Below are 52,512 nucleotides of genomic sequence, written 5' to 3' on the forward strand. Positions count from 1 at the left end.
CACGACGATCACGGGCATGCTGCGCCCGACGCCCACGGTCACGACGACCACGGCCACGCTGCGCCTGCCGCGCACGGCCACGACGCCGGCCATGGGCATGACGATCACGGAAACGCCGCGCCGGTCGCAGCCGCCGCGGTCGCCGGCGCCGCCGCAGCCGCCGCAGCGAAGCCGCCCGTCTGGAGCGACTCCGGCGATGCGCCTTTCGAGGACGTCGACGCGACCCCCGTCTATGCCCGCGGTTCCGGCAAGAAGCGCAAGTCAAAGGGCTCCAGCAGCGAGGGCATGGAGATCTTCAAGACGATCTTCTTCGCCCTGCTGATCGCCCTGGTGCTGCGCGTGGTGCTGTTCCAGCCGTTCACCATTCCGTCCGCCTCGATGGAGCCGAACCTCTACGAGGGCGACTACATCGTCGTGTCGAAGTGGAGCTACGGCTATTCGAAACACTCGATCCCGTTCAGCCCGCCGGTCTTCAACGGCCGGATCATGCTGCCGGGCGTCAGCCAGGAGCCCCGGCGCGGCGACATCGTCGTGTTCAAACTGCCGCGCGACAATGAGACGGACTACATCAAACGCCTGATCGGCCTGCCGGGCGACCGCATCCAGATGATCGACAATGTGCTGTTCATCAACGGCACGGCGGTGCGCGACGTCGAAATGAGCCGCCAGGATGTCCAGAACCTGTACGGGACCCAGCTGACCATCCAGCTGCGCGAGACCCTGCCGGAAGGCCGTCAGATCAACATCCAGGACTGGGGTCCCGGCAATATCTCGGACAACACTCCGGTGTTCGAGGTGCCGGCCGGCCACTACTTCATGATCGGCGACAACCGCGACAACTCGCAGGACAGCCGCTACGACCAGTCGGCCGGCGTGGGCTATGTCCCGGCCGAGAACCTGATCGGCAAGGCCGAGATCATCCTGTTCTCCTGGTCGCCCGGCGCCTCGCTGTGGAACCCGGTCAGCTGGTTCTCGAAGATCCGTCCGAGCCGGTTCTTCACCGTCCTCGACTGATGGCGGACCGACGGGCCGAGGCTGTTCAGGCGCTGCGGCGCCGCCTCGGCCACGACTTCCGGGATCCGGCGCTGCTGGATCTGGCGCTGACGCACGCCAGCGTCGGGGAGGGGGCCGAGCGCGACGCCCGCGGCCGGCCGTTCGCCGACAACCAGCGTCTGGAGTTCCTGGGCGACCGGGTTCTGGGCCTGCTGGTCGCCGACCGGCTGGTGCGCGACTTTCCCGACTCCAACGAGGGCGAGATGTCCTCGCGACTGCACGCCCTGGTCGACAAGGCCGCCTGCGCCCGTGTGGCCGAAGCCATGGGGGTGGGCGACGCCATGCGCCTGTCGCCGGGAGAGACCAAACAGGGCGGGCGCCGGCGCGAAGGCGTGCTGGGCGACGCCATGGAAGCCTTGCTGGCGGCGGTCTGGCTGGACGGCGGCTTCGACGCGGTCCGGGCGGTGTTCGACCGGGCATGGGAGAACGAGCTGTCCGCCCCGCCGCAAAAATCGTTGGCCAACCCCAAATCGGCGCTGCAGGAATGGGCGCTGGGGCTCGGAAAACCCCTGCCGGCCTACCGGATCGTGGAACGGAAGGGGTCGGACCACGCCCCCACTTTCACAGTGGAAGCCAGCGTGGCCGGATATCCGCCCTTGACCGCGCAAGGTCGTTCGCGTCAGGACGCGGAGAAAGCGGCCGCGATCGGCCTGCTGCAGCGTGAAGGCGTGATTTGACCGATACAGAAAACCAGCGGGCCGGCTTCGCCGCCATCATCGGCGCGCCCAATGCGGGCAAGTCCACGCTGGTCAACCGGCTGACCGGTACCAAGGTCTCGATCGTCACACAGAAGGTCCAGACCACGCGCTTCCCCGTGCGCGGCATCGCCATTGAGGGCAACGCCCAGATCGTGCTGGTCGATACGCCCGGCATCTTCACGCCGCGGCGCCGGCTGGACCGCGCCATGGTCGCCTCGGCCTGGGGCGGGGCCTCGGACGCCGATGTGGTCGTGCATCTGATCGACGCCGCCTCGCACATCGCCGCCGAGGGCAAGGAAGGCCAGGCCGCAGACCGCCGCTCGGCCGAGGACACCGAGACCATCATCGCCAATCTGAAGGCCTCGGGGACCAAGGTCATCCTGGCCTTGAACAAGATCGACGGCATGCGCCGCGACACCCTGCTGGCCCTGTCCCAGAGGCTGTTCGAGACCGGCGTCTATTCCGAGGTCTATATGATCTCGGCGCTCAGCGGCGACGGGGTCGACGACCTCAAGCAGCGATTGGCCCGGTCGATGCCCGAGGGCCACTGGCTCTATCCCGAGGATCAATCCGCCGACGTGCCGATGCGGGTGCTGGCGGCCGAGATCACGCGCGAGAAGGTCTATCTGCGCGTCCATGAGGAACTGCCCTATTCGGCGGCGGTGGAGACCACGGCCTTCGAGGACAAGGCCGACGGCTCGGCCCGGATCGAACAGATCATCTATGTCGAACGCGAGAGCCAGCGGCCGATCGTGCTGGGCAAGGGCGGCCAGACCCTGAAATGGATCGGCCAGAAGTCGCGCGAGGAACTGACCGAACTGCTCGACCGCCCCGTGCATCTGTTCATCACGGTCAAGGTCGACCCGAAATGGCAGGACTCCAGAGCCCTTTACGCCCAGTTCGGGCTGGATTTCGACGTCTAGACCCTTGTTCCACGTTCCCAGACAATCCGGGGGGCATCCCCGGCTGGCGATGGCGATCATCGCCGTGTTGCTCGTCCTGGTCGCCGGGCTGGTCGCTTGGGCGACTGTTCGACCCGCCCCCACAGCGCCAGGGCCTGAGCCCCTGCCGCCGCGGCCTCCGGTCGTCGTGGTCGAGGCCCTGCCGCAACTGACGGAACAGCTGACCCGCTGGGGCGGCTCGGGCCAGTTCACCGGCGGCGTGCTGGTCGCGCGGGGCGACGAGGTGCTGTTCCGGCAGGTCCACGGCTTCGCGAACCGGAGCTTGGGGACTCCGCTGCAACTGAATTCCCGCTTCCGCCTGGCATCTGTCAGCAAACAGTTCACCGCCGCCGCCATTCTGAGGCTGCAGGACGAGGGCGTGCTGTCCGTCGATGATCCGCTGTGCAAATGGATCGAGCCGTGCCCGCCGGCCTGGGCGCCGATCCGGCTGCATCACCTGCTCGGCCACAGCTCCGGAATTCCGGATCTGATGGCGCGACCCGCCTGGGGCATCCGTCGCGTGACGCCAGCATCCATGGAAGAACTAACTGCAGAATCCACGCAGTATGGCCTTCAGTTCCCACCCGGATCGAAGGTGCGCTACAACAACGCCGCCTATAATCTGCTGGGCGCCGTGGTCGAGAAGGCCAGCGGGGCGCCCCTGCATGACTATCTGAAAACCGCCTTCTTCGCGCCGCTCGGCATGGCCGACACCGGGTATGACGACGGCGCGTCGGAGGTGGTCATGGGCTACGCCAACCTCGGCGGAGGCGGCCCCTCCGAGCAGCCCGACGCCAACGTCAGCATCATCGTCGGGGCAGGGGCGCTGTACTCGACGCTCGACGACCTGCTGGTCTGGCAGCGCGCCCTGCATGGCGGTCGCCTCCTGAGCCCGCGCAGCTACGCAATGATGATCGCCGACCATGCGCCGGCGGACACGCCCGACGAACGCGGCCGCCCACGTCGCGGCTGGGGCTTCGGCGTCTTCGCCAACAGCATCGGCCAGCGCGTCTCGCCGGCCTTCCTTGATCGCCAGATCTTCCACACCGGGAGCTGGTCGGGGTTCCGCAACCTGATGAGCTATCAGCCGGACGGGGACGTCACCGTGATCGTCCTGTCCAATAATTTTCACCAGCGCGACGCGGTTTTCCTGCTGTCCCAGCAGGGCATGGCCGAGGCGCTGGGCCGGCCGTTTCCGACGACGATGACGCGCTGACGGGTCAGAGCCGCATCGTTCCCGTCTCGACGAACCTCTGGTGCCACGACAGCGCCTCGTTCAGCAGGGTCGGCGACTGCAGGCCGTAGGAGCCCTTGAGGGCGCGGTCGTAATAGTCCTGCAGCTGATCGCGATAGTCAGGGTGAGCGCAGTTGGGGATGATCACCCGGGCCCGCTGCTTCGGCGACAGGCCGCGCAGGTCGGCCAGCCCCTGTTCGGTGACCAGGACCTGGACGTCCTGGGTGATGTGGTCGACATGGCTGGCGTGGGGCACGATCGCTGAAATCCGGCCGCCCTTGGCCGTGGACGGCGTCATGAACACCGAGATGAAGGCGTTGCGGGCGAAGTCGCCGGAGCCGCCGATGCCGTTCTGGATGCGCGAGCCCATGATGTGGGTCGAGTTGACGTTGCCGTAGATGTCCGCCTCGATCAGGCCGTTCATGGCGATGCAGCCGAGGCGGCGGATCAGCTCGGGATGGTTCGATATCTCCTGCGGCCGCAGGATGATCCGGTTCCGGAACTCCGACATCCGGGCATTCAGGTCCGCCGCCGCGTCCGGGCTCAGCGAGAAGGCCGTGGCCGAGGCGACGCGCAGCTTGTCGCTGTCCAGCAGGTCGAGCATGCCGTCCTGGATGACCTCGGTGAAGGCCGTCAGATTCTCGAACGGAGCGTCCACCAGCCCGGTCAGGACGGCGTTGGCGATATTGCCCACGCCCGACTGCAGCGGCAGCAACGAGGCGGGCAGGCGGCCGACCTTGACCTCGTGCGACAGGAACTCCAGCAGGTGGCCCGCGATCGCTCTGGCTGCGTCGTTCGGCGGGTCGAAGGGCGCGTTTCGGTCCGGCGAATGGGTCTCGACCACAGCCACGACCTTGGCCGGATCACAGCGGAAGGTCGGCTGGCCGATCCGGTCGTCGGACCGTATCAGCGGGATCGGCACCCGGTCGGGCGGCAGGGCGGTGCCGTAGTAGATGTCATGCATCCCCTCCAGCGCCTCGTTCTGCCAGGAGTTGACCTCGAGGATCACCTGATCGGCGCGGTCCAGCCAGGTCTTGTTGTTGCCGACCGAGGACGAGGGGATCAGCGAGCCGTCCTCCCGGATGCCCGCCACCTCGATCACGGCCGTCTCCAGAGGCCCAAGGAAGCCCTGCCAGGCCATCGGGGCCACCTGGCTCAGGTGCATGTCGAGATATTCCATCTCGCCCTTGTTGATCTTCTCCCGCGCGATCGGATCGGAGTTGTAGGGCAGGCGGAATTCGATGCCGTCCGCCCGGGCCAGTGCCCCGTCGAGTTCCGGGCCGGTCGAGGCGCCGGTCCAGACCTTGAGCCGGAACGGGGCGCCCCGGGCGTGCTCGGCCTCGATGCGGGCGGCCAGCGCCGGGGCGATGGCCTTGGGATAGCCCGAGCCCGTGAAGCCGCTCATCCCTACGGTGCTGTTGGCCGGGATCAGCGCGGCGGCGTCCTCGGCGCTCATGATCTTCGACTGCAGGGCGACGGAGCGGATGCGTGAGGGGGCCATGCGTCCGATCTAGGCGCCCGGGCCCGCCACGGCCAGCCCGGAAGACTGCGTAGCCCGGCGCGGCCTCAGGCCTCGCGGGCCCATCGCGCGCGGCGCGCCCGTTCGGCCTCGCCGGGTTCGACCTCGCCGAAGGATCCTGTCGGCGGCGGGAGGGCAGTCCTCCGCCAGGTGTGGGCCGCCACCCCCGATGCGGACTGCCGCGTCCGCGTCAGCGACCAGGCGCCGGGGTGGGCGCCGTCGTCGAACAGCCGTTTGCCCGCGCCGAGGATCACCGGGAAGGTCAGCAGGGTCAGCTGGTCGATCAGATCGTGGGCCAGCAGGGTGTGGATGACCTCGCTCGATCCCTGGATCAGCAGGTCGCGGCCCTCGGTCGCCTTCAATGCGCGCACCGCTTCCGCGAGGTCGCCTTCCAGCCGATGGCTGTGGGCCCAGGTCATCGGCGTGTCCGGCCCGGCCGCGACGTATTTGTTGATGGTGTTGAACGTCCGACCGAGACCCTCGTCCATGTGCGGCCAGTAGGCGGCGAAGATCTCGTAGGTCCGGCGGCCCAGCAGCAGATCGTAATCCTCACCCATGGCCTCGCCCATCAGCCCGCCTGAGGCCTCGTCGAAATGGGGCCAGACCCAGCCTCCAAATCTGAAGCCGCCGGTCGTGTCCTCATCGGGCCCGCCGGGCGCCTGCATGACGCCGTCGAGGCTGACGAAGCTCGCGGTTCTGATCGTGCGCATGGTTCCTACTCCTGGCCTCCGGTCACGGCGCGGACGTGGGCCTCGAGCTTGTCGAGGCTGCCGTTCCAGCCGGCTTCCATGCCGCTGAACGGGCCGAGAGCGTCGGCGCCGGCGGTGATCGCCCTGACCTCAAGCCGCAAGATCGTCCGGCCATCTACCTCGTCAAGGAAAACGGTCTGTTCGACCTCGAACCAGGTCGAGCCGTCGGCGCAGTTGACCCAGGTCCGCATCACCAGCCGCTCGGGCTCGTCGAGGGCGATGAATCGGCCGTCGAAGGGGTGATCGCTTCCGTCCGGCGCCCGCATCACCACGTGGATGGAACCGCCCGGCCGCACCTCCATCTCGGCGACCGGGGTCGTAAAATGCTCGGGAGCCCACCAGACCGCGACATGGGCGGGATCGGTCCACATCTTCCATACCAGCGCCCGCGGCGCCTCGAACTCGCGTCGGATCGACAGGCGGGTGAGATGGTCGGGGATGGCGACGTCGATGGTCATGCGGCGGCCCTCCGGAACGGGAAGATCGCGCGCAGCGAGGCGTCCCTCAGCCACAGCCCGCCCCACATGAACAGACCGAGGTAGACGCCGAACAGGGTGTGGCTGAACAGCGGGTTCTCGACCCGCAGATTCGCGGCGATGGCCCCGCCCAGCAGGCCGGTCATCAGCACCGCGCCGAGCAGGCTGGTGCGGGGGATGCCGTAGAGGATCACACAGGCCAGCTCGATCAACCCGATCAGCATCAGGTATTTCGCCGGCCAGCCGAGCGGGGTCATATTCTGCTCGGCGACCATGTCCGCCATGAGGAATTTCGGGGCGATCGAGGCGGCGAGCATGAACAGGACGAACAGCCCGCTCAGCACCCGCCCCGTCCAGACGGAGGGCGAGGCCTTCACTGGCCCGTCTCACAGGGAGCGGCGGGCATGGTGTTGACCATCCACGGCACGCCGAATTTGTCGATCAGCCCGCCAAACCCGGGCGACCAGAAGGTCTCCGAGAAGGGCATGGTCGGCTGCCCGCCCTCGACCAGGGCGTCGTACCAGCGCCGGGCCTGGGCCGCATCGTCAGTGTGCAGGGTGACGTCGAACCCGTTCTTGAGCTGGTCCAGGGGCGGGGCGTACTCGGGCGGAGAGTCGGAGCCCATCAGCGCCTGGTCGCCGACCTGCAGCCAGCAATGCATCAGCCAGTCCTTGTACTCAGGACCGATGGGCATTTCGGGCGGGGCGTCGCCATAGGGCATGGCTGCGGTGATCCTGCCGCCCAGAACCCGGGCGTAGAACTCAAAGGCTTCCCGGCATTCACCCCGGAAGCTGAGGCTGGTCACGATCTTCATGGACTTCGCTCCTATGAGCCGGTTGATCCCAACGCGTGACGCCGCGGCGTCTCTACTGATGCATCCGACGGGCGGTCCTCAGGATGCGCCGCCCGCCGCCAGAAAGGCCTCCAGCCGGTCGAAGGTGCTGGTCCAGCCGTGTTTGTGTCCGGTCAGGCTCTGTTCCGACTTCAGCCCCTCGTGGGTGAAGTCCATCAGGGTGCCGCCGCCCGGCGCGTCGCTGAGCTGGACGGTCACCAGGGTGTCCACCGGCGGCCCGTCCTCATGCGACTCGTCCCATTTGAAGGTGAAGACCAGCCGCTCCTCGGGGACGATCTGGCGATAGACCCCGCCCTGCCAGAGGTCCTGTCCGGTGTCGGGGGAGCGCAGACAGGCGCGCCACGCGCCGCCGACCCGCAGATCCTGGGTGGCGCTGACCGCCGGCCATTCGACCGGCCCCAGCCACAGCACCATGACCTCGGGGTTGGTCCACGCCCTCCACACCAGCGGCCGCGGCGCATCGAAATGACGCTGCATCTGCAGGGTGGGGCGGGTGGCGATACGGTCGACGACGGTCATCGGGCGGGCTCTTCAGCGGGGCCGGGGGGGTCAGAGGGTCTTCAGCAGTTCGGCCAGCTGATCGGCGCAGGTCCCCCAGCCTTCGTGGAAGCCCATCGCCTCGTGCTGCTTCATCGTCTCGGCGTTCCAGTGCCGCGCCGTGGCGACATATTCGGTCTTGCCGTCCGCCATGGGGGTCAGCTCCACGGCGGCGACCATGAAGGGCTGGCCCGCCGGCTCCCAGGCCGGGGTAAGGGCGTCCGTCGTGATCCAGCGACGGTTCGGAACGGCTTCGAGGAAGACGCCGCTGTTGGGAAAGCGTTCGCCGTCGGGGCCGTGCATGACGAAGTTGAACACGCCGCCGGGGCGCGGATCGACCTGCACGTCCGAGATCGTCCACGGCCTGGGGGCGAACCACTGCTGCAGCAGTTCCGGCGTCATCCACGCCTTCCAGATCTGCTCCGGCGGGGCGTCCAGCACGCGGCGCAGGACCAGGGCGTGCTGATGGGCGACGCCATCGGTGTTGCAGGGGTTGGTTTCAATGTCCTGGGCCACGGGGGTCTCCCTTCTGGATCTTCTTCAAATAGGCGTCGAGCCGGTCGAAGCTGGCGTCCCAGTAGCGGCGGTAGTGTTCCAGCCACTCGGCGATGCCCTTCATGCCCATCGGTTCGAGTCGGGCAGGGCGCCATTGCGCCTCGCGGCCGCGGCTGATCAGTCCGGCCTTCTCCAGCACCTTCAGATGTTTCGACACGGCGGGCAGGCTCATGTCGAACGGGGCGGCCAGATCGTTGACGCTGGCCTCGCCCTCGCACAGCCGCGCCAGGATGGCCCGACGGGTCGGGTCGGCCAGGGCGGCGAATTTGGCGGAGAGGGGGTCGGTCTGCATGGGATGAGCTTTGTGTGTAACTGACAGGTTAAATGCATCCACCTGTCGCTGCTGTCAACCGTTCGGTTAAATATTGGGCGGACAGGTAAGCAGGGAGGACTGTTCCGGAGCACGCCATGCTGTCTCTCGCCGCCGCCGCCGTCCTGGTCCTGACCGCACCCGACCCATATCCGCCCGAAGTGGCCGCCTCGGTCGCCCTGACCGAAATGCATGCCGCCGCCGCCCGCGCGGACGCCGACGCCTGGGCCGCACGCCTCGCTCCCGACCTGGTCTGGGTCGGCAATGAAACCTCGGAGCGCTGGGACCGCGACGCCTTCCTGGCCTTTGCCGCTCCCGTCTTCGCGCGTGGGGAGGGCTGGACCTATTCGGCCCGTCAGTACGGCCGCTATGTCAGTCTCGCGCCCGACCCCTGCAACTGCGTGGCCTGGTTCAACGAGGTCCTGGACAGCGCCACCTACGGCACGGCGCGGGGCGAGGGCCTGATGGTGCGCCATGGCGAGACCTGGCAGGTGCTGCGCTACGCCCTCAGCTATCCGATCCCCAATGATCTCGCGAATGGCATGACGGCCGAGATCAAGGCCTTCGAAGCCGCCACCCCGATCATCGACGCCCCCGGCGAGGCCGCCGACACGCCGGAGGAGGAGGCCGCCGCCGCTGTGCTGGACGCCCTGCACGAAGCGGCGTCGAAGGCGGACGGGGCGGTCTATTTCGACCTGTTCACGCCCGACGCGACCTATATCGGCACCGACGTGACCGAGCACTGGTCGATCGCCGAGTTCCGGGCCTATGCCGAGCCGTACTTCAACCAGGGCCGCGGCTGGACCTATACGCCGCGCTCGCGGTCCCTGACCCTGGCGCCGCTGGACTGCCGCTGCGTGGTCTGGTTCGACGAGGCGCTGGACAGCGCAAGCTACGGCACGAGCCGGGGCACGGGGGTGTTGGTGCGCGGCGAGGACGGCCGGTGGCGAATCGCCCTCTACGCCCTGACCTTCCCCATCCCCAACGCCCTGGCGCGGGACATGACGGCGCGAATCCGGGCCGCGGCCGAATAGCCGAAAAACGGAACGTATGGCCAACTCCGGCCCGGACCTCTAACACCCCTCCATGGATTTCACCGACGACGCCTTCGTCCTCTCCGCCCGCGCCCATGGCGACACCGGCGTGGTGGTCGAACTGTTGACGGAGACGCATGGACGGCGGGCGGCCTATGTCGCCGGCGGGGCGTCGCGGCGGATGAAGCCCTTCCTGCAGGCCGGGGCGCGGGTGACCGCAGAGTACAAGGCGCGCACCTCGGATCATCTCGGCTCGGCCCGGCTGGAGCCGGTGGGGGAGGGGCCCAGCGCCCTGTTCGACGATCCCCTGGCCCTGACGGGCCTCGCCGCCGCCGCCGCGGTGGCGCAAGGGAGCCTGCCCGAGCGCGAGCCGCATCCCGGCGCCTTCCTCGCCTTCGAGGCGCTGATGTCGGCCTTCGCCCTGCCGGACGTCTGGCCGGCCATCTTCGTGCGCTTCGAGGCGGGTCTGCTGGAGGATCTGGGCTTCGGCCTCGACCTGTCTCGCTGCGCCGTCACCGGGACGATGGACGACCTGGTCTGGGTCAGCCCCCGCACCGGCCGCGCCGTCAGCGCCGACGCCGGCGCGCCCTATGCCGACAAGTTGTTGAAACTGCCGCCCTTCATGTTGGGGGCCCAGGCCGGGCTGGGAGACGGCGACGTCGGGGCGGGCCTCGACCTGACCGCCCATTTCCTCGAACAGTTCGTTTTTCACCCGCAGAACCGGCCTATTCCGCCCGCACGGGTGTGGATGATCGACAAGCTGCGCGAGGCGGGACGGCTTTGACGGCTGCGCCGGGAAAGTCATAGTGGCTGCATCGGCGCGGGGAGGCGACACTGATCTACTTTCTAGTCCTGCCTCTATGGCTTCTCGGCCTGATCGGGTGCGGGGTTCTGGCACTTATCAAGCCCCTGCGCGTACTCTCGGTCTACCTGGCGTTGGCGGGGACGCTGGGGGTCTGGATGTCCTTCGCACTGTCCACGGCCGCCATCTTCGTTCCGTCCCTGATTGGTATGGAAGAAGGCTCCCAGGCCGCCGCCGCATTCCTCGTCGGCGGCTACCTGGGCGGCATGGCCGGCGGCGGGCTGCTAGGCACGATCCTCGGCCTTCTGTTAGCCCACAGGCTGACTGCCGGCCGAGCGATCATTCCCGGCCGGAATTGATCGTGGCGGTCTAGACTCCAAGCCTCAGACCGCCGATTCGGACCCCATGACCGTTCACACCCCGCCGCCGGAAGGCGGACGCATTGTCGATGAGCCGATGAGCGAGGCGCTGTCGCGCCGCTATCTGGCCTATGCGCTGTCGACCATCACCAACCGCGCCCTGCCGGACGTACGCGACGGTTTCAAGCCGGTGCACCGGCGGATCATGTACGCCATGCACCAGATGCGGCTGAACCCGCAGGCGGCGGCGCGCAAATGCGCCAAGGTCGTCGGCGAGGTCATGGGCGGCTATCACCCGCACGGCGACGCCTCGATCTATGATGCCCTGGTGCGCTTGGCGCAGGATTTCTCGCAGCGCTATCCGCTGGTCGACGGCCAGGGCAATTTCGGCAACATCGACGGCGATAACGCCGCGGCCATGCGTTACACCGAGTGCAAGCTGACCGCCGCCGCCGTCCTGCTGATGGAGGGCATCGACCAGGACTCGGTGGACTTCAAGGCCACCTATGACGATCAGGACGAAGAGCCGATCGTCCTGCCGGCCGGCTTCCCCAATCTGCTGGCCAACGGTTCGTCGGGCATCGCCGTCGGCATGGCCACCTCGATCCCGCCGCACAATGTCGGCGAACTGATCGACGCCTGCCACCTGCTGCTCGAACGTCCTGACGCCACCACGGAAGAACTGGCCGGCATCGTCCCGGGACCGGACTTCCCGACCGGCGGCGTCGCCGTGGAAGGCCACGCCTCCATCCTCGAGGCCTATGAGACGGGGCGGGGCGGGGTGCGACTGCGGGCCCGCTGGGAGACCGAGGACCTCGGCCGCGGCGTCTGGCGCATCATCGTCACCGAGATGCCCTACCAGGTGCAGAAGTCGAAACTGATCGCCGACCTCGCCGACCTGATCGAGCACAAGAAGGCGCCCCTGTTGGGCGACGTGCGCGACGAGTCGGCCGAGGACATCCGGCTGGTCATCGAACCCAAGAGCCGCACGGTCGAGCCCGAGGTGCTGATGGAGAGCCTGTTCAAGCTCTCCGACCTCGAAATTCGCTTCCCGATCAACATGAACGTGCTGGACGCGACCGGCACGCCGCGCGTCATGGGGCTGAAGGCCTGTCTGCAGGCCTTCCTCGATCACCGCCGCGAGGTGCTGGTCCGTCGCGCCGGCTGGCGCATCGACCGGGTCGAGAAGCGGTTGCACCTGCTGGAAGGCCTGAGGATCGTCTTCCTCAATATCGACGAGGTCATCCGGATCGTCCGTGAGGAGGAACAGCCCAAGGCCGTCCTGATCGCGCGGTTCGGCCTCAGCGAGCTCCAGGCCGACTTCATCCTCGACACCCGTCTGCGCCAGCTGGCGCGGATCGAGGAGATGACGATCGAGAACGAATACAAGGCGCTGTCAGACGAACTTGCAGCCTTGCAGTCGCTGTCGTCCTCGCCCGCGAAGCAGTGGAAACAGGTCGGCAAGGATCTGGAGACCGTGCGCAAGGCCCTCGTCTCGCCGCGCCGGACGACCATCGCCGAGGCCGTGGACTCGTCCGCCTTCGTCTCGGTCGAGGCCTTCATCCCGCGCGAGGCGATCACCGTCATCCTGTCCGAACGCGGCTGGATCCGCGCCGCCAAGGGCAAGGTCGAGGACCCGTCGGAGCTGAAGTTCAAGGAGGGCGACAGCCTCGCCTTCCTCGTGCCCGGCTATACGACCGACAAGATCCTGGTGGCGGCGTCCGACGGCCGCATCTTCACCGTCGGCGCCGACAAACTGGCCTCCGGTCGGGGCCACGGCGAACCGCTGCGGCTGATGATCGACCTCGACGAAAAGGCCGACATCATCAATATCCTGACGCACCAGCCGGGCGGCAAGCTGCTGGTCGCCTCAAAGGCCGGCTACGGCTTCATCGCCCCCGAGGACGAACTGCTGGCCCAGAAGCGGGGCGGGAAACAGGTGCTGAACGGCGAGATGCTGGCCGCCATCCGTGTGAACGGCGACCACGTCGCGGCCATCGGCGACAACATCAAGGCCCTGATCTTCCCCCTCGCCGAACTGCCCGAGATGGGCCGGGGCAAGGGGGTCAAGCTGCAGTCCTACAAACAGGGCGGCCTGGCGGACGTGGCGGTGTTCGACGGCGCCCACGGCCCCGAATGGGTCGACGGCGGCGGCCGGCGCCGCAACTGGCCCGACTGGAAGGACTGGCTGGGCAAACGGGCCGGAGCCGGGCGTCAGGGGCCGCGCGGGCTGAGGAAATTCCGCTGACGGGTCTGGCTCAGGACGTTCCGTTGGCCTCGGCCACCCAACTGCGGGCCAGGGCTATACAGGCGTCATGGTCCGCGTTGAGCCCGGCCACAGCCGCATCCGCTGCAGCCTGATCCGGGGTGCGGGTGATCGCGCCGAGCGCCCGACCTGTGCTGGCGGCAAAGGCCTCGGACAACTGCTGCTCGGTCAGGCCCAGCGGCTGGGCGTAGCCGGTCGCCGCCGTGATGAAGCCCCGGCCGTTCCGGTCCGAGCGGGTCTTGGCCTCGGTGTCGCCGGTGAAGGCGTGCAGGGAGGACATCGCCGCCATCACGCCGGCGCAGCGCATGGCCTGTTCGTAGCGCTCCGCCGTGGGCGGAACGGGCGCGGACGGAGGCGGCGCGTCCTGGGTCGGGGCGAGAACGAGGGCGAAAGCCAGAAGCGGTGCAAACATGATGGTCCCTTGGGTCCGCGCCAATCTATCCGCGGCGGGGAGGCGCATCAAACAGTTCCGCAGGCCCGGCGATTCCGGGATTGCGCCGATTTCACTATCCGAGCCGGAGGACGCGCGCGATACTTGCTCCCCAGGCCGGAGAAACCGAAATGATCGTCACCCTGATCGTCATCGCCGTCATCGTCGCGCTGGTGTTGTTCATCGTCGTCGGCGCCTACAACAAGCTGGTCGCCCTCGACCAGCGCGCGGACCAGTCGTTCGCCGACATCGACGTGCAGCTGAAGCAGCGCCAGGACCTGATCCCCAACCTCGTTGAGACGGTGAAGGGCTACGCCTCGCATGAACGTGGCACCCTGGACGCCGTGACCCAGGCCCGCGCCGCCGCGGCCGGCGCGACCTCGGTCAATGAGAAGGTCCAGGCCGAGAACATGCTGACCGGCGCGCTGGGCCGTCTGTTCGCGGTCGCCGAGGCCTATCCGGACCTCAAGGCCAACACCAACTATCTGGAACTGCAGCGCGAGCTGTCGGACATCGAGAACAAGCTCGCCGCCGCGCGCCGCTTCTTCAACAATGCGGTTTCCGAGTTCAACGCCGTCCGCCGTCAATTCCCGACGGTCCTGTTCGCCGGAATGGTCGGATTCGGCGGCGACAAGCCCTTCTTCGACGTCGGCGAGGGTGATCGCGCCGCCATGACCGCCGCCCCGCCCAAGGTCAGCTTCACGGCGTAGGGGATCGCATTGATGGGCGCCGTCGGGCTCCAGACCCACATCTGGGCGAACAACACCCGCTCGATCCTGCTGCTGGCCGGCTTCCCCGTGCTGATGATCTTCATCATCTACGGGCTGCAGCTCGTGCTCATGGGCTTCGGCTTCCTGCCGGGAACAGGGCGGGGGCTGGGCGATGACATGGCCCTGGCGGCTTCCTGGCTGGGCGCCACCATACCCTTGGCCTTCGTCGTCGCCGGCATCTGGTTCGCCATCTCCTACTTCGGCAGCCAGACCATGATCGACATGATGACCGGAGCCCGGAAGGTTGAGAGAAAATCTGAGCCTGACCTCTACAACCTGCTGGAAAACCTCGCCATATCTCGCGGCCTTCGCACGCCGGCCCTGCGGGTGATCGACAATGAAAGCCTGAACGCCTTCGCCACCGGACTGCACGAGGGCCAGTACAGCATCACCGTCACCCGCGGGCTCGTGAACACCCTGACCCGCGACGAGCTGGAGGCGGTGCTGGCCCATGAGTTGACCCACGTGATCAACAAGGACGTGCGGACGATGGTGATCGCCTCGATTTTCGCGGGGATCATCAGCGTCATCGCCGAACTGGTGTTCCGCGGCCTGATGTACTCGCGCGGCGGCGGGCGGAAGGACAACAAGAACGCCCTGCCGCTGATCCTGATCGGCCTCGCCTTCGCCGCCATCGGCTTCGCCCTGGCGATCGTCATCCGGATGATGCTGTCGCGGACGCGCGAGTTCGTCGCCGACGCCGGGGCGGTCGAACTGACCAAGAACCCGGACGCGATGATCTCGGCCCTGCGCAAGGTCGAGGGCCGGTCCCGCCTGAAGGGGCCGGACGAGGTGCAGCAGTTGTTCCTCGACAATCAGCCCGACGGCGTGGGTCTGGAAGGCCTGTTCGCCACCCATCCGCCGATCCAGAAGCGGATCGAAGCCCTTGTCAGGTTCGGCGGCGGCGTTGATCCGGGCGTCTGGTCCGGTGAGGCGACCGGGCCGTTCGAGGCCTATGCGACGTCGACGCCCGTCGCCGGCTGAGCCATCCGCTCCCAACCCAGTCTGGTCAGCTGTTCCATCGGCCGGAACCCGGCCTTGTAGTCCATCTTCTTCGAGCCCCGGACCCAGTAGCCGAGATAGACGTAGGGCAGGCCGACGGCCTGCGCCTGGCGCACATGGTCGAGGATGGCGAACCGCCCGAGGCTGCGGGCCTCCAGCGCCGGATCAAAGAAGCTGTAGACCATGGACAGGCCGTCCCCGAGCAGGTCGGTCAGGCAGACGCCGACCAGATCGCCGGGACCGCCGTCGGGAGAGGGCAGCCGGTACTCGATCAGGTGGGTCCGGACAGCCGTGTCCTCGACCATGGCGACATAGTCGAGCCAGCCCATGCTGCTCATGCCACCGCCCGGATGGCGGCCGTGAAGGTAGCGGCGCAGCAGGTCGAACTGTTCCGTCGTGGCCTCGGCCTCGACAAGATCCCGTGACAGGTCGGCGTTTCGTTTCAGCACCTTGCGCTGGGATCTTGAGAAACTGAACCCGGACACAGGCAGGCGCACCGAGACACAGGCGTCGCAGGATTCACAGGCCGGGCGGTAGGCGATGTTCTGGCTGCGGCGGAAGCCGGCCTGGGTCAGTTCGTCATTGACGTGAACGCCCTCGCTGAACGGCAGATTGGCGAACACCTTCCGCTCGGTCTGGCCGGGCAGATAGGGGCAGGGGGCCACGGTCGTCATGTAGAAGCGTAGCTGGCGCTGGGGAACGAAGGTCACGGCCTCAGGTCCGCATCCAATTTCGCCGACAGTGGGGCGCTGGCCGTTTCATGCCCCGATTTGCACCCGCGCCGAGGGGCGGGGCAAGGCCATTCGCCCCACACAAGCATGCGGGGCGAACGGTCACAGGCTGGTGTCCGTCGGCAGGACCGGCGCCTCGCGCAACAGGACGATGGCGATGCGGCGGTTGCCGGCCAGGGTGGGATCATCGGGATACAGCGGGTCGGAGCCGGCCTTGCCTGACACCTGGTAGACCCGGTCCGCATCGACGCCGGCGCTCTGGAGGATCAGGCGCGAGGCGTTCGCGCGGGCTGAGGACAGGGCCCAGTCGGTCGGCAGGGTCGCGCGGTTCGATCCCGGCGCGGCCGAGGTGTGGCCGGTGATCGAGATGCGATTGGGCAGCTGGTTGATGACCCGGGATATGGTCCGCAGCAGCAGCTGGGCGCGGGCGTTCGGGCGGGCGGAGGTCGCGTCGAACATCGACCGGCCCTCCTGATCAACGAGCTGGATACGCAGGCCTTCCGGCGTCTGGTCGATGATCAGCTGTTTCGACAGTTCGGCCAGTTCGGGCATCGACTGCATCGCCTGACGCAGCGATTCGGCGGCCGAGGCGAATTCGGCGGCCTCACGGCGGGCGATCTCCTCGCGCAGGGCTTCCTCGCTGGCGGCGGCGAGGTTGGCGTTCTGACCGACTTCCTGGGGCGCATTCGCCGGAGCCTCGGGAGCCAGTTCGCTGATGACGGATTGCGAGCCCGAGCTCTTGGCGCCGTCATCCCCGAGGGAGGTGCCGCCCAGGATGCCGCCGGAGCCCGAGGTCGTCGGGGAAACGCTGGCGGGGGCGAAATATTCGGCGATGCCGCGCTTCTGTTCCGGATCGGTCGTGTTGATCAGCCACATCAGCAGGAAGAAGGCCATCATGGCCGTCACGAAGTCGGCATAGGCGACCTTCCAGGCGCCGCCATGGTGACCATGGCCGGAGACCTTCTTGATCTTCTTGATGAGGATCGGGCGATCGCTCAGGGACATGGAGACGCGGACCTTTGGCGGAGAACTCGCGGGCAGGGTGGGGGCGTCAAGGTTAAGACCGCGTTTCCCATGTCGCGCCTTGCCCGGACGCAGTCGGTCGCATAGTCGTCAGACGTGAACAGTCCCGATCCCGCCGCCTTTGACCTTGCCGCCTATCGCCGGGCGCTGGGCGGATTCGCGACCGGGGTCTGCGTCGTGACGGCCCATACGCCCGACGGGCCGTACGGCATCACGATCAACTCCTTCACCTCCGTGTCCCTGAAGCCGCCGCTGGTGCTGTGGTGTCTGGACCGGTCATCCGACCGGCACGACGGCTTTGCGGCCGCCGACCGGTTCGCGGTGCATATGCTGCCGGTCGAGGACCGCGAAATGTCGGACCGCTTCGCCTGGGGGATCTGCCGCCTGTCGTCGGACGAATTCGACAGCACCAGCGCGGAGCCGCCGATCCTGAAGAACGCCCTGACACGACTGGACTGCGTGGCCACGGACAGAATCGTCATGGGCGACCATCTGACCATCGTCGGGGCGGTGAAGGGTTTCGAAACCCGCCCCGGGGCCGGGCTGACCTATTTCCGTGGACGCTACGGCGTCGCCGAGGAGCCGGACACATGAAGATCGGTTTCGCGGGCCTGGGCGTCATGGGCGGGCCGATGGCCCGGCATGTGATTCAGGCGGGACATGAGGTCGTCGGCTACAACCGGTCGCTGGAAAAGGCCAAAGCCTGGGCCCTGGCGACGGGCGGCGGATTCTGTGCCGACGCCGCCGCGGCGGCCGATGATGCAGAGGTGTTCATCCTGTGCGTCGGCAACGACGACGATGTCCGCCAGGTTGTGTCAGTGGCTCTTCCGTTTCTCCCGGCAGGGGCGGTCATCGTTGACCACACGACGACGTCCGCCAGGGTCGCCCGCGAAATGGCTGCGTTGGCGACTGAACGTGGCTGCTTCTTTATCGACGCGCCGGTCTCCGGGGGGCAGGCAGGGGCCGAGAACGGACAGCTCAGCGTCATGGCGGGGGGCGACGCGGCGGCGCTGGCACGGGTCGAGCCGACCCTGATGGCCTATTCGAAGGCGGTCAAACACATGGGGCCGTCGGGGTCCGGCCAGTTGACCAAGATGGTCAACCAGATCGCCATCGCCGGGGTCGTCCAGGGCCTGGCCGAGGCCGTGCATTTCGCCGAGGTCGCGGGCCTCGACACGGACGCGGCCTATGACGCCATCTCCAAGGGCGCGGCCCAGTCGTGGCAGATGGACAATCGCTGGAAGACCATGGCCGAGGGCCGGTTCGACTTCGGTTTCGCCGTCGACTGGATGCGCAAGGACCTGGGGCTGGTGCTGGACGAGGCGCGGACCAATGGCGCGCACCTGTCGCTGACCGCGCTGGTGGATCAGTTCTATTCCGAAGTGCAGTCCATGGGCGGCGCACGCTGGGACACATCAAGCCTTGCGGCGCGGCTGCAGGACCGGGCGCCGAAGCGCTGAAGCCTCAGCGACTGATCTGATTTCGCATAATATATCTTATGCGCATTACAGACATTCGCAGACAGAACCGGCCTACGGCCCCTGTCCCACCGTCGGCGCGGCGTCCAGCAAGGCGATCGCCTCGCGGACATAGACGGCGTGAGCCACCACCCCGATGCCGAGCGGCTCGTCCGACGGGCGCACCTCTGACGTCAGCACTCCGGCGATGAACGGGTGATCGGGCTGGACCGTCCCCGGCAATTTGCGCGCCGCGGGAGTCCAGAAGACCGGTCCGCCGGAGTTTCCCGGAAAGACCGGAAAATCAAGCAGGAAGACCGGAAAGTTCTGGGCCGGCGTCAACGGCCAGGAGGCGATCCGTCCGGTGCGCAGGATCGGAAACCCCGCCGTGTTCGAGGAATAGCCGCGCGGAAAGCCCAGGGTCAGCAGTTCGTCGCCCGGCCCGACCTGCCAGCTGTCGAGATCCTCCCCGCTGGCGAGCCAGCCCAGCGGGATGGCGGCGCGGGCGAAGGCCGGCGGAGCGGAAACCTCCATCACAGCGATGTCGCGGTCCGGATGTTTGGTCCAGACCGGGTCGCCGGAGGCGTTGCGGATGCGCAAGGGATCGGGCGCGAACCGCCAGCCCCCGCCCGGCATTTCGCTGCGCCAGCCCACCCGGGCGTCGCGGCCGCCCATGCCGTCGAGCACATGATGGGCGGTCACCAGCACGGTTCGGGGCGCGCCGTCGGGGCGCGGCGCCTCGATCAGGAAGGCCGTGCCGACGCGGCGGGTGCCGTCGCCATTGTTCTGGTCGATCTGCACGGTGGCGCTGATCAGGCCGAGGGTCAGGTCCCAGGCGGGAGCCGCGAGCTCCGCGATCGGCGGCTCCTGGATCTGGACCGGGACCTGCACCTGGTCCCAGGCGGGTTGGGGCGGCGTCTGAAAATCCAACATCGTCCCTGCCCCGGTCACTGGAGTTTGTCATTTGACGGCGGGTGGCCCGCGCGCACAAGGTCCAGCGTCATTTCAGGGGCTTCGACATGAATCGCCGCGACCTTCTCGCCACATCCGCCGCCGTGCTCGCGGCGACCGCCCTTCCCGCCCAAGCCCGCCCATCCGGAGCCTCGATGTCCCAAGGAACGCCCGTCCCGCCCGTCGCGAAGAAGATTCCGGTCCGTATCGAGCAGCTGGGGCGCGTCCGCACCGACGACTATCAGTGGATGAAGGACGACAACTGGCAGGCCGTGCTGCGGGACCCGACGCTGATCAAGGCCGACGTCAAGGAACACCTCGAGGCCGAGAACGCCTATCGCGAGGCGATGATGGCTTCGACCCTGCCCCTGCAGGCCGCGATGTTCGAGGAGATGAAGGGGCGGATCAAGGAGGCGGACAGCTCGGTCCCCTCGCCTGACGGTCCCTGGGAATATTACGTCGAATACCGGACCGGGGATCAGCACCCCCGGTACATGCGCAAGCCGCGCGGCGGCGCCGGCGAGCCCCAGCTCCTTCTCGACGCCAACGCCCTGGCCGAGGGCAAGGCCTATTCCGAGGTGTCTTCCACGGACCACAGCCCGGACCACGCCCTGTTCGCCTTTTCGGAGGACGCACAAGGCTCCGAGGTGCACCAGATCTTCGTCAGGGACCTGGCGACCGGCGAGGTTCTGCCCGATCCGATCGGCTCGGCCATCGGCGACTTCACCTTCTCCCCGGACAGCGAGTGGATCTTCTGGACCAACCGCGACGACAACGGCCGGCCGGACAAGATCTTCCGCCGCCCCGCGCGCGGCGGCGAGACCACCCTGGTCTATCAGGAGGACGACGATGGCATGTTCATCAGCGTCGGCCGCACCGCCGACGACGCCTTCATCCTGATCACCGCCGGCAACCAGGAGACCTCGGAGGCCCGGGTCATTCCGGCCGCCACGCCCACCGCGACCCCGGTCGTGCTGGAGCCTCGCGTGGTCGGGCGACTGTACGACGCCGACCACTGGGGCGACCGCTGGGTGATCCGCACCAACGCCGACGACTCGATCGACTTCAAGATCGTCGAGGCGCCGACCGCGACGCCGGGCAAGGCGCACTGGGCCGATCTCGTTCCCCACACTCCCGGTCGCTACATCGAGGGCGTGGCACTGGTGAAGGACTATATCGGCCGCCAGGAGCGGGCCGACGCCAATACGAAGATCGTCATCCGCGACCGCGCCGGCGCCGAGCACGAGATCGCGGTCGACGAGCCCGCCTATTCCCTGTCGCTGGGCGGGGCGTCGGAGTTCGACACGACGACCATGCGTTACGGCTACAACTCGCCGTCCACGCCGACCTCGACCTATGACTACGATCTGGCCACCCGCGAACGGACCCTGCGCAAGGTGCAGGAGGTGCCGTCGGGGCACGTCATCTCCGACTATGTGGTCGAGCGGCTGAACGCCCCTGCCCCCGATGGCGAACTGGTGCCGGTGACGGTGCTGCGGCGCCGGGACACGCCGGTAGACGGCTCGGCGCCGGTGCTGCTGTACGGCTACGGCTCCTACGGCAGTCCGATCCCCGCCAGCTTCTCGACCAACCGGCTGTCCCTGGTGGATCGGGGCTGGATCTACGCCATCGCCCACGTCCGGGGCGGCTCGGACAAGGGCTGGAACTGGTTCCTGACGGCGCGGCGGATGACCAAGAAGAACACCTTCACCGATTTCGTCGCCTCGGCCGAACATCTGATCGCCCGGGGCTACGCCAGTTCCGGTCGTATCGTCGCCGAGGGCCGGTCGGCCGGCGGGATGCTGATGGGCGCGATCAACAACATGCGGCCCGATCTGTGGGCCGGGGTGATCGGGGGCGTTCCGTTCGTCGACGTCATCAACACCATGAGCGACACCAGCCTGCCGCTGACGCCGCCGGAATGGCCCGAGTGGGGCAATCCGATCGAGGACCCCGAGGCCTACGACTATATGATGAGCTACAGCCCCTACGACCAGGTCGGACCGATGGCCTATCCGGCGGTGCTGGCCACCGGCGGCCTGTCCGATCCGCGGGTGACCTACTGGGAGCCGGAGAAGTGGGTGGCGAAGCTGCGGCCGGCCACGACCTCGGGCAAGCCGATCCTGCTGAAGATCAATATGGAGGCCGGCCACGCCGGGTCATCGGGGCGGTTCGACTATCTGAAGGAGGTCGCCCACGACTACGCCTTTGCGGTCTGGGCCATCGACAAGGGCTGGGAGCGGGTCTGACCCGCCCCCGGCTCCGCCCCTACGGCTGAAGCGTCCAGGTGTAGGGACCGACGTCCTCGGCGTGCATGACCACGAAATTGCGGGTCTCGTAGCCGGCCGGGCAGGTGTCGCCGCCGTCGGACCAGAAGGTGTAGGGGCCCGGATACTGGACGCACAGGGCGTGGTTGCCTTCCCACCGCCGACCCGAGCCGTCCAGGGTGTCGCCGTACATGTAGAAATTGGCGTTGTCGGTGGAGACCAGTTCGGTGCAGGAGCCGTTGTTCACCACATACCAGCCGCGATTAATAAAGCGGCCCGTGCCGACCTCGACATAGGAGATCGCCACCGTCCCGTTGCGTCCGCTTTCATTGCAGACCCGGATATCGACGGTGGCCGGCCGCACGGGCGCCGGCGGGGCCATGCCCGGCTTGGATTGCGCAGCGGCCGCGCCCGGCGAGCCGGCGGCCAGCGAAGCGGCTATCGCCGCGGCGACAAGATGTGTTCTCATGATCCCCTCTCTCCGGATGACAGCCCAGAATATCAAGGTTCTGCGATGACGCTACTGACGGTTGCTGACGGTCTCTCCAGCCCCTGCCTGACCCGATGAGACTCGAACTGAGAGACGCGACCGAGGGCGACCTGCCGGCGATCACCGCCCTGTACGCCCGCGAGGTCGCGGGCGGCACCGCGACCTTCGAGACCATGCCGCCCAGCCTTGAGGAGATGACGCAGCGGTTCATGGCCGTGCGGCGTCACGCCCTGCCCTGGCTGGCGGCGGACATCGACGGCGTCTTCGCCGGCTATGCCTATCTCTCGCCGTTCCGGCCCCGCCCGGCCTATCGCTATGGCGTGGAGGTTTCGATCTACATCGAGGCGCAGGCGCGGCGGCGCGGCGTGGGCAGGGCCCTTCTGGAAGCCCTGATCGCGCGGACCCGCGACAGGGGCCTGCGGCACCTGATCGGCGCCATCAGCGACAGCGACACCAGCGCCGCCTCCATCGCCCTGCACCGCGCGCTGGGGTTCCGGGAGGCGGGTGCCTATCGCCAGGTCGGCTGGAAATTCGGACGGTGGCTGGACGTCACCCTGATGCAGCTGGATCTGGACCCGGAGGGCGCCCCGCCGGCGTCTCCCGGACTTGATCTCGGGGGCGGCCTGGCCTGAGCCAGGAAGCCTGGACCGCGTTTGCTCTAGCGCGGCGCGATTCCGGTCGGCGGGGCCGTCAGCCACGGCGCCGGGCTGAAGCGGCGGGGCGGCTCGCCCATGGCGCCGTGCCGGATGAACTGGCGGGCGAAGGCCACGACCCCCCGGATGGTCGACTCGTCGAACGGCTTGGACACCGCCCCCAGCGCACCCGCGAAGCCGTCGGGGATCAGTTCCGGATTGGCGGTCAGGAAGACCACGGCCGAGCCGTAATCCTTGACCAGGCGCCGGGCGATGTCGGGACCGGTCATGCCGTCCAGCAGGTTGATATCCACCAGGGAGAGGTCAGGCCGGAAGCGGTCGGCGATCGCAAGGGCGCCGGCCTGGTCCATGGCGCAGCCCACGACATCGCAGCCGAACTCGGACAGGACCAGCTCCAGCTCCATGGCGAGCAGAGCCTGGTCTTCGACAATCATGACCCGAAGGTCAGGTACTTCAGACACGGCAATCCCCCGGGCGCTAACCAGACGCATTAACACTGTTTGTGTCGGTTAGCGGACACCCAACGCGCAGATAGTTGTTCGGTTCACGCCCGGCGAACCAATTCGACGCCGTTCATGCGGAAAGGCGCCCTGCCGTCGGGCGGGGGCGCGCTGGAAGTCTGTCGGAAGGGCTGACGCCGTCAGCGGGGCGGATGGCTGGGGAACTAGGACTCGAACCTAGAATGACGGTACCAAAAACCGGAGTGTTACCATTACACCATTCCCCAGCAGGTCCGGCGCATCCGGGGCCGAAGCGCCGGAAGGCGGTCGAGATACGCGAAGGCCGCGAGCGATGCAAGAACCGGTTTCGAGACTATTTTCACCGACCGCGAAACGGCGCTTGCGGGCGTGAAAGCCCGTGGCTATAAGCCCCCTCCTCAAGTCGGAGTGTGGCTCAGCCTGGTAGAGCACTGCGTTCGGGACGCAGGGGTCGGAGGTTCGAATCCTCTCACTCCGACCATCTTTCCCCGGAAAGAAGAGACAGCCCTTCGGGGCCCCGAGGTTCCCCGCCTCAATCCCCCGCCCTCGCCGCCACCGTGTTCAGATGCGCGCCCACGGCCTCGATCGTGCGGCCCGCCAGCGCCTTGCGCCGGGCCAGCAGATCGGGCGAGCCCGCGTCATAGTCGGCCATCAGCCGGCGCACGAAGTCGCCGGAGCGAACCTCCTCCAGCACGGTGTCCATGGCCGCCCGCGACGGCTCGCCGATGATGCGCGGGCCGGTGAGATAGGCGCCGTACTCCGCGGTGTTGGAGATGCGGGTGAAGGCCCCGGCGACGCCGCGTTCGAACATCAGGTCGGTGACCAGCTTGACCTCATAGAAGCATTCGAACCAGGCCACCTCGGGCGGATAGCCGGCCTCGACCAGTTTCATGAAGGCGGCGTCGACCAGTTCGGCGACCCCGCCGCACAACACGACCTGTTCGCCGAACAGGTCGCTCTCGCATTCGGCGGCGAAGGTGGTCTCGAGGATGCCCTTGCGGCCACAGCCCAGGGCCGCCGCATAGGACAGGCCGAGCGCATGGGCCCCGCCCGAGGCGTCCTGATGCACGCCGAACAGGGCGAAAACCCCCTGCCCTTCGACATAGAGGTCGCGGATGCGCGGGCCGATGCCCTTGGGCGAGGCGAGAATGACGTCGAGATCGGGACGCGGCTCGACCAGGCCGAAGCGGACCGACAGGCCGTGGGCGAAGACCAGAGCGGCGCCGGGCTTCATGGCCGGGGCCAGTTCATCGCGCCACAGGTCGCGATGAGCCTCGTCCGAGACCATGACGGCGACGACCTCGGCGGAGGCGGCGGCCTCGCCGGCGGTGAGGACGGGAAAGCCGTCGGCCTCCGCCTTTGCGCGCGTGGCTGAGCCCGCTTTCAGGCCGACGACGACGTCGGTCACGCCGGAGTCGCGCAGGTTCAGGGCGTGAGTGCGGCCCTGGCTGCCGTACCCGATGACGGCCACGCGCTTGCCGCGCACGATGGAGAGATCGCAGTCGCGGTCATGGAAGACGGGGAGCGGCGTGCTTAGGTGTTCAGACATGAGCACACCCATAACGCCTTCCGACGTCGTCGCCTTCTGGAAAGACGCCGGTCCCTCGAAGTGGTTCGCCAAGGACGACGCCTTCGACGCCGAATTCCGGCGGCGGTTCGAAGCGGCGCATTTCATGGCCGCCCGGCGCGAACTGGATCACTGGGCGGAGACGCCGGAGGGGTCGCTGGCCCTGCTGATCCTGCTGGACCAGTTTCCGCGCAACGCCTTCCGGGGCACGGGCCATGCCTTCGCGACGGATCCACTGGCGCGGCATTTTGCCGAACGTGCTCTCGCGGCCGGGCACGACCTGCGGATCGAGGGAGATATCCGCCGGTTCTTCTACCTGCCCTTCCAGCATTCGGAAGATCGCGCCGACCAGGACCGCCAGCGCGAACTGTTCCAGACCCGGATGGACCGCAAGCCGGACGACCGCTGGGCCGAGCATCATCATGACGTGATCGCCCGGTTTGGCCGCTTCCCCCACCGCAACCGGGCGCTGGGGCGCGAGACGACGCCGGAGGAGCAGACGTTTCTGGATGAGGACGGATTCAGGGGATAGCCCGTCCGGCCTGTGGACTGAGCGCTCGCTGACCAGTGATTCGGCATCCGAATCGGGGCCAACTCCACCCATGAACGCCGTCGCCGCCCTGTCCGATCTCCATGCCCGCACGGGCGCCGTCGCGGCCGATCATCCGGAGTGGCAGTACCTCAATCTGCTGCGCGACATCCTCGACAACGGCAGCCGGCGCGACGACCGGACGGGCACGGGAACGCTGGGCGTGTTCGGGCGGCAGATGCGGTTTGATCTGGCCAAGGGCTTTCCGGTCCTGACGACCAAGAAGCTGCACCTGCGGTCGATCATCGTCGAACTGCTGTGGTTCCTGCGCGGCGAGACCAATATCGGCTGGCTGAAGGACAACGGCGTCAGCATCTGGAACGAATGGGCCGACGCCGAGGGCGAGCTGGGCCCAGTCTATGGCAAGCAGTGGCGGTCATGGGCGGCGCCCGACGGACGGATGATCGACCAGATCACCAAACTGGTCGAGGGGCTGAAGGTCAATCCGAACAGCCGCCGGCACATCGTCTCGGCCTGGAACCCGGCCGACGTCGACGACATGGCCCTGCCGCCCTGCCACTGCCTGTTCCAGTTCTTCGTCGCCGACGGCAGGCTGAGCTGCCAGCTGTACCAGCGGTCGGCGGATGTGTTCCTGGGCGTGCCGTTCAACATCGCGTCCTATGCGCTTCTGACCATGATGGTGGCCCAGGTCTGCGGCCTGAAGCCGGGCGAGTTCGTGCACACGTTCGGCGACGCCCACCTGTATCTGAACCACATCGAACAGGCCGAGACCCAGCTGGCCCGCGCGCCCCTGCCCGCCCCGACCATTACGATCACGCCGCGGGACGACCTGTTCGCCTATACGCTCGAGGACTTCGTGCTCGAGGGGTACGAGCCGTGGCCGCATATCAAGGCGCCGGTCGCGGTCTGATGACCCTCGACCTGAAGGCCCTGCAGGCCGACGTCCTGCGCATCTCCGACATCTACGCGACCGAGCACGGCATCGACCGCTCCGGCGACTGGGCCCTGCTCAAGGTTCAGGAAGAGCTGGGCGAGCTGACGGCCGAGCATCTGCGCATGAGCGGCAGGGCGCGGGGCGAGGCGGACGCCGGCAAGCTGGGCGACGAGGCGGCGGACGTGCTGGGGATGCTGCTGATCTATTGCGACCGGGCGGGGATCGACCTTGAACAGGCCATGCAGCGGAAATGGCTGCACTGGCTGGAGCCGCGCCCATGACCCTCCCCGCCCTCGTTCTCGTCGTCGCCCGCGCCCGCAACGGGGTGATCGGACGGGACGGCGACCTGCCGTGGCGGCTGCGCAGCGATCTGCAGCGGTTCAAGGCCATCACCCTCGGCAAACCGTGCATCATGGGGCGCAGGACCTGGGAGAGCCTGCCGCTGAAGCCCCTGCCCGGCCGGCTGAACCTGATCCTGTCGCGCGATGAATCGTTCTCGGCGCGGGGGGCCGTGGTCTGCACGACGCTGGACGAGGCGATCGAGATCGCGCGCGAGACGGCCGAGGAGGACGGGGTCGGGGAGATCTGCGTCATCGGCGGCGTGGCCCTGTTCGAAAAGGCGCTGCCGCGGGCGAAGCGGCTGTATCTGACCGAGGTCGAGGCCGAGCCGGAGGGCGACGTGCTGTTCCCCGCGTTCGACGAGGGTGCGTGGAAAGAGGTATCCTCCGAGGCCCATCCGGCGGGCGAGAAGGACGACCACGGGTTCGTCTTCCGCGTACTTGAGAGGAAATGACCATGCTGATCGTGACCACCAACGATGCGCCCGGCTATCGGGTGGTGAAGACCCTGGGCCTCGCGCGGGGCATCACGGTGCGGTCCCGCAACCTGGTGTCCGACGCCATCGGCGGGCTGCAGTCGATGCTGGGCGGCCGGGTCGGGGCCTATGTGAAACTGGCGGAGGCGTCCCGGGCCGAGGCGCTGGAGCACCTGATCGAACAGGCCTCCGGCATGGGCGCCAACGCCGTGATCGGCATGCGCTATGAGGCCAATGAGATCATGGAGGGCGTCACCGAGGTGCTGGCCTATGGGACCGCCGTGGTGGTGGAGGAAGCGTAGGTTCCAGGGGCCAGGGGTCAGGGATGCACTCCATCCTGGAGCATGCCCCCTCGTACCTGACCCCCAGAAGCTGGAACCTAGCTCAGCGTCATCATCGCGCTGCGTTCGAAATCCTTCAGTTCGTCCATCCGGCCGTCGCGGATCTTCTCGACCCAGTGGGGATCGGCCAGCAGGGCGCGTCCGACGGCGACGAGGTCGAACTCGTCCTTTTCGAGCCGCGCGATCAGGCCGTCCAGCGAGGCCGGCTTCGAGCCCGCGCCGCCGAAGGCCGCGATGAATTCGCCGTCGAGCCCGACCGAGCCGACGGTGATGGTCGGCAGGCCGGTGACCTTCTTCGTCCAGCCGGCGAAATTGAGGTCCGAGCCCTCGAACTCCGGCTCCCAGAAGCGGCGCTGCGAGCAGTGGAAGACGTCGACGCCGGCCTCGGCCAGCGGGGCCAGCCACTGTTCCAGCTCGGCGGGGTCGTGGGCGTTCTTCGCCGCGAAATCGTGCGACTTCCACTGCGACAGGCGCAGGATCAGGGCCATGTCCGGGCCGACGCCTTCGCGCACCGCCTTGACCACCTCGGCGCCGAAGCGGGCGCGGTCGGCGATGGTCCCGCCGCCCCATTTGTCGGCGCGGTCGTTGAGGCCGGACCAGAAGAACTGGTCGATCAGATAGCCGTGGGCGCCGTGGATCTCGACGGCGTCGAAGCCGAGCTCGCGGGTGGCCCGGGCAGAGCGGCCGAAGGCGGCGATGGTGTCGGCGATGTCCTCGTCGCTCATGGGCTCGAGCCCGCGCTTGCCGGGGCTGGTCATGCCCGAGGGGCTGTCGACCTTGCCGAGCGGAGCCCAGTCCGCCCCCTGCCCGCGCGCCGAGCCGACGTGCCAGAGCTGGGGCGCGATCAGGCCGCCGGCGGCGTGAACCTCTTCCACCACCTTCTTCCATTCCGGCAGGGCCTCGCCGTGGAAGACCGGCACCCTGGCGTCGTTGCGGGCGGCGGGGCGTTCGACGACCGTGCCCTCGGTGACGATCAGTCCGACCCCGCCCTCGGCCCGGCGGCGATAGTAGCCGGCCACGTCGCTGGTCGGGATTCCGCCCGGCGAGAAGGACCGCGTCATCGGCGCCATGACGATGCGGTTGGGCATCTTCAGGGACTTGACCTGGAAGGGACGGAACAGGGCGTCGACGGACATGGGCGGTTCTCAGGTGACTGGAACCGACAAGGTGGCGATTAGGGTTGCGTTTGAAAACCCTAAAGGTCGAGTTTTTTCGCCAGGGCCTCGGCGAATTCCGCGAAGCGGGCGGCGATGTCGCCGTCGGGATCGCTGACCACGACCGGCACGCCGGCGTCGCCGCCTTCGCGCAGGGCGGCGTCGAGCGGCAGGTCGCCGAGGTAGGGGATGTCCAGACGCCCGGCCTCGGCCTCCGCCCCGCCGCGGCCGAAGACCGGACCGGTCATGTTCTCGATCAGGCCGAGGGTCGGGGTCTGGACCTTCTGGAACAGGGTGTGGGCGCGGCGGGCGTCGGCGAGGGCGACCTCCTGGGGCGTGGAGACGATGACGGCGCCGTCCAGCGGGGTCTTCTGAACGAGGGTCAGCTGGACGTCGCCTGTGCCGGGCGGCAGGTCGACGACGAGGATGTCGAGCGGCGCGTCCTCCGTCCCCCAGCGGGTCTGGGTCAGCATCTGGGTCAGGGCCTGGGAGGCCATCGGGCCGCGCCAGATCATGGCGTCGGTGGCCCTGGTCAGGAGGCCGACCGACATGGTCTTCAGACCGTGGGCGACGTGGGGGGTGATCTGGTTGTCGATGTAGTCCGGCGCGCCCGAGACGCCCAGCATGGTCGGGATCGAGGGGCCGTAGACGTCGGCGTCGAGCACGCCGACCGACAACCCCCGGGCGGCGAAGGCGGCGGCGAGATTGACCGCGACAGTGGACTTGCCGACCCCGCCCTTGCCGCTGGCCACGGCGAGGACGCGGCGGACGTGGGCGGGCCGGGCGGTGGCGACCGGGGCCTTGGGCCGGCCCTGGTCGACGGCCTGCGGCGAGAGGGAGGCGCGGCGCGGGGCTGATACCTTCAAGGTCTCCGCGGTCAGAACCACGGCGACACGGGCCATGCCCGGCAGGGCCTTGAGCGCGGCCTCGGCGGCGTCGCGGACCGGGGCGTAGAGGGCGGCGTCGGATGCGGCGACCTCGAGCGCGAAGCCGGCGCGGTCGTCGGCGACGACCAGCCCCTGGATCAGACCGGCGGCGACCAGCCCCTGCCCTGTCCTGGGATCGAGGACGGCGTCGAGGGCGGCGAGAACGGTTTCGCGGTCGGGCACGGGCATGATCCTGACGGGTTGCCGGGTCGAGTTGCGCGTTCTATCGCCGAAAGCCCCCTGCCCGCGAGCGCCGAATTTGTCCGACCCCCTCATCACCCTGCTCGCCGGCCCGACCGCCTCGGGCAAGTCGCGGCGCGCGCTGGAGATGGCGGCGCGGACCGGGGCCGTGATCATCAACGCCGACAGCCAGCAACTGTACGCCGACCTGCGCGTGCTGAGCGCCCGTCCGTCGGTCGAGGAAGAGGCGATGGCCGAACACCGGCTGTACGGCGTGGCCGATGCGGCGGACGCCTGGTCCGTCGGACGCTGGAGCCGGGCGGTCATGCCGGTGCTGGCCGAATTGGCGGCTGAAGGCCGCCCTGCGGTGCTGACGGGTGGGACCGGACTGTATTTCACGGCCCTGACCACGGGGCTGGCGGACGTCCCCGAGGTGCCGGTCGAGGTGCGCGACGCCGCCGGGGCGGCCTTCGACTCCAATGGCGAGGCGGCGTTTCGGCGCGCCCTGGCCGGGGTCGATCCGGCGGCGGCGGCGCGGATCGAGGCCGGAGACCGTCAGCGGCTCACCCGGGCCTGGGCCGTGGCGCAGCACACCGGCCGGGCGCTCAGCGACTGGACCGCCGACACGACGCCCTTGCTGGCCCCGGGCTCCTGGGCCGGTCTCGTGATCGAGCCGGACCGCGAGACGCTGTACGCCCGCTGCGACCTGCGGGTGGCGCAAATGGTCGAGGCCGGGGCGCTGGACGAGGTGCGGGCGCTGGTCGCGCGCGGACTGGACCCCGCCCTGCCGGCGATGAAGGCGGTCGGGGTGCGCGAGTTCGCGGCGCATCTGTCGGGAGAGACGACCTTGGCGGCCGCGGTGGAGGCGACGCGGCAGGCCACGCGCAACTACGCCAAGCGGCAGCTGACCTGGTTCAGGAACCAGACGCCCGGCTGGGCGCGGGTCTGACGCCATGCTCGTGATCCAGAACCTGTGGACCCACTGGACCAAGGCGTCGCGCGACGCCGCGGCGGCGCGGCCGAGGCTGCTGGAGGCCCTGCCCTTGCCGACGCCGGTCGGGCCGCCGCCGCCCGGACAGGCCTGGATCCACGACGTGCGCCGACGGGAAGACGAAGGGTTCGAACTGCGCGCCTGGTCCGGCTGGGCGTCGCAGGACGACTGGTCGCGGATGCGGTTCACCAACACCCTGGCCTGGGCCCTCCGGTCGGGCGGAGTCGTCGAAGTGACCCTGCGCCCCCCGTCGCCGGGGATGCGGCAGACGCGATGGCCGGACGGACTGCCCTCGCCGCTCTACGTCCTGGAGCCGGGCGACACCGCGCGGATCGTATGGAACGGCCGGTTCCGCAACAGCATGGGCGGCAGCAATCGGGGCTCCTTCTATGAGGAGCACCAGATCTTCCTCGCCGCGGCCGCGGATCCCGGGCCGGACCTGTTCACCGCCGGGCCGCCCGATCATACGATCGATCTGACGACCCGGATCTACTGATCGCCGGGCTCAGGCCCCGGCGCAGCCGGTCAGGGTTTCGCCGGGGCGAATGACCGTCGCATTCAGCGGATAGACGGTGTCGCTCATGCCGTCGGAACAGGGACCCACGGTCAGCACCACGACAAGCGGATGGTTCAGGCTGGTCGTGACCGTAAAGGTCGCCACAGACGGCGTGACCTGCGGGCCGGGATTGGCGGCGGTCTCCTGCGGCCGGTCGACTCCACTGTAGTCGAGCGTCGCCGAGGTCACCGCGATGGCCCAGAAGGGTTCATTGCCCCGGACGGTGAAGGGCTGGCTGAGGTCGAGGCCGCCGAAGACCGTGGTCGTGGCGGGCGGGGGCGGGGCGGGATCCGGCGCGGGCGCCGGGGCCGGCGTGAGCTGGTCGCAGGCCGCGAGCAACAGCAGCGGCGCGGCCGCCACGGCGGCGAAGGTCAAAAGGCGCATGAGGTTTCTCCCCTGTAGCTGATCACAGAACACAGTTCCCGGAGTCCGGGTCAAGGGTGCTGCCCCTGATGCGCGAGTGCGCCACCGCGGCGAAGCCCTTGGAACGTGAGGCCAAAGCCCCTATATTCCGTCTGTCCGGGTTCGCCCGGACTATGGCGATAAACGCGCTTGTAATAAGCGGACCGGACCCGGGTGCGATTCCCGGCGGCTCCACCATTTCTTCCCCGCGTTATCGGCGGAGCGAGCATGGGGCCGACTAGCATCGACGGACGTGTAAAGAAGACTGCTTTCGCCCGTCCTGGCCCACCGTATCGGGCCATTTTCTAACTGCGAACGATAACTTCGCTGGAGAAGTCGCTCTCGCCGCATAAGCGGTTCGGGTGATTTCGAACACTTAAGTCCTCAGGGATCAGTTCCTGGGGCGGGGCCGCCGGGAGCCTGCCAACAGAATCCCGGCACTTTCACCATGTCGCCACCTTTCGCCGGCCTCGCCGTGCCGCTATCAGTTCGCGCGAACAGCCGAGGCGACCCATGGCCGAAGAGACGCCCCCCGTCGACGAGATGCACTATGAGCAGCTGGCGCAGGATGCGCTGCGCGGCGTCATCCGCTCGGCGCTGGAGCGGGCCGCCCTGCCGGACGGCATTCCGGGCGCGCACCATTTCTATGTGACGTTCAAGACGCGGGCTCCCGGCGTCAGCGTGCCGCCCGACATCCTGGCCAAATATCCGGACGAGATGACCGTCGTCCTGCAGCATCAGTATTGGGACCTGAAGGTCGAGCCGACGAAATTCTCGGTCATGCTGAAATTCGGCGGCATTCCCAAGGTGCTGGCCATGCCCTATACCGCCGTGACCCGCTTCTATGATCCGTCGGTGCAGTTCCTGCTGCAATTCGAGGCGCCGGCCACGGTCGAGGAGATCGCCGCCGAGGTCGCCGCCGCCGAGCCCGAACGGACCCCGCCGCAGAACGGCGATGACGACGGCCCCAAGGTCGTGTCGCTGGACCAGTTCCGGAAGAAGTAGCCTCTTTTCCTCGCCGCCTCATTCGGTAATCTCGGCCTCGACTTGAGACCGGGAGAGCGCATGGGGCGGGGTCTGATCATTGTTCTGGCGATCGTGTTCGGGTTCGATGCATCCGCCCATGCCCAGACGGCCGCTCCGCCGAGCCGGTTCGTCAACTGGACCTCGGCGATCGTCGCGGCGGACTGGCGGGATGGAGCCAACCGGCCGATCCAGGCCTTCGACAACGCCCGCCGCGATCTGGTGAAGGGCTTCCTCGCCGCCGGCTTTCCTCGCGCCAACATGGTTGACTACAGCCTGAGGCCGGATGCGCCGCAACCGGTCGCGGCCTCGGCCGTGGTGGAAGGAATCAATGCGGCGGCGACGCGGGGGACGTCGGGATGTCTGCTGTATTTCACCTCGCACGGCGTTCCGACCGCCATGGTGTTCGGCGAGGCGCCGCGGATGACGCCTGACATGATGGCCAATATCGTCCGCTCGGCCTGCGGGACCCGCCCGACCGTGGTGATCGTCTCGGCCTGCTATTCCGGCATCTTCGTCAACGCCCTGGCGGCGCCCAACCGGATGGTCCTGACCGCCGCCAGCCGCGAGCGGACCTCGTTCGGCTGCGGGGCGGACGAGACCTATCCATGGTTCGACGGCTGCGTCATCGAGACCCTGCCGACCGCGACCGACTTCCTGGCCCTCGCGGCGGGGACGCGGGCCTGTGTGACACGCAAGGAGACCGAGCGCGGGGTGAGCCCGGCGTCGGAGCCGCAACTGTTTGTGGGCGCAGAGATGCAGCTAAGGCTGCCGACACTGCGCTTCAGCCGCCCTTCGGGCTGATCAGGGCTGGCGTTTCATGAGGGGAACATATAAGGAACATTCAGCCCTGACAGGAGGAATGCCGATGTTGTCCGGTGGATGCCATTGCGGCGCGGTCCGCTATGAGATGCCGCGCGAGGTCGCCCACCACGCCCTGTGCCACTGCACCGATTGCCGCAAGGCCAGCGGCGCGCCGGCGGTGGCCTGGGCCCTGGCGCCGACGGACCGGATCGCCATCACCGGCGAGACCAGCGTCTATGAGTCCTCCGAGCACGGTCGGCGGTATTTCTGCGGACGCTGCGGGACCGGCCTGTTCTACACCAGCGAGACTGTCTTTCCGGGCATGACCGATGTTCAGAGCGCCACGCTCGACGATCCGGACGCCCTTCCGTTGCAGGCCCAGATCCAGACCGCCGAACGGATCGGCTGGATGGAGACGGCGCACCGTCTGCCGACGTTCGAGCGCTATCCGGGCGCGCCCGGAGACTGACGCGGAAAGACCCGGATCGTGATCCGCTCGCGCTCGCCCTCGCGGCGTTCGACCAGCAGGCGGGCGACCTGGGCGTCGTCGTGGAACAGATAGCCCTTGATGGCGTCCAGCAGGGCCTTGGCGAGGTTGTCGAGGTCCAGCCACGGCGGATCGCCGACATGCTCCATCAGGATCTCGACCGTGTAGTCGCCCCAGGAGGGGCGCGAGGTCCACTCCTTGCGCATGAACTCATAGACCAGCGGCTTGTAGTATTTGGCCTGGGTGGTCAGGCCGTCGATGGTGATCTCGACCGCCTCGCCGGTCTCGCGGGCGCGGACCTTTCCGGCGCCGATCCAGCCTGGGGTCATAGGTCGGGCCGCGCGTGGGCGCAGGCGGCCGGAACCGGGTCCAGCATGACGACCGACAGCATGGTCACCGGCGGCTGAATCCGCTCCGCGACGGCCGGAAAACCCTGGAAATGGTGCAGCAGCCCGAGTCCGTCCACAACGCGGCCGAAGACGCCGAAGCCCTGACCGTCGGGATTGCGCCCGCCGCCGAAGTCGAGGCTCGGGCTGTCGTGGGTGACGATGAAGAAGCTGCTGGTCGCCGTGTCCGGTCCATCGCGGGCCATGGAGACGGCGCCCGCCACATGGGCGAGGCCAGTGTCGCGCGTCCGTTCGAGCGGAATGGGGCCCAGACCCGGATCGTCGTCGCCATTGGGGGTCGCGGCCTGGACGACGTTGATGGGACCGAGCACCGAACGGAAGAAGCGGCCGCCGGTGTACTGACCGGCCGAGACGTAGCGCATGAAATTGCACGCGGTGACCGGCGCCCGGACATGATCCAGCTCGAGGGTGATGGGACCGTATTCGGTGCTGATCAAAGCCCGGGGCAGCGGCTCGGGCGGCGGCGCGGCCTGGGCCGTCAGTACAGCCGCAATCAGGGCGGAAACGATGATGTCGGCCTCCTGTCCTTGTCCCCTCGCCTGCCCGTGCTACACCGCCGCGCAGTCCTCCGCCACGTCCGATGAGCCCGCCCACCATGACCAAGACCCGTTCGGAAACCGACACCTTCGGCCCCATCGAGGTCGCCTCGGACCGCTATTGGGGCGCCCAGGCGCAGCGGTCGCTGGGGAATTTCAAAATCGGCTGGGAGAAACAGCCCCTGCCGATCGTCCGCGCCCTGGGCATCGTCAAACGCGCCGCGGCCGAGACCAATATGGCCCTGGGCAAGCTGAACCCGAAGCTGGGCGAGACCATCGTCGCGGCGGCCAATGAGGTCATAGAGGGCAAGCTGAACGACCATTTCCCGCTGGTGGTCTGGCAGACCGGTTCGGGCACCCAGTCGAACATGAACGCCAATGAGGTGATCTCGAACCGGGCCATCGAGATGCTGGGCGGGGAGATGGGCTCCAAGAAGCCGGTCCACCCCAACGACCACGTCAACATGAGCCAGTCGTCGAACGACACCTTCCCCACGGCCATGCACGTCGCCTGCGCAGAACAGGTGGTCAACGACCTGATCCCGGCGCTGAAGCATCTGCACGCGGCGCTGGACGCCAAGGCGAAGGCCTGGGCGCACATCATCAAGATCGGCCGGACGCACACCCAGGACGCCACGCCGCTGACGCTCGGCCAGGAGTTCGGCGGCTATGCCCAGCAGGTCGCCAACGGCATCGAGCGGATCGAACTGACCCTGCCGAAACTGATGGAACTGGCCCAGGGCGGCACGGCCGTGGGCACCGGCCTGAACGCGCCGATCGGGTTCGCCGAGCAGGTCGCCGAGCGCATCGCCGCCATCACCGGCATGCCCTTCACCACGGCGCCGAACAAGTTCGAGGCCCTGGCGGCGCATGACGCCATGGTGTTCAGCCACGGCGCGATCAACACGGTGGCCGCCAGCCTGTTCAAGATCGCCAACGACATCCGCTTCCTCGGCTCGGGCCCACGCTCAGGGCTGGGCGAACTGGCCCTGCCGGAGAATGAGCCGGGCAGTTCGATCATGCCGGGCAAGGTCAATCCGACCCAGTCCGAGGCCCTGACCCAGGTCTGCGTCCAGGTGTTCGGCAACCACGCCGCGGTGACCTTCGCCGGCTCGCAGGGCCATTTCGAGCTGAACGTCTTCAACCCGGTGATGGCCTACAACTTCCTGCAGTCGGTGCGGCTGATGGCCGATGCGGCGGTGTCGTTCACCGACAACTGCGTCGTCGGCATCGAACCGCGCGAGGACAACATCAAGCGCGGCCTCGACAACTCGCTGATGCTGGTCACCGCCCTGAACGGCAAGCTCGGCTATGACGCCTGCGCCAAGATCGCCAAGACCGCACACAAGAATGGCACCACGCTGCGCGAGGAAGCGGTCGGCGGCGGCTATCTGACCGACGCCGAGTTCGATGAGGCGGTGCGGCCCGAGAAGATGATCTCGCCGGGGTGATGGGGGCCTACTTCCGGTTGGTAGCGGCTATTGGGGTTCAGGTGTAGGCTGCCTTGATGGGCAAGTCCGAGCTTAAGATCGAGATCGATCCCGCCATGGTCGCCGAGGCTGAGCGGCTGGGTGTTGACCTGACGACGGCAGGGCTGGCTGGTGTCCAGCAGGCGCTGGCCCGGCGGCGGAACGCCCTGAAGTCGGACGCGGAACGCGCCGCAGACGCTCGTGCTTGGGCTGCGGAAAACGCCGAGTCGCTCAAGGCCTACAACGAGCGGATCGCGCGCGACGGCATCTTCGGCGAGGACTTCCGGACCTGGTGATGCGTCAGTTCGACGTGTTCCCGAATCCGTCGCCTCGCTCCCAGGCCGCCGCACCCTTCATCGTCCTGATGCAATCCCATTTTGTGGATGAGATGCCGTCTGCCCTGATCGCGCCGTTGATCCGTGAGCGTCGAAGCGGCGACTTCACGCGCGTCTCTGTCTCCGTAGATCTGAACGACGAGGCCCTGCACCTCTCGCTGGCGGAAATGGCCCCCATCGCGAGGACCGGCCTGAAGCGATCCGTCGGCGATCTCAAGCCCTATGAAGACGACATCCGCCGCGCCCTCGACCGCCTGTTCACCGGCTTCTGAGCATGACCGCCCTCACCCGTCCCTACTGGATCGAGGCGCAGTTCGAGCGGCGCGAGGAGTGGGATGACGCGGTCTATCCGTTCAACCTGCCGGCGGTGCGGACGCTGCACAGTCTGGCGTTCCATCCCAATGTGACCTTCCTGGTCGGGGAGAATGGGTCGGGCAAATCGACCCTGATCGAGGCGCTGGCGGTGGCCTGGGGTTTCAACGCCGAGGGCGGCGGGCGTGAGCACCGGTTCGGCACGCGGGAGAGCCATTCGCCGCTGCACAGGTTCGTACGGCCAGTGAAATCGCCCCAGCGGCTGCAGGACGGCTTCTTCCTGAGGGCCGAGAGCTTTTTTACGACGGCCAGCTATCTGGAGACGGCGGGAGCCACGCGGTACGGCGCCAAATCCCTGCATGAACAGTCCCACGGCGAGAGCTTCTTCGCCCTGTTCGAGAACCGGTTCATCGGCGACGGCCTGTACATCCTCGACGAGCCGGAAGCGGCCCTGTCGCCGTCACGACAGCTGTCGTTCCTGGCCAAGATGCACGAACTGGTGCTGGCGCGGTCGCAGCTGATCATCGCCACCCATTCGCCGATCATCCTCGGCTATCCGAACGCCTGGATCTATCAGGTGTCCGAGCACGGCGTGGACCGGATCGACTATGAGGACACCGACCATTTTCAGGTCACGCGCAATTTCCTGACCCGGCGCGAGATGATGCTGGAGATCCTGCTGGCGGACGACTGATCAGGGCTTGTCGCGGATGGTCCGGCCGATCGGGGCCAGGGCCAGTTTGGCCAGCTCCAGGTCCTTGAGCGCGAACGGGATGCCGATGATGGTGATGAACTCGGCCACGGCGATCAGCAGGTGCGACAGGGCGATGTACCAGCCGGCGAAGATGAACCAGATGACGTTCAGGACGAGGCCCAGCGGCCCCGTACCGACGTCGTGGGCGCCGAGTTCGTCGCGCCAGACCACTTCGCGGCCGAAGGGCCAGAAGGAGTAGCTGGCGATCCGCCAGGCGGCGAAGGTCCAGGGCAGGCCGACGACGGTGAGGGCCAGGACCGCGCCGCCGAACAGCCAGAGCAGGCCGGACAGCCAGCCTCCGAAGACGAACCACAGCAGGTTGAGGATCAAGCGGATCACAGGCGTCGTTCCGGTCGCGCCGCACGCCGGCGCCTTCCCCAGATATGCTGAAGGCCCCGCCGGCGACAGCGGGGGCTTCGTGAATTCGCGGTAAGCTCGCCGGGGGTCTAGTGGGGCTTCTCGGTCCAGCGCGCCCTGGCCTCGTCCTTGGTGACGTTGAGATGGACATGCTCATCGACATGATTGACCCAGCTGACCGGGATCATGTGGTGTTTGAAGCCGCCGGCGAGGTCGAGTTTGGCCAGTTCGATCTGGTCCCCGACGACGTGGTCGACGCGGCCGACATGCTCACCGTCCGAGCCGACGACTTCGAGGTGTTCGCGGATTTGAGTCGGGTCTACCATGGGCGCTCCTGCCGGCTGCAACTGGCGGGGAAAACCGCCCGGCCGCGCGTCGGGTTGCATACTGCGGAGGCCGGCATGGGCGAGGTCGTCAATCTGAACCGGGCGCGCAAGGACCGGGCGAAGGCCGAGGCCAGGGCGACCGCGACCGTCAACCGGGCGGCGCACGGACAATCGAAAGCGGAGCGGACCCGGGTCGCGGCGGAACGCGAGCGCGCCGCCCGCCTTCTCGACGGATCGAAGCTGGAGGACTGAACATGGCCGACCCTCGCCAGGATCCCCGCATCAGACACGGCCTCATCCCCCTGCTCGTCGCCATGCGGGTCAAGGCGGAACGTGAGCGACTGGCCGCGGAAGCGGCGAAGAAGGCCGGAGCCGCGCCGGAGAAACCGAAGAAGAAGCGCGGCTGGTTCGGCTAGGACGAGACCTTCGGGGCGCGGATCATCAGGGCCTGACCCGACAACACGAGCAGCAGCCCGGCCAGGGCGGACCAGCCGAAATGCGCGCCCTCGAACAGGACCGAAACCAGCATCGCGACGGGCGGGGTCAGGGCCGAGACATAGCTGGCCATGGCGTAGCCGATCATCCGGGCGATGGTGAAATACAGGCCGAAGGCGATGACCGAGCCGAACACCGACAGATAGAGCAGCGATCCGACATAGGTGAAGCTCGGGTCGATGGTGAACTCCACCCCGGTGGCCAGGCCGTAGAGCGCCAGCAGGCCCGTGCCGTAGGCCATGGCCCAGGCGGTCGAGGGAATGGCGGCCGAGCCGTGATTCTGGCCCTTCCAGGCGAAGAAATTGCCGAAAGCCGAGGCCGTGACGGCGATCAGGGCCAGGCCGACGCCGAGCGCCGCCTCCCGATCAAATCCCGCGCTGAGCACCTCGCCGCCCGACAGGACCACAACGCCCACCACGCCGAGGATGGCCCCGCCCCATGAGGCGGCCGCCGCCTTCTGACCAGCGGCCAGCCGGAACAGCACCAGATTGATGAAGGTCAGGGAGGCGAAGGTGACGGCGACGATGGCCGAGGCGACGTGGGCCTCCGAGGCGTAGGTGAAGCTGTAGCTGATCGAAAAGGCGAAGGCCCCCTGTCCGAGGGCGGCGAGATGCTGGGCCCGGGTCAGCCGCAGCTTCTGGCGGGCGATCAGGCAGCCGAGAAACAGGAGGGCCGAGGCGAGGCCGAACCGCCAGACGATTGAGGCCAGCGGCGGCACCGTCCCCAGTTGAAGGGTGATGGCGTACCAGGTCGTGCCCCAGATCGCGGCGCAGATCAGCACCCCGCCGATGCCCAGCAGGGTGGTCCTCGACAGGGGCGGACGGGCGACGGGAGGAACGGATACGGGGGAGGTCACCCACGCCCAGTGGCGGATGCCGTCAGACGGGGCAAGCGGGGTTTTCGCCAGAGTGACACAAGCCGGGCTTATGCCGTCCGAAAGCCGTCGTCAGCCTCGTAATTTGAGCCCGGCGCGGACCTCGGGCGGCACGGCCTGGTAGACGTCCGCCGGACGAATGTTGAGGCGCGCGCGGACCGCCTCCAGCGGCTGTTCGAACAGGGCTTCATAGTCCAGCGCGGGCAGCCAGCGTGCGGCCTTGCCGTTCCGGTACGCCTGCCAGACCGCGCGGCGGGCGGGAATGGAGCGCACCTCGCGCTGGATCTCGCGCGCCGCGCCCCAGCCGATGAAGGCGAAGCCGAGATTGCGGGTCTGGGCGTAGGAGAAGGAGACCACGCAGGCCTCGCCCAGCGCGTCGGTGCCGTAGCCGGTCAGGACATGCCAGATGTCGTGGATGTCGCGGATGCGACGCGAATACCAGATCACCGGGTGCTGGGCGTCGACCAGCGGCGCGACCTTGCGGGCCTCGTCGGCCAATCCCTTCGCGGTGAAGCCGCGGGCCTCGCGGAAGTCGCGATAGGCGGCGCCCACCGTCCCCGGCCCGAACCGGGCCAGCCAGACCGGATCGTCGAGCTTGTGCGCCAGTTCCTCGCGCAGGAAGGCCTGCCGGCCGCCTTCCATGGTCTTCAGCATCCGATTGTAGCCACGACCGATGGAACGCCCGGACAGCGCCCGCATGATCTCGAACACCTGGGCCGTGTCTTCCTTGTCCCGGACCAGCCGGCGGAAGGCGCGGAACGCCTTGAGCGGTTCAAGGCGCTGCGGTCGCAGACGGTCGAACTTGTCGAAATCGGCGGTGGCGGTCATGGACGGGCCCTGTGCGGTTATCGACAGAATAGCCCGGAAGCCCGCGCAAGTGAACGGTGTTCACGTCGCACCCATGGCGATCGGACGGATGCCGGGGCTATGGTCCGGACCATGTTGAAGAAGCGCTCCGTCTCCCTGTCCGGCCACGCCACCTCCGTGGCGCTGGAGGCGGAGTTCTGGGCTGTTCTTGACGCCGTCGCGGCGGCCGGCGGCCTGTCGCAGGCCGGGCTGATGAAGCGGATCGACGAGCGTCGCGGGCGCACGCCCCTGGCCTCGGCCTGTCGCCTTCTGGCGCTGGCCTGGACGGGCGGCGACCGATCTTTCATCGAACAGGATTCGACCGATTGACACCCGTCAGGGTTGGCGCATGGTCTGTTTTCCAGAAGGAAGACCGCCGTGTTAGACAAGATCGACAAGACCCTGATTCCGCCGGCCCTCTTCGGGGGGCTGATCGCGATCGGACTGATCGGCGCGGGGGCCTTCATCGGCTCCGGCGTGGTCAACGCCCAGGTCGGCAACCGGCAGGTGACGGTGCGCGGGCTGGCGGAGCGCAATGTGGTCGCGGACCTCGCGGTCCTGAACCTCAGCTTCAAGGCGGCGAATGACGATCTGCCGACGGCCCAGGCGAAGATCGACAACGATCTGGCGCTGGTGCGGGCCTTTCTGGCGCGGCAGGATTATCCGGCCGAGGCGGTCACCATCGGCCGGCTGCAGGTCACGGACACGCGGGCGCGGGAGTACGGTTCGACCGACAATGTCGTCCGCTACATCCTGTCCCAGAGCGTCACGGTGCGCACCACCGACGTCCAGCGCGTCGCCCAGACGGAGCGGGCGCTGAACGATCTGGTGCGCGAGGGCGTGCAGCTCGATTTCGCCGCCCCGACCTATGTCTTCACCAAGCTGAACGAGGTGCGGCCGGCGATGATCGCCGAGGCGACCGCCTCCGCCCGGTCGGGCGCCGAACAGTTCGCCAAGGATTCCGGCACGCCGCTGGGCCCCATCCGCCAGGCGACCCAGGGCTCGTTTGAAATCCTCGCCCGCGAGGACATCGACAGCGAATCCACCTCGCTCGACAAGCGGGTGCGGGTGGTCGCGACGGTCAGCTACCAGCTGCGCTGAGGCCTCAGGTCGTCGGGGCCGGCTCGGGCGGCATGACCGGCGGATCGACCGGCTGAACGTCCGGCAGGTCGGGCAGCTTCGGCGCATCGGGCAGTTCCGGGCGCGGCAGGTCGATATCGACCGAGACATCCGTGCCGTCGGGCGCTTCGATCCCGCCGCGGTTCGAGAAGACCACCACGGCGATGATGATGACGACCACCACCAGTCCGCCCAGGAGCAGGGCGATCCAGCTGCCGCCGCCGCTGCGGGGCGGGTTGTTGATGGTGGTGTGATGGACGACGTCCGGCCGCTCGGGCGGGGGGGCGTTGGGATCGGTCATGGGTCAGTTCACCGTCGGGACGGCGGGCGCCGAGACTTCCGGCAGATTGACGTCGACATTGACCTCCTTGGCCTCCGGAGCCACGCCGCCGCGGGCGAAGACGAAATAGGCCACAATGGCCAGCACCACGACAATCCCGCCGATGATGAAGGCGAGGCCCGTATTGCCGCCGCCGCTGGTGTTGTTGATGTTGTCGGCCATGAAGTCTCTCCCGTTGAACCTGTCGGCAAGCGGAACGACGTTCCGGCTTGACGGTTCCGTGAGGGGATGCGCACGCCGCCGCTGACATCCGGGCTCGTGCCCCTTATGTTCCGCCGATGAGTCTCCCCGACGCCCCTGCCCCGCGCATCTCCGATCTCGCCCGCTCGCGCGGCCCCGGCGGGGTCGAAGCGCCCGCCGCCGACTATCTGGCGGGCCTGAACCCCGAACAGCGCGAAGCGGTGGAGACGGTGGACGGACCCGTGCTGGTGCTGGCGGGCGCCGGGACCGGCAAGACCCGGGTGCTGACAACGCGGCTGGCGCACATCCTGGCGACCGGACGGGCGCGGCCGTGGGAGCTGCTTGTCGTCACCTTCACCAACAAGGCGGCGCGCGAGATGCGCGAGCGGATCACCCACCTGATCGGGCCCTCGGCCGAAGGCCTGCGCTGGCTGGGCACCTTCCACTCGGTGGCGGCGCAGATCCTGAGACGGCATGCCGAGCTGGTCGGGCTGAGGTCGACCTTCACCATCCTCGACACCGACGACCAGGAGCGGGTCTGCAAACAGGTGCTGGAGGCCGAGGGACTGGACACCAAGCGCTGGACGCCCAAGTCGCTGAACGGCCTGATCGACCACTGGAAGAACCGCGGCTGGACGCCGGAAAAGCTCCCGCCGTCGGAGGATTTCGCCAACGGCAAGGGCCATGCGCTCTACGCCGCCTATCAGGCGCGGCTGGTCAGTCTGAACGCCTGCGACTTCGGCGACCTGTTGCTGCACAATCTGACGATTCTATCGAAACATGCGGATATTGCAGACGAATACCGGCGACGGTTCCGCTACATCCTGGTCGACGAATATCAGGACACCAATGTCGCCCAGTACCTTTGGCTGCGGCTGCTGACGTCCTCGACCGGCAATGTCTGCTGCGTCGGGGACGACGACCAGTCGATCTATGGCTGGCGCGGGGCCGAGGTCGACAACATCCTCCGCTTCGAGCGCGACTTTCCCGGAGCCAAGGTCGTACGACTGGAGCGTAACTACCGGTCAACGCAGCATATTCTGGGTGCGGCCTCGGGTCTGATCGCGGCCAACCGGGACCGGCTGGGCAAGACGCTTTGGACCGAGGACCTGAGCGGCGACAAGGTTCGCGTGCGCGGGGTCTGGGACGGCGAGGCCGAGGCCCGGCTGGTGGCCGACGAGATCGAGACGGCGCGCCGCGCCGGCACGCCCTACAGGGACATGGCGGTGCTGGTGCGCGCCTCGTTCCAGATGCGGGCCTTCGAGGAGCGGTTCGTGCTGCTGGCAGTGCCCTATGTGGTCATCGGCGGGCCGCGCTTCTTCGAACGGGCCGAAATCCGCGACGCCCACGCCTATCTGCGGCTGATCCTGTCCGAGGACGACGACCTGGCCTTCGAGCGGATCGTCAATGTCCCCAAGCGCGGCATCGGCGACACCAGCGTGCAGAAGGTGCTGCAGATCGCCCGGCTGTCCGGCGTCTCGGCCATGAGCGCGGTGCGCGACCTGATCGTCTCGGACGAACTGCAGGCGCGGACGCGGACGGCCCTGGCCAATTTCGTCCGCGACATCGACCGCTGGCGGACCTTCGCCCAGACGACGACCCACTGGGAGCTGACCGAGACCGTGCTCGAGGAGAGCGGCTACACCGACATGCAGAAGGCCGACCGGGCGACGGGCCAGACGCGGCTCGACAACCTCAAGGAGCTGACGCAGTCGATGCAGTCGTTCGAGACCCTGCCCGCCTATCTGGAGCATGTCTCGCTGGTGATGGACCTGGACCGCGGCGGCTCGGACGATGCGGTGCAGATCATGACCCTGCACGGGGCCAAGGGGCTGGAGTTCCCGCTGGTCTTCCTGCCGGGCTGGGAGGAAGGCGTCTTCCCCAGCCAGCGCAGCATCGACGAAAAGGGCGAAAAGGGCCTCGAGGAGGAACGCCGCCTGGCCTATGTCGGCGTGACCCGGGCCAAGTCGGACGCGCGCATCAGCTTCGCCGCCAACCGGCTGGTCTACGGCCGCTGGACCTCGCAACTGCCCAGCCGCTTCGTCGACGAACTGCCCATCGCCCACGTCGAGGCCGAGAGCGACACGGGCTACTATGGCGTCACCCCCGGCATGAAGGACGCCAAGTCCCGCTGGGACGAGATGCCGACCTTCGGCGCCGGCTACGCCTCCCCCGGCTGGAAACGGGCGCAGTCGTTCACGGCCGGGCGGGCGCCGGCGGCGAGGCCGGCGCGGCATACGCTGATCGAGGGGGACGGACGGCTGCTGGCGACGGCGGACCCGAAGTCGGGCGGCGACTGGTCGCTGGGCCAGCGCGTGTTCCACCAGAAATTCGGCTACGGCGCGGTCAAGGCGATCGAGGGCAACAAGCTGCTGATCGACTTCGAGAAGGCCGGCGAGAAGAAGGTGATCGATACGTTTGTGGAAAAGGCCTAGCGTTTTGAGGTCGGAACGACGTCCGGTTCGCAACCAATCCGGTCGCAGAGACGTCGCTGCATGTCAGCCTCAAAGGCAGGCTGGAAGTAGTTCATCAACTCGCCTGTTCTTCGAGTGAGAATCACCGATCGCGCCGTCAGGGAGCGCCCGACCGGACTCTCGTAAAACTCCACAACGCCTTCGAGTTCTTCACGGGTGAATTCTTCCGCATAGACGGCCACGACGCGATCCATGTAGCCGGGCATGACAGCCGCAAAGGATTCGAGCGCGACGTCCTCGATCACTTCGCGCTTTTCGGCCGGAATGCGGGGATCGGCCAGAATGTTCTGAAGCATGCTTTCGATCATGCCGTTCATCAGCTTGTCGAACTGGATGGCGGCAAAGTACCGCCGGACCAGCGCGGCCTTGGCGTCGACCTCGGCGGACTGGGCGGACGGAGCGGTGGCCTGGCCCGCGGCTGGCAAGGCCTGACCGAACGTCAGCGCCAGAGCAACAGCGCCTGCTGATAGAATTCTCGTCATGACTGCGTCCCTCTCCTGTCCGCATTCAGTGCCGCAACCGACGCGATTGCGCCAGCGTGAATCCTATCCCCTCATGGTTGAAAGAGAAAGGCGGTGCAGTTCCAGAGTCTCCCTCGCCCCGCCCCGACCAGCACCGCCGTCGCCGGCGCCGCGAACCGGCGAGCCGGGATGACAACGGCGCATCATGCTCCTCTGTCGCATGACGCGGATTCCAACCCTTCGTTAAGCCCGGCGCCCGACCCTGCGCCTGTGCGCGAATCCCGTCCAGACGAGGTCCTGACCGAGCCTGCCCCCAGCCTGGGAGAGCGGGTCGTCTGCGGCGTGATCATCGCCATGCTGACCGGGGCCCTGATCGGGCCGGTGTTCGCGCCGCTGCAGGAGGAGACGCCGGTGCTTCGGCTGGTCTGGCTGCCGGCCTATGCGGCGATCATCGGGCTCTTGTTGTTCCGGATCGACCGGCTGTGGCGGGCGTGGCCGGCGATGATCGCCATTGCGGCGCTGGTCGGCCTGGCCTTCGCCTCGCGCTACTGGTCGATCGATTTCGCCACCACCATGCGCCGGGTGATCGCCCTGGCGATCAGCTGCGGTTTCGCCCTCTATCTGGGCGCCGTCTTCCGGGGGCCGCATCTGCCGCGGCTGCTGATGCATACGGCGCTGTTCATGGCGGTCGGCAGTCTGGTCATGGTCTTCGCCTTTCCCGGCATCGGCGTGCACCAGTTCGACAACGCCGGCCTGTGGCGCGGCCTCTGGTACGAGAAGAACCAGATGGGGGCGGTGATGGTGATCGGCGCGACCGCCGCCGCCGCCTGCCTGGCCTCGCCCGATCCGCGCCGGCTGCTGCCGGCCGTGGCGCTCGTCCTGTCCAGCGGTCTGGTGCTGGCGACACAGTCCAAGACCTCCCTGCTCTGTCTGGTGGTGGGGCTCGGCCTGATCGGCGGATTCTGGTCCTTGAGGCGCGGCGGCGCGGCCTTTTCGGTGATCGCCATTTGGTGCGCCGTCGTGCTGGCGGGCCTGGGCGTCTGGGTCTGGGAAACCCATTCGGTGGCGGTGCTGGAGGCGCTGGGCAAGGACCCCTCGCTGACCGGCCGCACCGAGATCTGGGACAGCCTGATGCGCAAGGTCGCCGACCGGCCATGGACCGGCTACGGCTACGGCGCCTTCTGGGGCCGGATCGGGGAGTCGCCGCCCGCCGACTGGGTGCGCAAGGAGACCGGCTGGATCGTGCCGTCGGCGCACAACGGCTGGATTGATCTGCTGGTCCAGCTGGGCTGGCCGGGCGCGGTTCTGGTCGGCGCGCTGATGGCTGGAACCGCCCTGATCGCCGTGCTGCGCTGCATGGGGTCGGGCGTGCGCGAGGGCTGGTGGGCGTTGGGCTTCCTGGCCGCCTTCTTCGTGTTGAGCCTGTCCGAGAGCATACTGATGGCCCATCAGGGCCTGCCCTGGGTCCTGTTCATGGCGGTGATGACGCGGGCCATGCTGCCGTCGCCCTCGCCAGCCCGCGCGCCGCTTGTGGAGAAGCGCCGGCGGGCCTACCAGACCGGTCCCCGAATCGTTTCACAGTATCCGTATGGGTCCCAACGCCGCGCCTTCCCTGTTCGATGACCTGCCCGAGCCGCAAGGCCCGGCGCCGGCGGCTGCGCCGTCCGCCCCTGATCCGGCCCTGACGCCGCAGGCGGCCGCCCCGAAGCCGGAGCCCGAGGCCGCGCGCCCGGCCGCGCCCGCCACCCCCTCGGCCCCGCCCCTCGCCGGAAGTTATTCCGCCTCCTCGATCGAGGTGCTGGAGGGGCTGGAGCCGGTGCGCAAACGGCCCGGCATGTACATCGGCGGCACCGACGAGCGGGCCCTGCACCATCTGTTCGCCGAGGTTCTCGACAACGCCATGGACGAGGCCGTGGCACGTCATGCGAAGCTGATCACCGTCGATCTCGACGCCGAGGGCTGGCTGTCGGTCAAGGACGACGGCCGCGGCATTCCGGTCGACCCGCACCCGAAGCACCCGGGCAAGTCGGCCCTGGAAGTGGTCATGACCGTCCTCCACTCGGGCGGGAAATTTTCCGGAAAAGCCTATGAAACGTCTGGCGGTTTGCACGGCGTCGGCGTCTCGGTCGTCAACGCCCTGAGCGAGCGTCTGGACGTCACCGTCTGGCGCGACGGCCATGAGTGGAAGCAGTCGTTCAGCCGCGGCCTGCCGCTGGGTCCGATCGCCCAGGTTCAGCCGTCGAAGAAGAAGGGCACCCTGATCCGGTTCAAGCCGGACGAGGAGATCTTCGGCGTGGGCGCCGCCTTCAAGCCGGCTCGGCTGTTCCGCATGGCGCGGTCCAAGGCCTATCTGTTCCGCGGCGTCGAGATCCGCTGGACCTGCGCCGCCGAGCGGATCACCGACCACACCCCGACCGAGGCGGTGTTCCACTTCCCCAACGGCCTGGCCGACGCCCTGTCCGAACGGATCGGCGAGCTCGAGACCGTGACGCCCGCCTTCGCGGGGCGGGTCGAGCGCAAGGGCGAGGCCGGCGCGGTCGAATGGGCCGTGACCTGGAGCCCGATCGGCTTCGGCGAGGCCGACGGCTTCGTCTCCTCCTACTGCAACACCGTCTCGACGCCGGACGGCGGCACGCATGAGGCGGGGTTCCGGGCGGCGCTGGTGAAGGGCCTCAAGGCCTATGGCGAGCTGACCAATGAGAAGCGCGCGGGACTGATCACCGCCGAGGACGTCATCGCCAACGCCGGGGCGCTGATCAGCGTGTTCGTGCGCAATCCCGAGTTCCAGGGCCAGACCAAGGACCGCCTCTCCTCCCCCGACGCCCAGCGACTGGTCGAACAGCTGATGCGCGATCCGCTGGACCACTGGCTGACCGAGAGCCCGAAACAGGCCAACACCCTGCTGGGCTTCGTCATCGAGCGGGCCGAGGACCGGCTGAAGCGGCGCAAGGACAAGGAGGTCCAGCGGGCCCAGGCGACGCGCAAACTGCGCCTGCCCGGCAAGCTGTCGGACTGTTCGCGCCAGTCGGCCAACGGCACCGAGCTGTTCATCGTCGAGGGGGACTCGGCCGGCGGCTCTGCCAAACAGGCGCGGGACCGCACCACCCAGGCCATCCTGCCCCTGCGCGGCAAGATCCTGAACGTCGCCTCCGCCACGGCCGACAAGCTGCGCGCCAATATCGAACTGTCGGACCTGGCCCTGGCGCTGGGCGTGCAGCCCGGCAGCCGGTTCAACATCGACGACCTGCGTTACGAGCGCATCGTCATCATGACCGACGCCGACGTGGACGGCGCCCATATCGCGGCCCTGCTGATCACCTTCTTCTACCGGTCGATGCCCGAGACCATCCGTCAGGGCCGGCTGTTCATGGCCCTGCCGCCCCTCTACCGGATCAGCGCCGGGCCCCTGAGCGAATACGCCCGCGACGACGCCCACCGCGACGAGCTGCTGGCCACGGTGTTCAAGGGCAAGAAGGTCGAGATCGGGCGGTTCAAGGGTCTGGGCGAGATGATGGCCTCCCAGCTGAAGGAGACCACCATGGACCCGAAGAAGCGCACTCTGGCGCGAGTCACGGTCCCGGCCTCCGAGGAGGAGATCGAGGATCTGGTCGAACGGCTGATGGGGAAGAAGGCCGAGGCGCGGTTCCAGTTCATTCAGGACAATGCGCAGTTCGCGGTCGCCGATCTGGACGTGTGAGACCTGCCTGACGGGGGAGATCGAAGATGCACAGCGGATCCTGCCTCTGCGGCGCCGTCACCTTCGAGGTATCAGGCGAACTCGCCGCACCCGACGCCTGCCACTGTCAGAAGTGCCGGAAGCATTCGGGCCATGTCTTCGCCTCGACCGACGTACCGAAGGCGTCACTGACCGTGCAAGGCGAAGACCGTGTCGCCTGGCACCAATCCTCGGAGAAGGTGCGCCGGGGCTTCTGCGCCACGTGCGGCTCTTCCCTGTTCTGGGACCCGGTGTTCCGGGACTGGATCGGCGTCGCCATGGGCGCCTTCGACACGCCGACCCAGACGCATCTGGGCGTGCACATCTTCGTGGCGGACAAGGGCGACTACTACGACATCGCGGATGGTCTTCCGCAGAAGTCCGCCTGAGACGACGCATCAGCGGCCAATGACATGCATCGCCGTGGCGCGCTCCCGAGGACGGACCGTGGCGCTCAGGCGCCCGCCAGCGTCCCTGCCTTCGGCGCCAGGCCCGCCAGCTTCCGCTTCAGTTGGTCCCGCAGGAACAGCAGCGCCACGACGGCCTGCAGCAGGGCCGAGGCGGCGGAGGCCCACCAAAGGTGTTCGAGCTTCGCCCAGGGCTGGGCCGAGATCCAGAAAGCGGCCGAGGTGAAGACGATCAGGCGCAACACGCCGCCGACCAGGGCCGGACGGGTGTCGCCCAGCGCCTGGAAAGCGCCCGAGGCCGTGAAGATCAGCCCCGTTCCGATGAAGTTCAGCGAGACGATGCGCAGATAGGTCGCCGCGACCTCGGCCACCGCCGGGTCGGGAGCGAACGGCGCCACAAGCAGGTCGGCCTCCCACAGGCAGAGCGCTGTCAGGCAGGCCATCAGGGCCGAGCTCATCAGGGCGGCGTCCCGAACCGTCCGGCGGACGCGGTCGGGCAGGCCCGCGCCGAAATTCTGGCCCGCGACCGGAGCGACGGCGAAAGAGATGGCCATGGCCGGCAGGAAGACGGCCTGCATGACGCGCGACCCCACCCCGAAGCCGGCCTGGGCCTCGCTGCCGAAATTGCGGATCACGGAATAGACCACGCCCATGGTCAGGAACATCAGCAGAAACTCGATCGCCGACGGCAGGCCGATGCCGACGATCCGCGAGAGCACGGCGGGGCTGGGCCGGTCGAGGCGCAAGGGCGCCGACATCAGGGTCTGCACCCGCCCGAACAGCCAGACGGAGCCGAGGAGCCCCGCGACCGCGGCCACCGAACTGGCCAGTCCGGCCCCGAAGGCGCCGAGCGGCGCGCCGGAACCCCAGCCGGCGATCAGCACGGGGGCGAGGACGGCGTTCAGCAGGACCGTGGCGGTCTGGATCAACATCGTCGGCCGCACGACGCCGGCCGCCCGCAGGGCCGCGCCCATGGCGCCGGTGGGGAACATCAGGGCGAGCGCCGGCAGAAACCCGTACAGATAGGCCCGGCCCTGACCGGCCGTGCCGGGATCGGCGGCGAGCGCGTCAATCGCCAGACCGCCGAGCCCGTACCCGAGCGCCAGGGTGAGCAGGAACAGCCCGACCGACAACAGCATCGACTGGCGGTAGACGCCGTCCACCTGACTGAAATCCTTCGCGCCGATGGCGCGGGCGATCAGCGAGAGCGACCCAACGGACACCATCTGCGCGGCCGCCATAACCAGGAAGAAGACCACCCCGGCCAACCCGACCCCGGCGAGCGCGTCCGGCCCGACCGAACCCACGAAATACAGGTCGATCAGGAAATAGAGGGTCTGGAACAGCAGGCCGAGGCCAATGAAGGCCGCCATGCCGAGAAGCCGCTGGCTGATGGAACCCTGCGTCAGGTCATGCTGCATCTGGATCGTCCTGCGGCCGCGCAGGATCATTCCATGCCCGACGGCCGCGATTTACCCGGGCAAAACCTGCTCGTCAATATTACCCGGATATATTCTAGCCGCAGGTCGATGGCGCGCCGTAACGGGTGACCCGGCTGTGGGCCATGCCGTTCATCAGGTGGAGCATCGTCATGCGGTCGTATTCGCAGTCCGGCATATCGGCGGCCTCGGCGTAGCCGAGCGCGCGGGCGATCAGCGGCACGGTGTTGCTGTGGCCGACAATCAGGACGACGGCGTCGTCCGGCAGCCCGCGGACGCGCTCGGCGATCGCGGCGACATGGGCGGGCGTCCCGCCGTCGAAACCGACGGGCTCGACCGGCACGGAGTGGAAGTCCGCCGTCGGCCCGGCCGTCAGCCGCGTGCGCTGCAGCGGGCTGGTGAAGATGTGATCCGGATGGACGTCAGCGAGAGCGGTCGCGAGGGCGGCGGCGCGGGCCTCCCCTGCCTCGGACAGCACCGGATCGGCGCTGGCGTCGGCCTTCTCGGCGTGGCGGACCAGATAGACGGTCTGGGCCATGGCGGACGTCGCCGTCAGCAGCGACAGGGCGGCGGCGAGCAGCAGGCGTAACATGGTCTCAGATCCCCGATTTTGCTCGAGATTGACCGTGCGGAGCCCGGCTGTCGAGAGGCGGGGCGAGGCCCGCCGGGAATCTCCTCGTCAGTGCGCCTTCCCCTCTCCCGGCAGGGCGAAGGCGGGTTCGCCGCTGACCTCGGCGTAGACGGAGCTGAGATCCTCGAACACACGGTCCCAGGCGAAGCGTTCGACCGTGCGGGCGCGGGCGGCGACGCCCAGGGCCTCGATGTCGCGCGCGAACAGCGCCTCGACCGCCGCCGCATAGTGGCGCGGGTCGGCGCTCTTCGCGAGTTGCCCGACGGTGTCGTCGACCGTCTCCTTCACCCCGCCGGCGTTGACGCCGACGACCGGGCGGCCGCAGGCCATGGCCTCCAGCACGATCAGGCCGAACGGCTCCTTGTCATTGGCGTGAACGAAGGCGTCGCAGCTGGCGATGATCTTCGCCACGGCCTTGGGATTGGCCTCATACGGCAGGGAGATGACCCGCTCCTCGGCCGGCATGCCGGCGCCGGCGCCGACGAGCACCAGATGATAGGGGTCGCCGAGGGCCTGCACGGCCTGGATCAGGACGTCGATGTTCTTTTCCCGGGCCGGACGGCCGGCGAAGCAGAGCAGCCGGGCGGAGGCGGGCAGGCCCAGCTTTTTCAGCAGCCAGTCGCGGTCGCCGCGATCCGGGCGGAAGGTGTCGATCTCCACGCCCAGC

The 52,512-nt window shown here is 68.1% G+C and carries 66 protein-coding genes, 2 tRNA genes and 1 other RNA gene (1 of these 69 only partly in view); 38 read left to right on the forward strand and 31 right to left on the reverse strand.

Translation table 11 applies throughout. From position 1 onward, the window contains the following. Positions 1–285: 285 nt before the first annotated feature. From lepB to QQJ79_RS00020, 4 genes are read left to right on the forward strand one after another with little or no spacing between them, the layout of a single operon-like run. On the forward strand, positions 286–1,014 hold the full coding sequence (lepB, locus tag QQJ79_RS00005) for a signal peptidase I (RefSeq protein WP_284220067.1): 729 nt from the start codon (positions 286–288) through the stop codon (positions 1,012–1,014). Continuing rightward, a complete protein-coding gene (gene rnc / locus QQJ79_RS00010; RefSeq protein ID WP_284219803.1) occupies positions 1,014–1,730 on the forward strand; it encodes a ribonuclease III in 717 nt (238 codons plus the stop codon). Before lepB ends, rnc begins: the two co-directional genes overlap by 1 nt. Further along, positions 1,727–2,674 (forward strand): GTPase Era, encoded by a 948-nt coding sequence (gene era / locus QQJ79_RS00015; RefSeq protein WP_284219805.1) that lies wholly within the window; start codon positions 1,727–1,729, stop codon positions 2,672–2,674. The genes rnc and era overlap by 4 nt, the downstream gene beginning before the upstream one ends. Before the next feature lie 49 nt (positions 2,675–2,723). Next, positions 2,724–3,908: a serine hydrolase domain-containing protein gene (locus QQJ79_RS00020; protein ID WP_284219807.1), complete on the forward strand. Its 1,185-nt coding sequence runs from the start codon at positions 2,724–2,726 to the stop codon at positions 3,906–3,908. Positions 3,909–3,912: 4 nt separating this feature from the next. Here the strand turns inward: QQJ79_RS00020 and scpC are convergent, their stop codons facing one another. The 8 genes from scpC to QQJ79_RS00060 all read right to left on the reverse strand — a co-directional run bounded on the left by scpC (position 3,913) and on the right by QQJ79_RS00060 (position 8,907). After that, positions 3,913–5,427, reverse strand: coding sequence for a succinyl-CoA:acetate CoA-transferase ScpC (gene scpC / locus QQJ79_RS00025; protein ID WP_284219809.1), 1,515 nt, complete (start codon positions 5,425–5,427; stop codon positions 3,913–3,915). A gap of 65 nt (positions 5,428–5,492) precedes the next feature. Next, complete coding sequence (locus tag QQJ79_RS00030; protein ID WP_284219810.1) at positions 5,493–6,155, reverse strand: dihydrofolate reductase family protein; 663 nt, start codon at positions 6,153–6,155, stop codon at positions 5,493–5,495. A gap of 5 nt (positions 6,156–6,160) precedes the next feature. Continuing rightward, positions 6,161–6,652: an SRPBCC family protein gene (locus tag QQJ79_RS00035; protein WP_284219812.1), complete on the reverse strand. Its 492-nt coding sequence runs from the start codon at positions 6,650–6,652 to the stop codon at positions 6,161–6,163. Beyond that, positions 6,649–7,047 (reverse strand): DoxX family protein, encoded by a 399-nt coding sequence (locus tag QQJ79_RS00040; protein WP_284219814.1) that lies wholly within the window; start codon positions 7,045–7,047, stop codon positions 6,649–6,651. Before QQJ79_RS00040 ends, QQJ79_RS00035 begins: the two co-directional genes overlap by 4 nt. Continuing rightward, positions 7,044–7,484: a VOC family protein gene (locus tag QQJ79_RS00045; protein WP_284219815.1), complete on the reverse strand. Its 441-nt coding sequence runs from the start codon at positions 7,482–7,484 to the stop codon at positions 7,044–7,046. Before QQJ79_RS00045 ends, QQJ79_RS00040 begins: the two co-directional genes overlap by 4 nt. Positions 7,485–7,562: 78 nt before the next feature. Beyond that, positions 7,563–8,042 carry an SRPBCC family protein gene (locus QQJ79_RS00050; protein ID WP_284219817.1) on the reverse strand — a complete coding sequence of 160 codons (480 nt, stop codon included), beginning with the start codon at positions 8,040–8,042 and terminating at the stop codon, positions 7,563–7,565. Positions 8,043–8,072: 30 nt separating this feature from the next. Next, positions 8,073–8,576, reverse strand: coding sequence for an SRPBCC family protein (locus QQJ79_RS00055; RefSeq protein ID WP_284219819.1), 504 nt, complete (start codon positions 8,574–8,576; stop codon positions 8,073–8,075). Continuing rightward, positions 8,560–8,907: an ArsR/SmtB family transcription factor gene (locus tag QQJ79_RS00060; RefSeq protein ID WP_284219821.1), complete on the reverse strand. Its 348-nt coding sequence runs from the start codon at positions 8,905–8,907 to the stop codon at positions 8,560–8,562. Before QQJ79_RS00060 ends, QQJ79_RS00055 begins: the two co-directional genes overlap by 17 nt. 116 nt (positions 8,908–9,023) lie before the next feature. Between QQJ79_RS00060 and QQJ79_RS00065 the strand changes: the two genes are divergently transcribed. From QQJ79_RS00065 to parC, 4 genes are all read left to right on the forward strand, one after another. Continuing rightward, the gene (locus QQJ79_RS00065; protein WP_284219823.1) at positions 9,024–9,959 is read left to right on the forward strand and encodes a nuclear transport factor 2 family protein; all 936 of its coding nucleotides are present in this window, start codon (positions 9,024–9,026) and stop codon (positions 9,957–9,959) included. 52 nt (positions 9,960–10,011) lie between these two features. Then, a complete protein-coding gene (gene recO, locus QQJ79_RS00070; protein ID WP_284219825.1) occupies positions 10,012–10,743 on the forward strand; it encodes a DNA repair protein RecO in 732 nt (243 codons plus the stop codon). Between the two features lie 176 nt (positions 10,744–10,919). Then, complete coding sequence (locus tag QQJ79_RS00075; protein ID WP_284219827.1) at positions 10,920–11,120, forward strand: hypothetical protein; 201 nt, start codon at positions 10,920–10,922, stop codon at positions 11,118–11,120. A 46-nt stretch (positions 11,121–11,166) separates the two neighbouring features. Further along, positions 11,167–13,368, forward strand: coding sequence for a DNA topoisomerase IV subunit A (gene parC / locus QQJ79_RS00080; RefSeq protein ID WP_284219829.1), 2,202 nt, complete (start codon positions 11,167–11,169; stop codon positions 13,366–13,368). A gap of 10 nt (positions 13,369–13,378) precedes the next feature. Here parC and QQJ79_RS00085 read toward each other — a convergent pair whose 3' ends face one another. After that, positions 13,379–13,798, reverse strand: coding sequence for a hypothetical protein (locus QQJ79_RS00085; protein WP_284219830.1), 420 nt, complete (start codon positions 13,796–13,798; stop codon positions 13,379–13,381). 149 nt (positions 13,799–13,947) lie between these two features. Between QQJ79_RS00085 and QQJ79_RS00090 the strand changes: the two genes are divergently transcribed. Together QQJ79_RS00090 and QQJ79_RS00095 are read left to right on the forward strand one after the other, a co-directional pair. Next, positions 13,948–14,526, forward strand: a complete 579-nt coding sequence (locus QQJ79_RS00090; protein ID WP_284219832.1) for a LemA family protein — start codon at positions 13,948–13,950, stop codon at positions 14,524–14,526. A gap of 12 nt (positions 14,527–14,538) precedes the next feature. After that, a complete protein-coding gene (locus QQJ79_RS00095; protein ID WP_284219834.1) occupies positions 14,539–15,570 on the forward strand; it encodes a M48 family metallopeptidase in 1,032 nt (343 codons plus the stop codon). Here the strand turns inward: QQJ79_RS00095 and QQJ79_RS00100 are convergent. Together QQJ79_RS00100 and QQJ79_RS00105 are read right to left on the reverse strand one after the other, a co-directional pair. Next, positions 15,540–16,298, reverse strand: coding sequence for an arginyltransferase (locus QQJ79_RS00100; RefSeq protein ID WP_284219836.1), 759 nt, complete (start codon positions 16,296–16,298; stop codon positions 15,540–15,542). The two genes, QQJ79_RS00095 and QQJ79_RS00100, sit on opposite strands and share 31 nt — an antisense overlap. Positions 16,299–16,421: 123 nt before the next feature. Beyond that, positions 16,422–17,324, reverse strand: coding sequence for a flagellar motor protein MotB (locus QQJ79_RS00105; protein WP_284219838.1), 903 nt, complete (start codon positions 17,322–17,324; stop codon positions 16,422–16,424). A gap of 114 nt (positions 17,325–17,438) precedes the next feature. Here QQJ79_RS00105 and QQJ79_RS00110 point away from each other — a divergent pair, with 114 nt between their 5' ends. Both QQJ79_RS00110 and QQJ79_RS00115 read left to right on the forward strand, forming a co-directional pair. Then, on the forward strand, positions 17,439–17,936 hold the full coding sequence (locus tag QQJ79_RS00110) for a flavin reductase family protein (RefSeq protein WP_284219840.1): 498 nt from the start codon (positions 17,439–17,441) through the stop codon (positions 17,934–17,936). After that, complete coding sequence (locus QQJ79_RS00115) at positions 17,933–18,802, forward strand: NAD(P)-dependent oxidoreductase (protein WP_284219842.1); 870 nt, start codon at positions 17,933–17,935, stop codon at positions 18,800–18,802. The genes QQJ79_RS00110 and QQJ79_RS00115 overlap by 4 nt, the downstream gene beginning before the upstream one ends. A gap of 72 nt (positions 18,803–18,874) precedes the next feature. On the opposite strand, the gene QQJ79_RS00120 is transcribed toward QQJ79_RS00115, so the two are convergent. Beyond that, complete coding sequence (locus QQJ79_RS00120) at positions 18,875–19,732, reverse strand: trypsin-like serine peptidase (protein ID WP_284219843.1); 858 nt, start codon at positions 19,730–19,732, stop codon at positions 18,875–18,877. Positions 19,733–19,818: 86 nt separating this feature from the next. On the opposite strand from QQJ79_RS00120, the gene QQJ79_RS00125 reads away from it, so the two are divergent. Further along, entirely contained in the window at positions 19,819–21,999 is a 2,181-nt protein-coding gene (locus tag QQJ79_RS00125; RefSeq protein ID WP_284219844.1) for a prolyl oligopeptidase family serine peptidase, read from the forward strand. Between the two features lie 19 nt (positions 22,000–22,018). Here QQJ79_RS00125 and QQJ79_RS00130 read toward each other — a convergent pair whose 3' ends face one another. Further along, on the reverse strand, positions 22,019–22,486 hold the full coding sequence (locus QQJ79_RS00130; RefSeq protein WP_284219846.1) for a DUF1036 domain-containing protein: 468 nt from the start codon (positions 22,484–22,486) through the stop codon (positions 22,019–22,021). A 95-nt stretch (positions 22,487–22,581) separates the two neighbouring features. Here QQJ79_RS00130 and QQJ79_RS00135 point away from each other — a divergent pair, with 95 nt between their 5' ends. Further along, on the forward strand, positions 22,582–23,139 hold the full coding sequence (locus QQJ79_RS00135; protein WP_284219848.1) for a GNAT family N-acetyltransferase: 558 nt from the start codon (positions 22,582–22,584) through the stop codon (positions 23,137–23,139). A 26-nt stretch (positions 23,140–23,165) separates the two neighbouring features. Here the strand turns inward: QQJ79_RS00135 and QQJ79_RS00140 are convergent, their stop codons facing one another. Next, a complete protein-coding gene (locus QQJ79_RS00140) occupies positions 23,166–23,594 on the reverse strand; it encodes a response regulator (protein WP_284219849.1) in 429 nt (142 codons plus the stop codon). A gap of 219 nt (positions 23,595–23,813) precedes the next feature. Continuing rightward, a tRNA-Gln gene (locus QQJ79_RS00145) sits at positions 23,814–23,887 on the reverse strand. Positions 23,888–24,043: 156 nt separating this feature from the next. Here QQJ79_RS00145 and QQJ79_RS00150 point away from each other — a divergent pair. Beyond that, positions 24,044–24,120: transfer RNA gene (locus QQJ79_RS00150), tRNA-Pro, on the forward strand. Between the two features lie 51 nt (positions 24,121–24,171). On the opposite strand, the gene ilvC is transcribed toward QQJ79_RS00150, so the two are convergent. After that, positions 24,172–25,188 carry a ketol-acid reductoisomerase gene (ilvC, locus tag QQJ79_RS00155; protein ID WP_284219851.1) on the reverse strand — a complete coding sequence of 339 codons (1,017 nt, stop codon included), beginning with the start codon at positions 25,186–25,188 and terminating at the stop codon, positions 24,172–24,174. Between ilvC and QQJ79_RS00160 the strand changes: the two genes are divergently transcribed. The 5 genes from QQJ79_RS00160 (at position 25,187) to QQJ79_RS00180 (ending at position 27,806) form a co-directional block, all read left to right on the forward strand. Further along, positions 25,187–25,738 (forward strand): DUF924 family protein, encoded by a 552-nt coding sequence (locus QQJ79_RS00160; protein ID WP_284219852.1) that lies wholly within the window; start codon positions 25,187–25,189, stop codon positions 25,736–25,738. The genes ilvC and QQJ79_RS00160 overlap by 2 nt on opposite strands. Positions 25,739–25,808: 70 nt before the next feature. Then, positions 25,809–26,666, forward strand: coding sequence for a thymidylate synthase (locus QQJ79_RS00165; protein ID WP_284219853.1), 858 nt, complete (start codon positions 25,809–25,811; stop codon positions 26,664–26,666). Next, positions 26,666–26,971, forward strand: coding sequence for a nucleoside triphosphate pyrophosphohydrolase family protein (locus QQJ79_RS00170; RefSeq protein ID WP_284219854.1), 306 nt, complete (start codon positions 26,666–26,668; stop codon positions 26,969–26,971). The genes QQJ79_RS00165 and QQJ79_RS00170 overlap by 1 nt, the downstream gene beginning before the upstream one ends. Then, a complete protein-coding gene (locus QQJ79_RS00175; protein ID WP_284219855.1) occupies positions 26,968–27,483 on the forward strand; it encodes a dihydrofolate reductase in 516 nt (171 codons plus the stop codon). The genes QQJ79_RS00170 and QQJ79_RS00175 overlap by 4 nt, the downstream gene beginning before the upstream one ends. Before the next feature lie 2 nt (positions 27,484–27,485). Then, positions 27,486–27,806: a YbjQ family protein gene (locus QQJ79_RS00180; RefSeq protein WP_284219856.1), complete on the forward strand. Its 321-nt coding sequence runs from the start codon at positions 27,486–27,488 to the stop codon at positions 27,804–27,806. A gap of 77 nt (positions 27,807–27,883) precedes the next feature. Here QQJ79_RS00180 and QQJ79_RS00185 read toward each other — a convergent pair whose 3' ends face one another. After that, entirely contained in the window at positions 27,884–28,981 is a 1,098-nt protein-coding gene (locus QQJ79_RS00185) for an NADH:flavin oxidoreductase (RefSeq protein WP_284219857.1), read from the reverse strand. Between the two features lie 59 nt (positions 28,982–29,040). Then, positions 29,041–30,114 (reverse strand): Mrp/NBP35 family ATP-binding protein, encoded by a 1,074-nt coding sequence (locus QQJ79_RS00190; RefSeq protein ID WP_284219859.1) that lies wholly within the window; start codon positions 30,112–30,114, stop codon positions 29,041–29,043. Positions 30,115–30,184: 70 nt separating this feature from the next. Between QQJ79_RS00190 and miaA the strand changes: the two genes are divergently transcribed. Beyond that, on the forward strand, positions 30,185–31,054 hold the full coding sequence (gene miaA, locus QQJ79_RS00195) for a tRNA (adenosine(37)-N6)-dimethylallyltransferase MiaA (RefSeq protein ID WP_284219863.1): 870 nt from the start codon (positions 30,185–30,187) through the stop codon (positions 31,052–31,054). A gap of 4 nt (positions 31,055–31,058) precedes the next feature. Then, positions 31,059–31,592 (forward strand): hypothetical protein, encoded by a 534-nt coding sequence (locus QQJ79_RS00200; protein ID WP_284219864.1) that lies wholly within the window; start codon positions 31,059–31,061, stop codon positions 31,590–31,592. 9 nt (positions 31,593–31,601) lie between these two features. On the opposite strand, the gene QQJ79_RS00205 is transcribed toward QQJ79_RS00200, so the two are convergent. Next, entirely contained in the window at positions 31,602–32,036 is a 435-nt protein-coding gene (locus QQJ79_RS00205; RefSeq protein ID WP_284219866.1) for a COG3650 family protein, read from the reverse strand. A 94-nt stretch (positions 32,037–32,130) separates the two neighbouring features. On the opposite strand from QQJ79_RS00205, the gene ssrA reads away from it, so the two are divergent. The 4 genes from ssrA (at position 32,131) to QQJ79_RS00225 (ending at position 34,350) form a co-directional block, all read left to right on the forward strand. Continuing rightward, positions 32,131–32,496: a transfer-messenger RNA gene (ssrA, locus tag QQJ79_RS00210) on the forward strand. Between the two features lie 71 nt (positions 32,497–32,567). After that, complete coding sequence (locus tag QQJ79_RS00215; protein ID WP_284219868.1) at positions 32,568–33,059, forward strand: SspB family protein; 492 nt, start codon at positions 32,568–32,570, stop codon at positions 33,057–33,059. Between the two features lie 60 nt (positions 33,060–33,119). Beyond that, entirely contained in the window at positions 33,120–33,881 is a 762-nt protein-coding gene (locus tag QQJ79_RS00220) for a C13 family peptidase (protein WP_284219869.1), read from the forward strand. A gap of 58 nt (positions 33,882–33,939) precedes the next feature. Beyond that, positions 33,940–34,350: a GFA family protein gene (locus QQJ79_RS00225; RefSeq protein WP_284219871.1), complete on the forward strand. Its 411-nt coding sequence runs from the start codon at positions 33,940–33,942 to the stop codon at positions 34,348–34,350. Here the strand turns inward: QQJ79_RS00225 and QQJ79_RS00230 are convergent. Next, positions 34,326–34,697: a RusA family crossover junction endodeoxyribonuclease gene (locus QQJ79_RS00230; RefSeq protein WP_284219873.1), complete on the reverse strand. Its 372-nt coding sequence runs from the start codon at positions 34,695–34,697 to the stop codon at positions 34,326–34,328. The two genes, QQJ79_RS00225 and QQJ79_RS00230, sit on opposite strands and share 25 nt — an antisense overlap. After that, positions 34,694–35,212 (reverse strand): peptidylprolyl isomerase, encoded by a 519-nt coding sequence (locus QQJ79_RS00235; RefSeq protein ID WP_284219876.1) that lies wholly within the window; start codon positions 35,210–35,212, stop codon positions 34,694–34,696. Before QQJ79_RS00235 ends, QQJ79_RS00230 begins: the two co-directional genes overlap by 4 nt. A 158-nt stretch (positions 35,213–35,370) precedes the next feature. Here QQJ79_RS00235 and fumC point away from each other — a divergent pair, with 158 nt between their 5' ends. From fumC to QQJ79_RS00255, 4 genes are read left to right on the forward strand one after another with little or no spacing between them, the layout of a single operon-like run. Next, positions 35,371–36,762, forward strand: a complete 1,392-nt coding sequence (fumC, locus tag QQJ79_RS00240; RefSeq protein ID WP_284219878.1) for a class II fumarate hydratase — start codon at positions 35,371–35,373, stop codon at positions 36,760–36,762. A gap of 56 nt (positions 36,763–36,818) precedes the next feature. Further along, complete coding sequence (locus QQJ79_RS00245; protein ID WP_284219880.1) at positions 36,819–37,076, forward strand: type II toxin-antitoxin system CcdA family antitoxin; 258 nt, start codon at positions 36,819–36,821, stop codon at positions 37,074–37,076. Then, positions 37,076–37,387 carry a CcdB family protein gene (locus tag QQJ79_RS00250; protein WP_284219881.1) on the forward strand — a complete coding sequence of 104 codons (312 nt, stop codon included), beginning with the start codon at positions 37,076–37,078 and terminating at the stop codon, positions 37,385–37,387. Before QQJ79_RS00245 ends, QQJ79_RS00250 begins: the two co-directional genes overlap by 1 nt. Before the next feature lie 2 nt (positions 37,388–37,389). Then, positions 37,390–38,121, forward strand: a complete 732-nt coding sequence (locus QQJ79_RS00255; protein ID WP_284219883.1) for an AAA family ATPase — start codon at positions 37,390–37,392, stop codon at positions 38,119–38,121. Here the strand turns inward: QQJ79_RS00255 and QQJ79_RS00260 are convergent, their stop codons facing one another. Both QQJ79_RS00260 and QQJ79_RS00265 read right to left on the reverse strand, forming a co-directional pair. Continuing rightward, positions 38,122–38,520, reverse strand: a complete 399-nt coding sequence (locus tag QQJ79_RS00260) for a YccF domain-containing protein (RefSeq protein WP_284219885.1) — start codon at positions 38,518–38,520, stop codon at positions 38,122–38,124. Between the two features lie 107 nt (positions 38,521–38,627). After that, complete coding sequence (locus tag QQJ79_RS00265; RefSeq protein WP_284219887.1) at positions 38,628–38,864, reverse strand: DUF2171 domain-containing protein; 237 nt, start codon at positions 38,862–38,864, stop codon at positions 38,628–38,630. Positions 38,865–38,939: 75 nt separating this feature from the next. Here QQJ79_RS00265 and QQJ79_RS00270 point away from each other — a divergent pair, with 75 nt between their 5' ends. Both QQJ79_RS00270 and QQJ79_RS00275 read left to right on the forward strand, forming a co-directional pair. Beyond that, entirely contained in the window at positions 38,940–39,116 is a 177-nt protein-coding gene (locus tag QQJ79_RS00270) for a DUF4169 family protein (RefSeq protein WP_284219889.1), read from the forward strand. Positions 39,117–39,118: 2 nt separating this feature from the next. Beyond that, a complete protein-coding gene (locus QQJ79_RS00275; protein WP_284219891.1) occupies positions 39,119–39,280 on the forward strand; it encodes a hypothetical protein in 162 nt (53 codons plus the stop codon). On the opposite strand, the gene QQJ79_RS00280 is transcribed toward QQJ79_RS00275, so the two are convergent. Continuing rightward, entirely contained in the window at positions 39,277–40,215 is a 939-nt protein-coding gene (locus tag QQJ79_RS00280; protein ID WP_284219894.1) for a DMT family transporter, read from the reverse strand. The two genes, QQJ79_RS00275 and QQJ79_RS00280, sit on opposite strands and share 4 nt — an antisense overlap. Positions 40,216–40,305: 90 nt before the next feature. Continuing rightward, complete coding sequence (locus QQJ79_RS00285; RefSeq protein WP_284219895.1) at positions 40,306–41,061, reverse strand: Coq4 family protein; 756 nt, start codon at positions 41,059–41,061, stop codon at positions 40,306–40,308. A gap of 111 nt (positions 41,062–41,172) precedes the next feature. On the opposite strand from QQJ79_RS00285, the gene QQJ79_RS00290 reads away from it, so the two are divergent. Next, on the forward strand, positions 41,173–41,409 hold the full coding sequence (locus tag QQJ79_RS00290) for a ribbon-helix-helix domain-containing protein (RefSeq protein ID WP_284219896.1): 237 nt from the start codon (positions 41,173–41,175) through the stop codon (positions 41,407–41,409). Positions 41,410–41,457: 48 nt separating this feature from the next. Further along, positions 41,458–42,180 (forward strand): SIMPL domain-containing protein, encoded by a 723-nt coding sequence (locus QQJ79_RS00295; protein ID WP_284219897.1) that lies wholly within the window; start codon positions 41,458–41,460, stop codon positions 42,178–42,180. Positions 42,181–42,184: 4 nt separating this feature from the next. On the opposite strand, the gene QQJ79_RS00300 is transcribed toward QQJ79_RS00295, so the two are convergent. Together QQJ79_RS00300 and QQJ79_RS00305 are read right to left on the reverse strand one after the other, a co-directional pair. Then, complete coding sequence (locus QQJ79_RS00300; protein ID WP_284219899.1) at positions 42,185–42,499, reverse strand: hypothetical protein; 315 nt, start codon at positions 42,497–42,499, stop codon at positions 42,185–42,187. 3 nt (positions 42,500–42,502) lie between these two features. Next, positions 42,503–42,700, reverse strand: a complete 198-nt coding sequence (locus QQJ79_RS00305; RefSeq protein ID WP_284219900.1) for a hypothetical protein — start codon at positions 42,698–42,700, stop codon at positions 42,503–42,505. 116 nt (positions 42,701–42,816) lie between these two features. Here QQJ79_RS00305 and QQJ79_RS00310 point away from each other — a divergent pair, with 116 nt between their 5' ends. Further along, positions 42,817–45,153, forward strand: coding sequence for an ATP-dependent helicase (locus tag QQJ79_RS00310; RefSeq protein WP_284219901.1), 2,337 nt, complete (start codon positions 42,817–42,819; stop codon positions 45,151–45,153). On the opposite strand, the gene QQJ79_RS00315 is transcribed toward QQJ79_RS00310, so the two are convergent. Beyond that, positions 45,150–45,674, reverse strand: a complete 525-nt coding sequence (locus QQJ79_RS00315) for a DUF2059 domain-containing protein (RefSeq protein WP_284219902.1) — start codon at positions 45,672–45,674, stop codon at positions 45,150–45,152. The two genes, QQJ79_RS00310 and QQJ79_RS00315, sit on opposite strands and share 4 nt — an antisense overlap. A gap of 249 nt (positions 45,675–45,923) precedes the next feature. Between QQJ79_RS00315 and QQJ79_RS00320 the strand changes: the two genes are divergently transcribed. The 3 genes from QQJ79_RS00320 to QQJ79_RS00330 are packed head-to-tail and all read left to right on the forward strand — an operon-like array spanning position 45,924 to position 49,757. Continuing rightward, positions 45,924–47,276, forward strand: a complete 1,353-nt coding sequence (locus QQJ79_RS00320) for an O-antigen ligase family protein (protein ID WP_284219903.1) — start codon at positions 45,924–45,926, stop codon at positions 47,274–47,276. Next, on the forward strand, positions 47,242–49,350 hold the full coding sequence (gene parE, locus QQJ79_RS00325) for a DNA topoisomerase IV subunit B (protein ID WP_284219905.1): 2,109 nt from the start codon (positions 47,242–47,244) through the stop codon (positions 49,348–49,350). Before QQJ79_RS00320 ends, parE begins: the two co-directional genes overlap by 35 nt. A 26-nt stretch (positions 49,351–49,376) precedes the next feature. Further along, positions 49,377–49,757, forward strand: coding sequence for a GFA family protein (locus QQJ79_RS00330; protein ID WP_284219907.1), 381 nt, complete (start codon positions 49,377–49,379; stop codon positions 49,755–49,757). A gap of 65 nt (positions 49,758–49,822) precedes the next feature. Here QQJ79_RS00330 and QQJ79_RS00335 read toward each other — a convergent pair whose 3' ends face one another. From QQJ79_RS00335 to QQJ79_RS00345, 3 genes are all read right to left on the reverse strand, one after another. Continuing rightward, a complete protein-coding gene (locus QQJ79_RS00335; protein ID WP_284219909.1) occupies positions 49,823–51,226 on the reverse strand; it encodes an MATE family efflux transporter in 1,404 nt (467 codons plus the stop codon). Positions 51,227–51,290: 64 nt separating this feature from the next. Next, positions 51,291–51,806, reverse strand: coding sequence for a SixA phosphatase family protein (locus QQJ79_RS00340; protein WP_284219911.1), 516 nt, complete (start codon positions 51,804–51,806; stop codon positions 51,291–51,293). An 87-nt stretch (positions 51,807–51,893) separates the two neighbouring features. Next, positions 51,894–52,512, reverse strand: the 3' portion of a protein-coding gene (locus QQJ79_RS00345) for a glycosyltransferase (protein ID WP_284220069.1). The gene runs 629 nt beyond the window's last position; 619 of the gene's 1,248 nt are visible here — the last part of the coding sequence; the start codon falls outside the window, past its right edge — the gene reads right to left on this strand; the stop codon is at positions 51,894–51,896.

Source organism: Brevundimonas denitrificans, from assembly GCF_030160755.1.
In the GTDB taxonomy this organism is placed as follows: Bacteria; Pseudomonadota; Alphaproteobacteria; order Caulobacterales; family Caulobacteraceae; genus Brevundimonas; species Brevundimonas denitrificans.

Coding starts and splice junctions, on each gene's coding strand:
- QQJ79_RS00090 (WP_284219832.1), top strand. CDS start 13,948: ATGATCGTCACCCTGATCGTCATCGCCGTCATCGTCGCGCTGGTGTTG.
- QQJ79_RS00050 (WP_284219817.1), bottom strand. CDS start 8,042: ATGACCGTCGTCGACCGTATCGCCACCCGCCCCACCCTGCAGATGCAG.
- QQJ79_RS00175 (WP_284219855.1), top strand. CDS start 26,968: ATGACCCTCCCCGCCCTCGTTCTCGTCGTCGCCCGCGCCCGCAACGGG.
- QQJ79_RS00205 (WP_284219866.1), bottom strand. CDS start 32,036: ATGCGCCTTTTGACCTTCGCCGCCGTGGCGGCCGCGCCGCTGCTGTTG.
- QQJ79_RS00215 (WP_284219868.1), top strand. CDS start 32,568: ATGGCCGAAGAGACGCCCCCCGTCGACGAGATGCACTATGAGCAGCTG.
- QQJ79_RS00165 (WP_284219853.1), top strand. CDS start 25,809: ATGAACGCCGTCGCCGCCCTGTCCGATCTCCATGCCCGCACGGGCGCC.
- scpC (WP_284219809.1), bottom strand. CDS start 5,427: ATGGCCCCCTCACGCATCCGCTCCGTCGCCCTGCAGTCGAAGATCATG.
- QQJ79_RS00220 (WP_284219869.1), top strand. CDS start 33,120: ATGGGGCGGGGTCTGATCATTGTTCTGGCGATCGTGTTCGGGTTCGAT.
- fumC (WP_284219878.1), top strand. CDS start 35,371: ATGACCAAGACCCGTTCGGAAACCGACACCTTCGGCCCCATCGAGGTC.
- QQJ79_RS00230 (WP_284219873.1), bottom strand. CDS start 34,697: ATGACCCCAGGCTGGATCGGCGCCGGAAAGGTCCGCGCCCGCGAGACC.
- QQJ79_RS00120 (WP_284219843.1), bottom strand. CDS start 19,732: ATGTTGGATTTTCAGACGCCGCCCCAACCCGCCTGGGACCAGGTGCAG.
- QQJ79_RS00180 (WP_284219856.1), top strand. CDS start 27,486: ATGCTGATCGTGACCACCAACGATGCGCCCGGCTATCGGGTGGTGAAG.
- rnc (WP_284219803.1), top strand. CDS start 1,014: ATGGCGGACCGACGGGCCGAGGCTGTTCAGGCGCTGCGGCGCCGCCTC.
- parC (WP_284219829.1), top strand. CDS start 11,167: ATGACCGTTCACACCCCGCCGCCGGAAGGCGGACGCATTGTCGATGAG.
- QQJ79_RS00285 (WP_284219895.1), bottom strand. CDS start 41,061: ATGACCGCCACCGCCGATTTCGACAAGTTCGACCGTCTGCGACCGCAG.
- QQJ79_RS00115 (WP_284219842.1), top strand. CDS start 17,933: ATGAAGATCGGTTTCGCGGGCCTGGGCGTCATGGGCGGGCCGATGGCC.
- QQJ79_RS00270 (WP_284219889.1), top strand. CDS start 38,940: ATGGGCGAGGTCGTCAATCTGAACCGGGCGCGCAAGGACCGGGCGAAG.
- lepB (WP_284220067.1), top strand. CDS start 286: ATGGAGATCTTCAAGACGATCTTCTTCGCCCTGCTGATCGCCCTGGTG.
- QQJ79_RS00085 (WP_284219830.1), bottom strand. CDS start 13,798: ATGTTTGCACCGCTTCTGGCTTTCGCCCTCGTTCTCGCCCCGACCCAG.
- parE (WP_284219905.1), top strand. CDS start 47,242: ATGGGTCCCAACGCCGCGCCTTCCCTGTTCGATGACCTGCCCGAGCCG.
- ilvC (WP_284219851.1), bottom strand. CDS start 25,188: ATGTCTGAACACCTAAGCACGCCGCTCCCCGTCTTCCATGACCGCGAC.
- QQJ79_RS00140 (WP_284219849.1), bottom strand. CDS start 23,594: ATGATTGTCGAAGACCAGGCTCTGCTCGCCATGGAGCTGGAGCTGGTC.
- QQJ79_RS00290 (WP_284219896.1), top strand. CDS start 41,173: ATGTTGAAGAAGCGCTCCGTCTCCCTGTCCGGCCACGCCACCTCCGTG.
- QQJ79_RS00305 (WP_284219900.1), bottom strand. CDS start 42,700: ATGGCCGACAACATCAACAACACCAGCGGCGGCGGCAATACGGGCCTC.
- QQJ79_RS00035 (WP_284219812.1), bottom strand. CDS start 6,652: ATGACCATCGACGTCGCCATCCCCGACCATCTCACCCGCCTGTCGATC.
- QQJ79_RS00335 (WP_284219909.1), bottom strand. CDS start 51,226: ATGATCCTGCGCGGCCGCAGGACGATCCAGATGCAGCATGACCTGACG.
- QQJ79_RS00225 (WP_284219871.1), top strand. CDS start 33,940: ATGCCGATGTTGTCCGGTGGATGCCATTGCGGCGCGGTCCGCTATGAG.
- QQJ79_RS00020 (WP_284219807.1), top strand. CDS start 2,724: ATGGCGATCATCGCCGTGTTGCTCGTCCTGGTCGCCGGGCTGGTCGCT.
- QQJ79_RS00105 (WP_284219838.1), bottom strand. CDS start 17,324: ATGTCCCTGAGCGATCGCCCGATCCTCATCAAGAAGATCAAGAAGGTC.
- QQJ79_RS00340 (WP_284219911.1), bottom strand. CDS start 51,806: ATGTTACGCCTGCTGCTCGCCGCCGCCCTGTCGCTGCTGACGGCGACG.
- QQJ79_RS00065 (WP_284219823.1), top strand. CDS start 9,024: ATGCTGTCTCTCGCCGCCGCCGCCGTCCTGGTCCTGACCGCACCCGAC.
- QQJ79_RS00300 (WP_284219899.1), bottom strand. CDS start 42,499: ATGACCGATCCCAACGCCCCCCCGCCCGAGCGGCCGGACGTCGTCCAT.
- QQJ79_RS00200 (WP_284219864.1), top strand. CDS start 31,059: ATGCTCGTGATCCAGAACCTGTGGACCCACTGGACCAAGGCGTCGCGC.
- QQJ79_RS00130 (WP_284219846.1), bottom strand. CDS start 22,486: ATGAGAACACATCTTGTCGCCGCGGCGATAGCCGCTTCGCTGGCCGCC.
- QQJ79_RS00265 (WP_284219887.1), bottom strand. CDS start 38,864: ATGGTAGACCCGACTCAAATCCGCGAACACCTCGAAGTCGTCGGCTCG.
- QQJ79_RS00310 (WP_284219901.1), top strand. CDS start 42,817: ATGAGTCTCCCCGACGCCCCTGCCCCGCGCATCTCCGATCTCGCCCGC.
- QQJ79_RS00255 (WP_284219883.1), top strand. CDS start 37,390: ATGACCGCCCTCACCCGTCCCTACTGGATCGAGGCGCAGTTCGAGCGG.
- QQJ79_RS00030 (WP_284219810.1), bottom strand. CDS start 6,155: ATGCGCACGATCAGAACCGCGAGCTTCGTCAGCCTCGACGGCGTCATG.
- QQJ79_RS00245 (WP_284219880.1), top strand. CDS start 36,819: ATGGGCAAGTCCGAGCTTAAGATCGAGATCGATCCCGCCATGGTCGCC.
- QQJ79_RS00275 (WP_284219891.1), top strand. CDS start 39,119: ATGGCCGACCCTCGCCAGGATCCCCGCATCAGACACGGCCTCATCCCC.
- QQJ79_RS00045 (WP_284219815.1), bottom strand. CDS start 7,484: ATGAAGATCGTGACCAGCCTCAGCTTCCGGGGTGAATGCCGGGAAGCC.
- QQJ79_RS00170 (WP_284219854.1), top strand. CDS start 26,666: ATGACCCTCGACCTGAAGGCCCTGCAGGCCGACGTCCTGCGCATCTCC.
- QQJ79_RS00315 (WP_284219902.1), bottom strand. CDS start 45,674: ATGACGAGAATTCTATCAGCAGGCGCTGTTGCTCTGGCGCTGACGTTC.
- QQJ79_RS00125 (WP_284219844.1), top strand. CDS start 19,819: ATGAATCGCCGCGACCTTCTCGCCACATCCGCCGCCGTGCTCGCGGCG.
- QQJ79_RS00135 (WP_284219848.1), top strand. CDS start 22,582: ATGAGACTCGAACTGAGAGACGCGACCGAGGGCGACCTGCCGGCGATC.
- QQJ79_RS00250 (WP_284219881.1), top strand. CDS start 37,076: ATGCGTCAGTTCGACGTGTTCCCGAATCCGTCGCCTCGCTCCCAGGCC.
- QQJ79_RS00160 (WP_284219852.1), top strand. CDS start 25,187: ATGAGCACACCCATAACGCCTTCCGACGTCGTCGCCTTCTGGAAAGAC.
- QQJ79_RS00075 (WP_284219827.1), top strand. CDS start 10,920: ATGTCCTTCGCACTGTCCACGGCCGCCATCTTCGTTCCGTCCCTGATT.
- QQJ79_RS00185 (WP_284219857.1), bottom strand. CDS start 28,981: ATGTCCGTCGACGCCCTGTTCCGTCCCTTCCAGGTCAAGTCCCTGAAG.
- QQJ79_RS00060 (WP_284219821.1), bottom strand. CDS start 8,907: ATGCAGACCGACCCCCTCTCCGCCAAATTCGCCGCCCTGGCCGACCCG.
- QQJ79_RS00095 (WP_284219834.1), top strand. CDS start 14,539: ATGGGCGCCGTCGGGCTCCAGACCCACATCTGGGCGAACAACACCCGC.
- recO (WP_284219825.1), top strand. CDS start 10,012: ATGGATTTCACCGACGACGCCTTCGTCCTCTCCGCCCGCGCCCATGGC.
- QQJ79_RS00330 (WP_284219907.1), top strand. CDS start 49,377: ATGCACAGCGGATCCTGCCTCTGCGGCGCCGTCACCTTCGAGGTATCA.
- QQJ79_RS00190 (WP_284219859.1), bottom strand. CDS start 30,114: ATGCCCGTGCCCGACCGCGAAACCGTTCTCGCCGCCCTCGACGCCGTC.